Raw genomic sequence first — 57,671 nt, forward strand, 5'->3', positions numbered from 1 at the left:
TCCGGGCTTTTTCGCCAACATGGTCAAAATGGGTATTGAACACCCAGAAATTTTTTCGGGTTTCATAATCCTCGAGCAGCACGTAGGTGCAAATGCGGGGGAGGGCAGCGTCCCAGCTTTTGCTGGGTACAGTGGGCGTTTCGGACAACCAGAACCAGCCATGCTCTTTCAGTTGATAACGTTTTGAATTGTAAAAGATGGGCGAAAATTCTCCCCGGTTTACACCGTCGTCGCGGCCAACGCCTACCCAATCGAATCCGGGCATCCAGGCGGCAATGTCGTTGATCTGGCCCAGCAAGGCTTCCTGCAGACCAAACACGTCGGCCTCGTGGAAACGCAGCAGCTCAACGACTTCATCTTTGCGGTTTGGCCAGGCATTGACACCGTCATCCGGATTGTTATACCGGATGTTGTAGCTGATTACTTTGATGTCGAGCGCATAACTGCTGCTGACGGTAAGTGCAAACATGATCAGGAAAAATTTGAATTTCATGAGCTATGTGTTTTTAATTCTGGCAATAGTTGAAGGCGGGGTAGTCGCAGGAATGTTCCCCGGGAAGAATGGTGTGGATCTGATCTTTTTTGCCGTTGAGGACAAAGTCGTGGCAAAACCGGATGATTTCATCAAAATATTGGTTCATGGGCGTACCGGCCAGCGCATGATCGCCGCCACAGGTGGTATGCAGCCAATAAGGTTTCCCCAGCTTGCGCAGTTTTTCGGCTATGGCCTGCGATCCATTTAGCATCAGGTAGCCCGGCTGATCTTCCGAACAATAGCGGTGGGGCGCTGTTCCGTAGGGCACCAGATTGTCGCAGGTTCCGTGAAAAAGGAGGGAGGGAATGGCTGATTCTGCATAAATTTTCGCGGTATCCGGAATCGCTCCGGCCATGGCTACCACCCCGGCATAGGCCACGGGGCCAGAATCCAACCCATAGCAAAAGGGAGCTTCGTACGCGGCGTTTAACGCCGTTTCTGCCCCGGCGCTGCTGCCCGAAAGTATGATCTGTTGCGGGTTGATCCCAAATTGTTCCCGGTGTTCAATCAGGAAAAACGTAGCATCCTGTAAGTCTGAAACGGCAGCCTCAAAAGTGGCCAATTTTTCGGCAGCCGGGCAGTCGCAGCCAAACCCGGTGCCGGTGTCTTTTCGGGTCAGGCGGTACGAAATGGACACCACCGCATAGCCGTGGCGGGCCATCTTTTTGCAGAATTCCTGAATGTTGGGCTCATCTCTTCTGCCACCCGAGAAACCACCTCCATGCACATATAAAAATACCGGACGGTCAATCTCGTTGTCGAAACCAGGCAGGTAAAGGTCCAAGTCCAGCGGAGTGTTGTCTTTATTGGTATAGGTAAACGTTTCAATGGACACTGAGTCGGTGATTTCTTCCAGGTAACGTTCCTGGGCCAATACGCGTCCCGAACAAAAGATTAAGATGGAAAGGATAGCAATAAAAAGTTTCATGATCTATTAGGATGTTGGTTGGTTTGCGGCCTGATTATGCTCTGCTAAATTAGGAAAAAAATAAACGCAGCGAGCTTGTCTTTCCGCGAAACGGTGATCCGGGTAAGGGCAATCTATGCCCCTACCGGTTTTATCATCAATTGCCCAACCAAGTTTATTGCTTATCAGTGATGAGATGAAGCCGTCTTGTTTATTTCTTCCAATAGCTGAGTGGCCTGGTTCAGTGCCTGGTCGAAAGCAGGAAACACATTGGTGCGGTCGAACAAATCAAAAAAGCGGCTTTTTTCCAGTTCTTTCATCACGTTGGGCTGTACCCCGGAAAGGATTACCTTGGTCCCCACATGCTGAACTTCTTTCACCACGTCCTTCAGGTTGTGCATCCCGGTTGAATCGATAAACGGTACATGGCGCATCCGGATGATGAGCACCTTCGATTTAATACCGATTGACTTTAAGGTGGAGCTGTATTGCTTGGCCGAGGCGAAAAAGAATGGGCCGCTGATTTCGTAAATTCCGATTTCATTGGGAAGGCCGGAGTAATTTTCGAGCACATCCGAATCAACTTCAAAGCCGGGTTGGGCGCCGGCATCGGCCATGCGCTTCATGAACAACAAGGCCGAGAGCACAATGCCAATCTGGATGGCAAAAGTCAGGTCAACCAAAACGGTGAGGAGGAAGGTGACCAGCAAAATCAGGATATCGAATGCTGAGCCTTTCAGAATGTTGACAAACGAGCGCCATTCGCTCATGTTGTAGGAAACAACAATCAGAATACCGGCCAGACATGACATGGGGATCAGCTTGGCCCACTGTCCGAAAAACAGCATGATAAACAGCAGCGTGATGGCGTGAACAACGCCTGCAACAGGTGTGCGGCCTCCGTTTTTTACGTTGGTTGCGGTGCGGGCAATTGCTCCTGTGGCCGGAATTCCGCCAAAAAACGGGGTAATGATGTTCGCAATTCCTTGTGCAACCAACTCGGTGTTTGAGCGGTGGTTGGCACCAATCATACCATCGGACACAACTGCCGAAAGCAAACTTTCGATGCCGCCCAGCAAGGCTATGGTTAGCGCCGGCGCCAGGTAGATGTGTAGTTGTTGGAAGTCGATGTTGGGAAAAGTAAGGCTAAAGGATTTGGGAATGTCACCAAAAACGGATTCGATAGTCGAAACGGGCAGGCTGAAAATCTGTACCACTAAAGTTACCAGGATGATGGCCACAAATGAGCCGGGGATTTTGGTCGTGATTTTTTTGAAATAGACAGAAATCAGGATGGTTGCCAGTGTAATGCCCACCGCCACCAGGCTGGTTTCACCTAAGTGAGAGAAATAGGTTCCCCATTTTTCGATGAACTCGGATGGCATATCGGTAATGTGAAGCCCGAGTGCATCTTTTATTTGTGTGGTAAAAATGACCAGTGCAATACCGCTTGTAAAGCCCACAATGAGCGGGTGCGGGATAAATTTGAGAAGTGAACCCAGTTTAAGAAGGCCAAAGGCAACCAGTATGATACCAGCCAAAATGGTGGAAATAATCAGGCCATCCAGCCCGTAGCTTTGTACAATGCCGTAAACAATAACAATAAATGCACCGGTGGGACCGCCAATTTGTACACGGCTGCCTCCCAGGAGCGAGATCAGCAAACCTGCCACAATGGCCGTTATCAAACCCTTCTCGGGCGAAACTCCCGATGCCACCGCAAAAGCAATGGCCAGGGGCAAGGCCACAATGCCCACAATAATACCTGCAAAAAGATCTTTGGAGAGCTGTTTTTTTGAATAACCTTGTTTCAGTACGCTCAACAATTTCGGATAGAATACATGATTCATAGGTGAAAAATTGAAATTGAAGGCGCAAAGGTAGGCAGAAAACGATGCCATTATTCCGGGAAAGCCGGGTTTTTCTTTCGTGTTAAGGGAAAGTTATTTATTGGCAGACCGTGAAAAACTGGTTGGATGCTAGTGGTCTGATCCATAGAGTTGTAGTGTTGTCGCCAAGAGATAGTCTTGTCGTAACTATTAAACCAATGTCGAATATTTTTCTAGTTTATACTTCTGTCTTATGTTGCTGCTCCAATTCGTTTAGCGTGGATGATGCAACCATGTAGCTGGCATGAAACCTGTCGCCGGGAAAAACGCCCGATGTCATTTTTTCCAGTTCCCGGGTCATCTGCTTCAACGAATTGAGAATAGTTTCCTGAAACAACTGGGAACATTGCCGGCATTGTTCGCCCGACAGGCTGCCAGCCAGCTGATAGGCTTCTTTTATTTCGCCAATCGACTTGTGGTACTCCTTATCGATCCGGCATTTTTGTGCCACCAACAAACTTTGGTTGATTCCTTTGCGGTGTTCCGAACAATTAACGCCATTGCGGGGGCAGCTCACTAGCTGAATGTATTCCTGATCTTCCCGCAAATGCTTGTCTTCCCGTTCAAAAAAAGAAAATAGCTTCATACTTTTTCATTATTGGGTTTACAAAATTCATAAAGAACGAGTGGCAGAGCAGAATTTGGTTTTTTAGTTGCGAAATTGTTAACGGGAGGTTAAACTAATAATAAAAACGGAAAAAAAAGCAGTCAGCGCCAATTTTTTATGGTGAGCCCCCTGATTTTGGTCAAAATCAACAAAAATTATTGGGAAACAGGCATTCTTGCCTGTTTCCCAGCGGAATTTCGATACGCTATTTTTTCTGTTTAAGGATTTCCTGGAAGCGGAACATTTCGTCGCGGAGGCGGGCGGCTTCAATAAAATCGAGTTCTTTGGCGGCTGCTTCCATTTCCTTTTTTGTCTTGGCGATGGCCTTTTCCAGTGCCGGAACACTCATGTACTGAACAACTGGGTCGGCGGCAAGGTCGGGGTGCTCGTCACCATTGGGATATTCGGCTGGTTTGTTGCTCCGGTACTCGTAGCCGATGATTTCGCGTGTAGGTTTGACAATGGCCTTTGGGGTGATGCCGTTTTCCTGGTTGAACTTTAACTGTCTTTCGCGGCGGTAGTTGGTGGAGTCGATGGTTTTTTGCATCGAATCGGTAATTTTGTCAGCATACATGATGACCATCCCGTTCAGGTTTCGGGCAGCACGTCCGGCGGTTTGGGTAAGGGAGCGTTCCGAGCGCAAAAAGCCTTCCTTATCGGCGTCAATGATAGCTACCAGCGATACTTCGGGCAAGTCCAAACCCTCACGTAACAGGTTGATCCCCACCAAAACATCAAAGATGCCTTTTCGCAAATCTTCCATGATTTCGATGCGCTCCATGGTGTCGATATCCGAGTGGATGTACCGGGTCTTGATGCCCATGTTGGCCAGGTATTTGCTCAATTCCTCGGCCATCCGTTTGGTCAGCGTGGTTACCAAAACACGTTCGTTTTTTTGGATACGCAGGTGAACTTCATTCATTAGATCGTCGATCTGGTTTGTGGACGGGCGCACATCGATAATCGGATCGAGCAGTCCGGTTGGACGGATAATTTGTTCAACAATAACCCCTTCCGATCGTTCCAGTTCATAGTCGGCCGGTGTGGCGCTCACAAAAAGCGTTTGGTTGACGAGGTCTTCAAACTCTTCGAACCTGAGCGGACGGTTATCGATGGCTGCCGGCAAGCGGAAGCCATATTCCACTAAGTTGATTTTTCGCGAATGGTCGCCGCCATACATGGCACGGATTTGCGGAATGGTGACGTGACTTTCATCGAGGATCGTTAGAAAATCATCGGGAAAATAATCCAGCAAACAGAAGGGGCGTGTGCCGGCTTCGCGTCCGTCGAAATAGCGGGAATAGTTTTCAATTCCGGGGCAGTAGCCCAGTTCGCGCATCATCTCGAGGTCGTATTCCACGCGTTCTTCAATCCGTTTTGCTTCCTGTGGTTTCCCAATCTCACGGAAGAACTCAATCTGCTTGACCAGATCGTCCTGAATTTGCCGGATGGACGACAACATGCGATCTTTGGTGGTCACAAAAATATTTGCCGGATAGATAGTTGCCGTGTCCAGTTTCTCAATGGTTCCCCCGTCAACCGGATCGAAGCTGTAAATTTCCTCGATTTCGTCGCCCCAGAATACGAGTCGCACGGCGGTGTCGGCATACGCCAGGAAAATATCCACCGTATCTCCTTTCACCCGGAAATTTCCACGCTGAAAATCTACTTCGTTTCGCGAATACAAGGCATCTACCAGGCGGTGGAGCAGCTGGTTGCGGTTGATCACCTGCCCGGTTTTCACTTCTGTCACGTTTTCGTGGAAATCCTGCGGGTTTCCAATACCATACAAACACGAAACCGATGAAACGACCACCACATCGCGGCGTCCTGACAACAGGGATGAGGTAGTGCTTAACCGCAGCTTCTCAATATCCTGGTTGATGGAGAGGTCTTTTTCAATGTACGTGTCCGTGGTGGGAATGTAGGCTTCGGGCTGATAATAGTCGTAATAAGAAACAAAGTATTCTACCGCATTTTGGGGAAAAAACTGCTTCATTTCGCTGTACAACTGGGCGGCCAGCGTTTTGTTGTGGCTGAGGATCAAGGTTGGCCGCTGCACCTTTTCAATAACATTGGCCATGGTGAAGGTTTTCCCCGAGCCGGTAACTCCGAGCAGGGTTTGGAACCGGACGCCTTGCTCAATGCCTTCCGCCAGCTGGCGAATGGCTTCGGGCTGATCGCCCATGGGCTTGTAAGGTGCAACAACTTTGAAATCCATTCGAAATTTTTATCTGCTTAATTTCAGGTAAACCGGAAAATGATCGGAAACCCCGCCATAATAGTTGGGTCCGCCATAAGTGCGGTTTGGCGAAATATCGCCATTTTTATTTTTGTATTCCATCCATTTTTCGTGGAAAATGAAACCCGGCGCCGTGGTAACAAAACCTTTACCGTTCAGCACTGAGTTTGAAACAATCAGATTGTCCAACATGTTCCAGTTACCCCGGTAATTGTAGCTGCCCAGTTTTTTATCTTTCAGCGGAAACATCAGGTTTGTCAACCTGGAATCGCTGTTTGGGGCTTTGGCCCCCAAGGTCGAAAGCAGACTGGCATTGCCGGGCTCATCGTTCATGTCGCCCATGATGATGATTTTTGCATCGGCATCCCGGGCTAGCAATTCATCCACTTTATTTTTCAGTACGTGTGCTGCTGCCATCCGGTTTGGTTCCGTTTTATCCAGACCGCCAATGCGCGAAGGCCAGTGGTTCACAAAGAAATGAATTTTATCACGTCCAAGCTGGCCGTACACATGCAGTATGTCGCGGGTTTTAAACCGGGGATTGACGGGGAGCGCTTCGTGCATAATCAATTTAAATTCCCTGGGACGATACAGCAGGGCCACATCAATTCCCCGGTCATCAGGGCTGTCCTGATGTACAATCCGGTATTTCCCGTTGGACATAGCTTTTGTTTTTGCCAAATCTTTCAGTACCGTCAGGTTTTCAATTTCGCACAAACCAATCACTTCCGGCAATTCATCCGGATTGATATTAGTCAGTACCGATGCAATATCGTCCAGCTTTTTTTGATATCGTTCGGTGGTCCATTGTTTATCGCTTCCCGGCAGAAAATCGTTATCATTTTTGTGCGGATCATCCACTGTGTCGAACAAATTTTCAACATTATAAAAGACAATGGTGGCCTGTTTTCGTTTGGCTGACGACTGACAGGAAACAGCCGATATCCCTAAAAGCAGCAGCAGGGCAAATTTAATTTTCATACAGGCAGGGAATCAGTTTAATGTCCGATGGTTACATCGTAAAAGTCTTTCACGTCCACCACCATCATGCCAGCCTTTTTTGCCGCTTCGATGCCCAGGACACCATCTTCGAAAACCTGGCAAAATTGCGGCTCCACGCCCATTAGCTCGGCGCAGCGTAAAAAGGTTTCGGGGTGGGGTTTGTAATTTTTTACGTCTTCGTAGGCAACAATGATGTCGATGTATTTGTCAATACCGATCAGCTCGAGCGACTTTTTTGCCAATCGTTTCAAGCCGCCTGTGCCCACGGCCATCGGTATTTTCCCGTGATATTTTTTTATAATTTCAACTACCGGCCTAATCGGGACAGCTTGGTGCATGTTGTTTTCATATTCCATTTCTTTTTCGTCGCCCATTTGTTGCGGGTCGATGGAGGTGCCAAAGAGTTCATTCAGCTTTTCAACGGTAGGGTATAGCGGGATGCCGGCCAGCTGCCCGAACAGTTCAACCGTAAAATCAATTCCGTGTTTGGCGGCAGCATTGCGCCAGGCGATGTAATGAATGGGCATGGTATCGGAAATGGTGCCGTCCAGATCGAAGATGAGGCCTTTTGCTTTCGGGTCAATGTCTAAAATCATAGTTTGCTTTTGTTAAAGGAAGCTACAAAAATAACTATTTCAGCAGGAACGCGTTCATTTTTTACTTTACCAAAAAATTAACACATTTACCCAAAATCAAAATTATGGACCGTCAAACATTTTTAACATTAACCACCAGCTCGCAGTGGATCCTGTTCCTGGCCGTTTCGCTGGTTATTTATTCGTGGGTAGAACGCCGGAAGCGTGTTCAGCAAGCAGGGCAGCTGCTTTTCTTTTTGCTGGGCATATTTTCTTTCTGGGTCATTTCCAGCCATCAGATTGTTGTGCCCGAAGTGCTGGCTAACCAGCCTGCACCAAAAGAAGCCAAAGCGCTCACCTATTTTTCGGGCTTATTACTGACGGCGTTTCTTGGTCTGGTAGGTTTTATCCTGGGCCTGATCAAAACGGGTTGGGCAAAAGTGCCAAACCTGATCCTGGTGCCGGTGGCATTATTCTTGTTTTTTATGGTTTACCAGTTGCAACGGTAATAAAAAAGCTGCTTGTCAGGCGACAAACAGCTTTTCAGGATTAAAATATTGGTATGGCTTATTTTTTCGAATCTTTGCAGGCATTGTAAATGCCATCGAACAATTCTTTTACATCGGCAGCAGCAACAGCCGAGAAGGCTACGCGAATTACGTTGCTCAGGTTGATGATCCCGATGCTGTATTTTTCGATCAGGATTTTTCGAATTAGTTCTCCATCCAGCCCATCGGCCAATTGTACGCACATAAAATAGCCCGAGTTGTAAGGCAGCGCCGTAAAATATTCGTTGTACTTTTCATCTTTCAACACTTCTTTTACAGCATGGTAGCGTTCGTTCATGATGGTGAATTTGGCTTCTTTTTGTGCTTGATAGGCCGGATCTTCGAAAGCGGCCAGCAACAGCGACTGTGAAATGTTGGCTGCATTGGAAATGTTTCCACGCACAGCCCCGGCAGTTTTAGCTTCCAGTGCGGTATATAGTTCGGCATCGCCGCCTTTAATTCCGTAAGTCATAAAACCAACGCGGAATCCCCACACGTAATCTTCTTTGGTAGGGCCATCAATTTTCACGGCCAGCACATTTTCGTGCAAGTCGCACAGTTGGCTAAAAATACTTTCGGTTTCCACGCCTTCTTCGTAAACCAATCCGAAATAAGCATCGTCGGAGAAAACAACAATTTTGTTGCCTTTTTCAGCCGACTCTTTAATAATTTGGGTGATAGCCTTGGCTTCCTCAATAGTTGGTGAATAGCCGGTTGGGTTGTTCGGGAAGTTGAGGATCAGAATTTTTTTGCCGATACCGTCCGCTTCGAGGCTGGCTTTAAAGGCATCCAAGTCAAGCTGATTGCCTTTGAAGAGTTTGTATTTCTGCAGTTCGGCCCCGTAGGCGTGGTTTAAAATCAGGTTGTAGTTGCCCCAAAACAAATCGGGAACGATTACTTTTTCGCCTTCATCCACAAATAAGTAGCCAGCCATGCTCACTCCGTGGGTTAGCGCGTTGGTGACCACCGGCAGGCTCAACACTTTGTTTCCGATGCTCGGGTTTTTCTCGTAAATCATGCTTTTCCAGCGGGCGCGGATGTCTGGTCGACCAAAGCTTGGCGCATACGGAAATACCAGTGACGGATCGAGCTTCACATTGCTTTCAATGCTTTCCAATCGCATCGGCGAACCGTTATCTTCAACAGCTGCCCCAATGGTTGCGTTGATTTTAGTGCCTTTTGCATCGGCTGTTTGTCCGAGGATGCCTTTTTTAGGAAAGAAAATGTTTTTACCTTTTTCAGAAAGTAATTCGAATATGACCGGATTTTTTTCGCGGATGATCTTGTTTAATTCTTCAGCTTGTGGATTCATTGTCAGAAATTTAACTTTTACAGAATCGTTATTCATTTTTCAGTTAGTAAAATCAGGCGCAAGATATTAAAAAAACTTGATCTGATTGCTATGCTCTTTTAAATTGAAATTAAAACTCAATAAATATTTATAAATCGTAAATATCAAGGTCAAATATTGGTCTTAAAATGTCAATTCGTAATTATTTGAACAAATCTTCGTCGCGGATAATCATCAGAATGGCGGAGTGGGGCAAAATGATGTATTTTTCTTTGTTGAATTCAATTTCGAAACCGCTTTTGTGCAAATAAATAGCCAGGTCGCCTGCCTGCGCCTGCAAAGGCACATATTTTACCTCTTCTTTTTTTTCTTTCCACGGTTCTGCCTCGTCGGTCATGGCCGGAATCGGATAGCCCGGGCCCACTTTTACAATGTAGCCGCTGTGTACTTTTTCGTTTTCCTGCACGGTAGGGGGCAGATAAAGTCCCGATTGGGTCTGGCCTGCCGGGCTTTTGGGCTTAATCAGTACCCGGTCGCCCACCATGATAAACTTCTGCAAATCCTTTTCTTCAATAATCAATGACATGTTTTTTTATTTGCAAAGATAGTCGGAAGAAACAGAGCTTTGAAAAACCGGGCCGGACAAATCGTAAAAAAAGGATGGCTGGTGCTGTTTGATTCTTTTAAAAGAGTTCAACAGATTGATAATTCGAGCGTATTGATAATTTGTCCCCCCTGAAAAATCAATATAACGGGGGAATGGGCTTGGGGGATGATGTATTTTTGTGGTTGAACTTGAATGTTAAATTTAATCCATAGTACCCAATGAAACCATTCAAAATTTTCATGTTTTTGATGCTGGTGGCTTCGCTTCCGGTAATGTTCTCTTGCAAACAAAGTGAGCCTAAAACTACCAGTCCGATTGAGTGGGCTGTAAAAATGGCCGATTCGGATATGCAGCGCAATCCCGATGCCTCCATGCTCGATTTCAGTCCGGTACCCCGCTGGAGCTATACTCAGGGCTTGGTCACTTTGGCCAATCAGCGTTTGGCCGCCCAAACCGGTGATCAAAAATATTACGAGTATGGCTTGGCTTATGCCGATAAAATGATCGATGATGACGGAAATATCGATACCTATAGCCTCGAAAAATATAATGTTGACCTGGTGAATTCGGGAAAAATCCTTTTCGAAATTTACGAGAAGACCGGCAACGAAAAATACAAAAAGGCCATGGAATTGTTGAACAGGCAATTGGAAACGCATCCGCGCACCAGCGAAGGAGGTTTCTGGCACAAACTGATTTATCCGCACCAACTGTGGTTGGATGGTGTTTATATGGCCGATCCGTTTCACGCCCAATTTGGTGTTGTTTTTGGTCATCCCGAAGCCTTGGACGATGCCGCCAATCAGGTGCTGGTGATTCAAAAACATACCCACGACAGCATTACCGGTCTGAACTTTCATGGATGGGACGAAAGCCACGAACAGCGGTGGGCTGATCCTGAAACCGGGCGCTCGGCGCACATCTGGGGCCGTGCACTGGGTTGGTATTTTATGGCCATCGTTGATATTTTGGATTTCTTGCCGCAAGATCATCCTAAAAGAAATGATTTGATCGCGGTATTGAACACAGTGGCTGAGGCCGTTGTGAAGGTGCAGGAAGAAGAAACTGGTGTGTGGTATCAGGTACTTGACATGGGCGGACGTGAAGGAAACTACCGCGAGTCAACGGCTTCGTGCATGTTTGTATATGCCTTGCTGAAAGGAGTTCGGATGGGCTACCTGGATGCTTCCTACCTTGCGCCCGCCCAGAAAGGGTACGAGGGCATCTTGAATAATTTCATCCGCGAAGAGGAAGATGGCACCATTTCTCTGACACAATGTTGTGCTGTGGCTGGCCTGGGAGGTAATCCATACCGCGATGGTTCTTATGAATATTATATTACCACACAAATCCGCGACAACGATCCCAAAGGTGTTGGGCCGTTTATTATGGCCAGCATCGAAATGCATAAAGCACAGAACAAGTAGATCAGTTCAAGATAGAATTATGGGGAAGGGCAAGCGCAGTTTTTGTGTTTGCCCTTTTATTTGTTGAGGGAGGCTTTTTCAATATTTTTTGGTTTTGCCGAATTGCCGGTTCTTCCGTTCCTGCTGTTTTTCGGCAAAATGTCCCCCATCATTCAGCAATATGAAGGCAGTTTAATTTCAGTCAGATCGTACTTTTACTTTCCGAAAACCAATTCTCAATCAAATGAAACTAAATCAAATCGCGAAGGCCGTTTTAATTCTCGCAGGCCTTGCACTCTGCTTCAGCATAAATGCAGCAAATTATTCGTCACACAATTATAAACCGATCGCGTTTCCAGGTGCTGAGGGAGCAGGCAAATATGTTACCGGCGGGCGTGGAGGAAAAGTGGTGGAAGTGACCAACCTGAACGATTCGGGCGAAGGGAGCCTGAGGGCGGCTTTGCAGCAAAATGGGACGCGGACGGTCGTTTTCCGGATTTCCGGTACCATCAATCTGAAATCAGAACTTGAAATTAATGAGGGTAACCTTACTATTGCCGGTCAAACTGCTCCCGGCGACGGCATTTGTGTGAAAGGTTTTCCAACGATAATCAGAGCCGACAATGTGATCATCCGGTTTCTTCGTTTCCGTTTGGGAGATATTAACCATGTGCAGGGCGATGCTGTAAGTTGTCGCAACCAGCGCGATATTCTGATCGATCATTGCAGCTTTAGCTGGGCGACCGATGAATGTGCCTCGTTATACGAGTTGCACCAGTCCTCCATACAATGGTGCCTGGTTGCCGAAAGCCTGAATAGTTCAGTCCATGAAAAGGGTGACCACGGTTACGGCGGTATCTGGGGTGGAGACACGGTGAGCTTTCACCATAACCTGTTTGCGCACAACTCGAGCCGCAATCCGCGTTTCAACGGCGCCCGCTACAATGTGCCCTGGAACGACCTGGTTGATTTTCGTAACAATGTCATTTATAACTGGGGGATTAACAGCACGTATGCCGGTGAACGTGGCAAGCATAATCTGGTGGCCAACTACTACAAGCCGGGGCCTGCCACATCCAACGGTGTCCGGCAGAGAATATTCAATGCCTTTCGTTCGGCAGATAGATATCCGTTTGGGCAGTTTTATATTTCCGAAAACTACATGGAAGGAAGTGAAACGGTTAGTCGGGATAACTGGGCTGGAGGTGTGGACCTGGACGAAGGCGCCGTGCTGGAACAGGTGAAGTCCGATAGCCCGTTCTTTTGTGTGCCCATCCCGAAACAAACAGCACATGAGGCCTATCAGGCCGTATTGAAGTCGGTTGGCGCAAGCGTAAAACGCGATGCCGTTGATGCCCGGATTATCGCCGACGTCAAAAACGGTACAGGTACCTGCATGGGCAAGATCAGTGAAAAACCGGGCATTATTGACACGCAGGAAGATGTTGGCGGCTGGCCCGAACTGAAATCGTTGCCCGCACCTCAGGACTCCGACCACGACGGCATGCCCGATGCCTGGGAGAACAAACACGGAATGGATCCAAAGAACGCTGCCGACGGCAATCAATACCAGTTGAATGAAGCTTACACCAACCTGGAAGTCTATCTGAATGAGTTGGTCAGCTATTTGATTGAATAGTGGTAATTCGTCATTATGTCATTTATTGTCAATGGACAACCCGAAACTCAAAACTTGAAACTCAAAACTCCTTTTTATGAATAGGCTAAAATTATTACTGTTGACACTGGCGGTTCCGTTAGGCCTCCTGGCTAACGTGGGGCAATCAGTTGAGGCATCTGCCGATTTTGTGGTTGATAAATGCGGAAATGGTGATTTTACTACCGTTCAGGAAGCGATCGATGCAGTGCCGGATTTCCGAAAAAGGGAAACGGTCATCTATATAAAAAACGGCATCTACAAGGAAAAACTGGTATTACCTGCCAGCAAAACCAGGGTTACTTTTTTGGGTGAAGATCGCGAAAAAACTATCATCACGAATGATGATTATGCACAAAAGCTGAATGCCTTTGGCGAAGAAATGGGAACAACCGGCTCGTCAGGCTTTTTTGTGTTTGGCGACGAGTTTCGGGCCGAAAATATCACCTTTGAGAACAGCGCCGGCCCGGTTGGTCAGGCCGTGGCTGTGCGGGTAGATGGCGACAAAGCCGTATTTGTTAACTGCCGGTTCCTCGGTTTTCAGGACACGCTCTACACGCATGGCGACCGTAGCCGTCAGTATTATAAAAATTGTTACATCGAGGGAACGGTTGATTTCATTTTTGGCTGGTCTGTGGCTGTTTTCGAGGGATGTGAAATTCACTGCAAAATGAATGGCTATGTTACGGCTGCCTCTACAAACGAGAGCAACCGGTACGGTTATGTTTTTATGAATTGCAAAATTACCGGAGATGGCGGAGAGAGTACGTTCTATTTGGGCCGTCCCTGGCGCCCTCATGCCAAAACTGTTTTCTTGAATTGCTGGCTCGACAAGCACATCAAAACCGAAGGCTGGAACAACTGGGGAAAAGAAACAAATGAACAAACCGCCTTTTATGCCGAGCACAACAGTTCCGGTCCGGGCGCCAATCCGGAAGCTCGTGCAGCGTGGTCGCACCAACTTACTGATGAACAGGCCGCGACGTACACGCTCGATCAAATTTTTGCTGCAGGCGTTGTTTCTCCTGCCTTTGCCGACGATTGGATCCCGATATCAGAATAAAATTCAATTGATAAAGATGAAAAAACTACTTTTAGCTATCCTGGTCTTTGTTGCGTTTTCATGCAAGACAGGTAGCAATGACGTCAACGAACAACGCCCGCAAAAAGTGTTTCTGATTGGCGACTCTACCGTGGCCGATTACACCTTGGAAGCAGATTATCAAACCCGGCGCTATCCGATTGCCGGCTGGGGGCAGGAGTTTCAGCCCTTCATGCACAAAGACAGTCTGGCTTTGTTGGCTGGCTTGATTCAGGCAGACAGTGTGATCGTGGACGACCGGGCCAAAGGAGGTCGCAGTACCCGGACCTTTTTTCAGGAAGGACGATGGCGCACCGTGTACGACGAGATGCAGCCCGGCGACCTGGTGCTGATGCAGTTCGGGCACAACGATGCTGCCGAAAATAAGCCCGAACGGTACGTCAATCTGGAAGGCTACAAAGAGTTTTTGCGCCTGTTCGTTTCGCAAACACGCGAAAAAGGTGGTATTCCGATCCTGCTCACGCCGGTAAACCGCAATTACCCGTGGGAGAATGGTGTACTGACCAATGTGCATGGCGAATATCCGCAGGCAGTAAAAGACATTGCCGCAGAAATGGATGTACTGCTGATCGACCTCACCCAAGCTTCGTGCAAGCACTTTACCCGAATGGGCAAGGAGTATGTTACTGAAAAATATTTCATGAACCTGCCTGCCGGCATTTATGAAGCCTATCACGATGGACAAACCGACAATACCCACTTCCAGCCCGAAGGTGCAACCGCAGTGGCACAACTGGTGTTCAACGGATTGAAAGCACTGAATAAACCAAACAAAATGAATTAACGATATGACTTCACTAAAATCTTTAACATTGCTGGGCCTGTTCCTGCTATTGTTTGCCGGAATGACAGCAGCCCAGGATCGCTACGAAATGGTGGTGGCTGCCGACGGAACGGGCGATTTTACCACGATCCAGGCCGCCATTGATGCCACCAAAGCATTTCCCGATAAACGAATTACCATTTTTATTAAAAATGGCGTGTACCGAGAAAAGGTGCGCGTGTATTCGTGGAACACCTTACTGACGTTGAAAGGCGAAAGCGCCGAAAAAACCATCATTACCTGGGACGATCATTTCAGTAAAATAAACCTGGGACGAAACAGTACCTTTCACACCTACACGCTAAAGGTGGAAGCCAACGATTTTATAGCCGAAAACCTGACCATAGAAAATACTGCCGGACCGGTTGGCCAGGCTGTTGCCCTGCATGTAGAGGGCGACCGCTGTCAGTTTCGCAATTGCCGGATGACGGGGCATCAGGATACACTCTACACTGCGGGAGAAGGACGGCGCCAGTATTTTAAAGACTGTTTTATTGAGGGTACCACCGACTTCATTTTTGGCGAAGCAACCGTGCTGTTCGATAACTGCATCATCAACAGCAAGAGCAACTCGTATGTTACTGCTGCCAGCACCCCTCAGGGAATGCCCTTCGGTTATGTTTTTCTGAATTGCCGCCTGACCGCCGATGAGGGCGTGGACAAAGCTTATCTGGGACGGCCCTGGCGCGATTTTGCCAAAGTGGTTTTCATCCGTTGCGAAATTGGACCGCATATCCTGCCGCAAGGTTGGGCCAACTGGTCGAAAACCGACCGAGACAGAACTGCTTTTTATGCCGAATACGAAAACACAGGTCCGGGTGCAAATCCTTCCCAACGGGTGGTTTGGAGCCGTCAGCTGACGAAAAAGGAAGCGAAAAGATATACGGCTGAAACTATTTTTAATGCCGGACAAAACACTATCTCAACCAACGATAATTGGTGGAAAGAATAATTTTAAAAATCAAATTGATATGAGACGAATTTCAACCGTATTATTTTTTAGTTGTTTACTTGCCTTCGTTGTGGCCTGCCAGCCTGCGCAGCAGCAAAAGGCAGAAGTGAAACAACAGTTACCTTTCGACATGCCCGAAGTCATCATCCCAACTTTCAGGGCCGATACGTTCAACCTGGCTGATTATGGCGCCGTTGGCGATGGCAGTGTGTTGAACACCGAAGCTTTTGCCCGTGCGATAGAGGCGTGCTCGTCGGCGGGCGGTGGCGTGGTATTGGTGCCTTCCGGCTTGTGGCTTACAGGCCCCATCACCATGAAAAGCAACGTGAACCTACATCTGCAAAATGGCGCCCTCATTCAATTTACCGCCGACCTCGACCAGTTTCCCTTGGTTGAATCTTTCTTTGAAGGGTTGACTGAAGTGCGTTGCCAGTCGCCCATTAACGGGAACGACCTGGAAAATGTGGCCATCACCGGGAAAGGGATCATCGATGGGAATGGCGGCCACTGGCGCCAGGTGAAAAAGGAAAAGCTGACCGAAGGACAGTGGAACAAGCTGGTGGCTTCAGGCGGCGTGGTGGTGCGCGGAAATCGATGGTATCCTTCCGAAGCATCGATGATTGGCAACGAAAAGAAAGAACTGCTGCCCAAAGAACGCACCATCGAAAGTATGGAACCATTCAAACATTACCTGCGTCCCGTAATGGTGAGCCTGGTAAATTGCAATCAGGTGCTGCTCGAAGGGGTGACTTTTCAGAACTCACCGGCCTGGAACGTGAATCCGCTGATGTGTGAACATATCACCCTGAAAGACTTAAACATTCGTAACCCGTGGTTCTCGCAGAACGGCGATGGGCTTGATCTGGAATCCTGCCGCATCGGCCAGGTGATCAACTGTAACTTCGATGTGGGCGACGATGCTATTTGTATCAAATCGGGCAAGGACGAAGAAGGCCGCAAGCGCGGCAAACCTACCGAGTTGATTGTGATCCGCGATTGCACGGTGTACCACGGGCATGGCGGTTTTGTGGTGGGCAGCGAAATGTCGGGCGGCGTGCGCAAGATGTTCGTTTCAAACTGTACTTTCATTGGCACCGACTGCGGCCTTCGGTTTAAAAGCTTGCGCGGACGCGGCGGCGCGGTTGAAGATATTTACATGGAAAACATTCGCATGACCAACATCCCCACCGAAGCCATTCGTTTTAACTTGTTCTACGGAGGTAAGTCGCCCGAAGAAGATCCGATGACCGGCGATGTGGTGATTGACGAAATCCCTGTGGATGAAAAAACTCCGGCTTTTCGCAACATGCACTTCAAAAACATTGTGTGCGATGGCGCCGAAAAGGCTGTGATGATGCAGGGCATTCCCGAAATGCCGGTTGAAAACCTTGTTTTTGAAAACATGAAAATCCGTTCGAAAGAAGGCATCTCGATCAATTACGCCCGGGGATTGACCTTCAAGAATGTGGAACTTCACGTAGATGGTGGCCACGCGGCCCGGATTACCAACAGCCAACAAATTGCCTTCGATGGCTTCTCTGCCAGTGGGCACGACAAATTGTTCCGAGTCTCGGGCGACCGTACCAGCGACGTGCAAATTAAAGCAGCCGATGGACAAACCATCAGTTTTAATGATATTGAGTATTTGGAGGGACTGAAAGACCAGATCAAACTGGAAGAGTAGTTTTTCTCTGACTTTTGGTGGAACAAGAAATACGTACGTAATTTTTTCCAAGCCGGAATCCTGTTTCAGGGTTTCGGCTTTTTTCTGAAATGAAGGAAAACTATAGCCCGATTTTGCCTTTAAACTTTTTCCTTTTTCTTATTCTTCCCGTTGCATTTTTCCCCGGTTGAACGAAAAATAAATACCTAAAACACTGAGGGTTGAAAAGCTGATGAATGCCCATTTTATTGCTCTCAGGAACAAATCGTCGGATACTGTTTCAATGGCCTGGTTGCCCATCAGGCCGGCAAAGAAAAGCGTGGCAATGGTCATACTGGTGATTTGCCCGATCACCCGCATGGTGGCTGCCGTGCCTGAGGCCAGTCCGTAGCGGGTTTTGTCCACCGAACTCATGATGGTGTTCATGTTGGGCGAGGAGAAAAAGGCAAAGCCCAAGCCCACCCAAGCAAGTAAGGCTACCAGCAGTCCAATTGGTGTTGTGTCCGAAACAAAAGCAAAGGCAGCTAGTCCCACTGTACACATGCTCATGCCCAGGGTGGTAAGCCAGCGTGGCTGAATATGGTCCGAAAGCCGGCCTGCCACCGGCGAAAAGAGGGCCATCATGATGGGTTGGGCCACCAAAATGGCCCCAGCATCGCGTGGCGACAAGCCTTGTATTTTCTGGAGGTACAGGCTCAGCAAAAAAACGATGGCGAAGGTGGCGCTGTAGTTGATCAGCGCTGCAAGGTTCGAATAGGCAAACAGGCGGTTGCGGGTGAATAAACGTGTTTCGATAACCGGTAGGGCAGAGCGGCTTTCCAGCGCCCAGAAAACGACCAGCGCCAGCATGCCGCCAGCCATGAGCAGCCAGCCCGAAAGGGAGGGGATACGGGCCGATCCATATACCAGCATAACCAGCCCCGTCATGTAGAAGGCAGTTCCTTTCAGGTCGATCGATTTGTTGCCGTTAGCCGGCTTGTCGTCTTTCCCCAAAAACAGAAAGGCCACCAGGGTGGTCACTGTTCCCAGCAGGGTGGAAATGTAAAAAATCGACCGCCATCCCAGGTATTGGGTGAGTAGCCCGCCGGCAAAAGGGCCGAAGGCGAGTCCCAGGTAAACTGCCGATACGGATATGCCCAGTACTCGTCCCCGGTATTGCGGCAAAAAGGCCGACACCAATATGGCCGGGCCGGTGGTACTGGTAAAAGCCGCGCCAATGCCTTGCACAAAGCGAAACAAAATGAGCCAGAAGCCGGATGGGGCGAATCCGCACAACAGCGAAGAAAGGGTAAAAATGGCAACCCCCAGCTTAAACAGGCGCCGGATGCCGGTCAGGTCGCCCCAACGGCCAACAGGCAATAAAAACATGGCCGTGGACAGCAAAAACGAAGTGACCACCCAGCTCAGCGTAACGGCATCGAGCCCAAAACTTTTTTCGATGGCGGGCAAGGCGATGTTTACTGACGAGATCAGGAAAGTACCCATAAATGAGGTAATGGCGACAATTGCCAGGATGGAAACTTGCTTGTTGGTCCAGTGCATCAGCTAGTTTGAGTGATTACAAATTCTCCAAAATATTTACGTCAGCTATTCCACTTGGCGATGGCTTGCAGGTTGCGTTCGTTGACTATGATTTTTGCTTCGGCTGTGTACACGAAGGCCAGTTCATCGGCAAAATATTCGGTAATTTTTCCACGCACCATTTTCATGGTCGAGTTCAGCAGGTGGTTTTGTTCAGTAAAGGCTTCGGGCAATACGGCAATGGTGGCCGGGAGCCAGCGTTCGGGGAAGGTGTTTTCGAACTCACCCCCAGCTTTATATTTGTCGATTTCAGCCTGGATCAGTTTCAGGCTTTCCGTATTTCCTTCTTCGCTGCCGGGGTTGATCCCCTTGGCTGTCAAAATCCGGTTGATGGCTTGGATGTTGGGGACAATCATGCCCGAGGTGTAGGCGTTTTGATTATTGTAGAGCATACACTGTTCAATCAGGTGCGATTGCTCTACAATAGCTTCTTCAATGCCTTCGGGGCTGTATTTTTCGCCGTCGTTGCCAATCAGCAAACTTTTGAAACGGCCCAGCACGTAAAGGAACCCGTCTTTGTCGAGGTAGCCCATGTCGCCCGTATGCAGCCAGCCGTTTTTAATCGTGTCGGCTGTTGCAGTTGGGTTGTTCCAGTAGCCCAGCATTACGTTGTCGCCTTTTACAATAATCTCACCTTTTTGGTCGGTGGGCATTTCGTTTCCGTTGTCATCCACAATTTTCAGCTCCATGTATTTCACCAATCTGCCCGATGAGCCAAACTTAATGGCATGGAGCGCGTTGGATGAGATTACCGGTGCCGCTTCCGACAGGCCGTAGCCCTGGCACATGGGAATACCGATGGCATAAAAGAAACGTTGCAACTCAATATCGAGCAGGGCGCCGCCGCCAATAAAGAAACGCAGCTCCCCGCCAAAGCTTTCGCGGATTTTCGAGAACAGGATTTTATCGTACAAAGCCAGCAGGGGTTTGTAAACAAAGCGAAGGCCTTTCCCTTTGTTGTACCCGTTGCCATTGTATTTATAGGCGATTTTTAGTGCGTGGTTGAACAGGTTCTCTGCGGTTTTCCCTTTTTGCCGGATGCCGGATTCAATTCCCTTGCGAAAATTTTTGGCAACGGCCGGAACGCTCATCAATACGTTTGGCTTAATTTCTTTGATATTCTTCGGGATGTTTTTCAGCGTTTCCATCGGGCTGTTGCCCATTTCGAGCGATGCCACGCTGGCGCCGTTGTACATGAAGCAATACAGGCAGGCGGTGTGGGCAAAGGCGTGGTCCCACGGCAAAAAGGCCAACGTTTTCCAGTCGGGGGTAATTTCCATCAGCGTGTTGGCCTGCACCACGTTGTCGGCATAATTCAGGTGCGACAGCATGATGCCTTTCGGGTCGGCTGTGGTTCCCGAAGTATAGGAAATGTTGGCCAAGTCATTGGCGACAACCGATTTCCATGCGCTTTCTGCCAAACTGTTATTTTCGCGAAGAAAAGTTTTTCCTGTTTGGACTACATCACAAAAGAAAAGATCGTTTTCACCCGACTCTTCTTTTTCATCCAGGTAAATAACTTTTTCCAGTTCGGGTAGTTCGTTGCGTATTTCTTCAATTTTCGGGGCCTGCCCTTTGGAAACGATCACCATGCGGCAACCGGAATGAGCCAGCCGGAACTTCATTTCGGTTTTGGCGTCCAGCTTAACGGAAAGGGGCACATTGATCGCCCCGGCATATAAAATTCCCAGTTCGCTGATGATCCATTGGTTCCTGCCTTCCGAAACCAAGGCGATCCGGTCGCCTTTCCGGATTCCAAGCGCCAGCAAACCGGCCGCAAATTGTATCACTTTTTCGCGGGTTTCCCGGTACGTGGTTCCTTTGAATTCGCCGTTCGATTTTTCCCAGAGGTAAATGTTGTCGGGATATTTGCTGACACTGGTTTCAAAAAGCTCAACAATGGTTTTCATAAGCTACAGGTTTTTGAAAATGACAGTCTCAAAAGTAACAAAATTCGCCAAAATGAAGGCAGAAGTCATCAGGGTGCCTTTAAAAAATAGTTCACCTGTTCAATGCGCACATTCCTCGAAAACTCTTCCTGTCTGATTTGTTTCCGGCAGATGCAGGATGAGTTAATGTGGGTTTTCCACGGGGCTATGGCATGTTGGTTACGACGTGTCGTGACCGTACCTGGCTTTTCCGTTTTGGGTCGTTTCTGATTTTATTCAGCGTGTAAGGATATGGTATGCCGTGGCCGGACGGAGGGTGACGACCTTAAAGGGGGCGTTTGATATCTTCTATGAGAAAAGATGGCATATTAGTCCCTACAAAGAGATTTCCTTGTAGAAGGCATAAAAAAAGAGGCTTTTCAGCCTCTTTCTGTTATTTCGTTCCGAAATGGTAGATGGTGGTTTGCAGGTATTTTTCGCCGGGCCGCAGCACGGTGGATGGAAAATTGTCGTGGTTGGGCGAATCGGGATAATGTTGCGTTTCGAGCGCCACGCCCGAGTAGCTGCCAAACTTTTTCTGTCCGTCAATTTCCAGTTCCGGAATCCAGTAGCCGGTATAAAGCTGAATCCCCGGCTGGGTGGTGAAAACCTTCACCTGACGCCCGCTTTTGCCTTCCGACAGGCATCCCGCATAAATCAGGTTGCCGGCCTCATTGTCCAGCACGTAGTTCAGGTCGTAGCCATCAGCCAGACCGGCTATGTCTTTTCCCAGGCTTTTGGTTGAGGTGAAATCGAAAACAGTGCCTTCTACCGGAACAATGTTGCCGGTCGGGATCATTTCGTTGGCCTCGGTGATCTTTTTCGCCGTTAGCTCCAAATCGTGCCCCAGGATATTTTCTTTTCCGCCTGTCAGGTTAAAATAGCTGTGGTTGGTCAGGTTCACGATGGTTGCCTGGTCGGTTTCGGCTTCATACGCAATTGAAAGGTTATTCTCGTTGTCGAGCGTATAGGTGCAGCTAACCTTCAGGTTACCGGGATAACCTTCCTCTCCGTCGGGGCTCAGGTACGACATTTTTACACCCACCTTGCCGGCTTCTTCCTGTATCTCGGCCGACCAAACGCGGCGGTCAAAACCAATCAGCCCGCCATGTAAGTGATTGGGGCCATTGTTGATGGCGCCGGTGTATTCCACGCCATCAATGGTGTATTTCCCGTTTGCAATGCGGTTGCCAAAGCGACCGATAATGCAGCCAAAATAAGGATAGCTACCCAGATAGGAGTCGCTCAGGTAATCGTCCAGCTTGTCGAACCCGCACACAATATTGTCCAGGTTGCCGGTTTTGTCGGGGGCGACAACCGAGGTGATAATGGCGCCGTAGTTGGTAATATTTACGGTTACCTGCTGATCGTTTGTCAGGGTGAAAAGTTCTACGGTCTGACCGTCTAGGGTCGTTCCAAAAGATTTACTGGTTATTTTCATTTTATTGTTAGTTAAATTGAACTTGATTTATAGTTGCGAACGTTTTTTGAGTAATTGACCTCTGGTCGGAAATGTGGCATTTCTTCTGGTCAGGCATACAAATATATTTAAATCTTTCTTACTGGTAGGTACTGGTTGCTATTGGCTCCTTATTTTTTGTATTTTTGATTTTTAATACCTGACAAAATTAAACTTTGTGGAAAATATTCAAATTGACGACACGCTGGGAGTTCCCAAATATCGACAGATAATAAACTCTATATATCAGGCCATCTCAAATGGCGATTTGAAAGTGGGCGATAAAATACCATCGCTGAACCAGATTTGCGCCGAGTTCGACCTTTCGCGCGATACGGTGATGGTGGCTTTTAATGAACTGAAAGCGAAGGGCGTCATTAATTCTATTCCCGGGAAGGGTTACTATATTAATAGCACCGATATTAACCTGGATGAACGGATCTTTTTGCTTTTTGATGAACTGAATGCTTTCAAGGAAGACTTATACACCGCATTGTTGAATAGCCTGGATATCAAGTCGAACGTAGATATTTACTTTCACCATTTCAACTTTCAATTGTTCAAAGATTTGATTCATCAAAGCGTTGGCAAATACACGTCTTATGTCATCATGCCGGCCACGTTCGATCATACCGCAGACATTATTGCCGCCTTGCCGGAAGATAAAGTGTATATTCTCGATCGGTTAAAGGATGATTTGAAAGCTTTTCCGGTGGTTTATCAGGATTTTGAAGGCGATGTTTACCGGGCTCTTCAGGATGGGGAAGATTTACTGGCCAAGTACGACAAGCTGGTCATGGTTTTTCCGGGGGGAAAAGAACCCGAAGGCCGGATGATTGGTTTTCAGAAGTTTTGCGAGGAGCGAAACATTCCGTTCGAAATCCTGCGCAGCTTGCTGAGCCGTAAGATCCGTAAAGGCGAAGCTTATTTTGTTCCCTCCGACCGGAACCTGGTGCGCTTGGTGAAAATGGCTGCCGAGCAAAACCTGACCCTAGGAAGCGATCTGGGTATTGTTTCATTTAATGATACTGTTTTAAAGGAAGTGGTGGCCGGAGGCATCACTACTATTTCAACCGATTTCAAACTGATGGGCGAAAGCCTGGCCGGGATGATCGTTGAAAAGCGCCGGGAAAAGCTGGCCAACCCGGCATCGCTAATCCGGCGAAATTCGTTATAGTGGAATTGAATTGCTGATAAATCAAAAGCCTGTAGCTTTTCCCCGACACACATTGTACTCATCCTTTGGGGTATGTTTGAAAACATAAATAGTACACACGCCCCACAGCGGAATTTATGTATTTTTACCCACCAGTACCTACCAGTTGGAAAAATAGAGAAAATGAGCAATTTTAATATTGAAGATCATCCTCACCGGCGGTTGAATCCGCTGACAAATGATTGGATTTTGGTTTCGCCACACCGCGCTAAAAGGCCGTGGCAAGGGCAAGTGGAAAAGCCTGCTTTGGACGAAAGGCCCAAGTACGACCCGACCTGCTATTTGTGCGCGGGCAACGAACGTGCCGGGGGAAAGGTGAACCCGGATTATAAAGGAACCTTCGTGTTTACGAATGATTTCAGCGCGTTATTAACCGATACGCCCCATGGCGAAGTAAATGAAGGGAGCCTGTTCCAGGCGAGGAGTGAGAGCGGCATTTGCAAAGTGATCTGCTTCAGCGAAGACCACAGCCTGACCATCCCTGAGATGGAGGTTGCCGATATCCGCAAAGTGGTGGACGTTTGGTGTGAGCAATTTGAAGAACTTGGCAACACCGATGGTATCAATTACGTTCAGATTTTTGAAAACAAAGGAGCCATCATGGGTTGCTCAAACCCGCACCCACACGGGCAAATTTGGTCATCATCGTCGGTTCCGACCGAACCTGCCAAAGAATCGCAAACCCAAAAAGCGTATTTCGACAAGCACGGGCGGACGCTGTTGGGCGATTACCTGAAAGCTGAGCTGGATAAAAAAGAACGGTTGCTTGCCGAAAATGAGCACTTCGTTGCGCTGGTTCCGTATTGGGCCGTTTGGCCGTTCGAAACGATGATTATCAGCAAGCGGGCTGTTCAAAACATCCTTCAACTTACCGATGACGAAAAAACCGCACTGGCCGATATTTATAAGCAACTAACGGTGAAATACGACAATCTGTTTGAAGTGTCGTTTGCGTATTCGGCAGGCTTGCACCAGGCACCAACCGATGGGAACGACTACCCGGAATGGCACCTGCACATGCATTTTTATCCGCCGCTGTTGCGTTCGGCTTCGGTTAAAAAATTCATGGTCGGTTACGAAATGTTGGCCACACCACAGCGCGACATTACTGCAGAACAGGCCGCTCAGCGCTTGCGCGACCTTCCTGATGTCCATTATAAGACTCAAATCAATAAATTATAAAACTCAACCAGTGAAATTGTTATGGCAAAAATTAGTGCGTTAATTGAAAAAATAAACGGCGGGAACAATCCGCTGTTCCAGGAGTTGTATGGCGTTGATGCGGCTGTCTTGAACGAACAGGCTGCCCGCTATGCAGGGTTAATGGGTGAATTTGAAAAAATCTACGGAACGGACGAGGTGGCACTGTTCAGCTCGCCCGGGCGTACCGAAATTGGCGGCAATCATACCGACCACAACCACGGATGCGTATTAGCCGGAGCTGTAAACCTCGATAACATTGCTGTTGCTGCCAAAAACGGGACCAATATTATTCGGGTAACATCAGCCGGATATCCCGAATTTCAGGTTGACCTAAATGATTTGGCCATCGATGAGTCCCAGTTTTATACTTCTTCGGCTCTGGTGAAGGGAATTTGCGCCCGCATGAAAGAAAAGGGGTACGAAATAGGCGGCTTTGATGCCTGCATTGAAGGCCGTGTGCCGAAAGGTTCAGGCCTGAGCTCTTCTGCCTCTTTCGAAGTGTTGATTGGTGCTATTGTCAACCAATTGTTCAACGATGGAAAAATGAGCGCTGTGGAAAATGCCATCATCGGACAATGGTCTGAGAACAACTACTTCGGAAAACCGTGCGGTTTAATGGACCAAACCGCCTGTTCGGTGGGGGGATTGATCACCATCGATTTTGAAAACCCGGCAAAACCCATTGTAAAGGAGGTTGATTTCGATTTCGTATCAACCGGATTTGCTTTGGTTATTACCGATGTGGGCGGTGGTCACCACGACCCGGCCTCGCAGGCTGAATATGCATCGTTGCCTACTGAGATGAAATCGGTTGCCAACGCGCTTGGTGCCGAGGTGCTTCGCGAGGTGACCCTGGAGCAGATTGTTGAAAAGATTCCCGAAATACGCGAAAAAACCGGCGACCGGGCTATCCTGCGGGCTTATCACTTTCAGGGCGACAACCAACGTGTCGTAGATCAGGTTGCTGCATTGGAAAACAACGATTTTCAGGCCTTCCTGAAGATGGTGGTAGAATCGGGCTATAGCTCATACATGTACAATCAAAACATTTTTGATGTCGTTCATAAGGACGATCAGGTGGTTTCGTTGGCTTTGGCATTAAGTGAAATGGTGCTGAAAGGAGCGGGTGCCTGGCGTGTTCATGGAGGCGGTTTCGGCGGTACCATCCAAGCCTTTGTTCCGCAGGATAAATTGGATGAGTACGTGAAAACGCTGGAGCATGTTTATGGTGATGGAAAATGCCACAAACTGTTCATCCGAGCCAAAGGTGCAATCAAATTAGATTTTTAATCTTTCATACTAAACTTATAAACTTCCAGACATGAGTACTAAAAACAAGTATTTGTTCCCGTTGATTGTGATGGCTTCGTTGTTCTTCCTTTTCGGATTTATCACAACGATGAATAATTCAACGATTGAATTTCTGAAAGGCGCCTTTGGTCTTAACGATGTTCAAAAACAATTACCGAATACTTTCTTTTATGGCGCCTATGTGCTTTCAGTTCCTGTAGGGTTTCTGATTAAGCGCATTGGATACCGCTTTTCGATTTTTACCGGCTTGGCATTAATCGCGTTAGGTTTCTTTGCGAGTATCCCCGGTGTGGGGTTCGGGTATTATGGTTTTTTAAGTGCAGTTTCAATTTTTGCCATTGGGGTTGTTGTGCTTCAGGTGGCTGCTGCCCCTTATGTGGTTGCCTTAGGTCCTGCTGAAAGCTCTGCAAGCCGTCTGACCCTGACCAATGCCCTGAACTCTGTGGCAACGGTTATTGCACCGATTTTTGTATCCATTTTATTGGTCACTCCTGAACTTGCTCCGGGTGAAGTGCTTGAAAATTCTGAGATAAAGGAAATTGTGAAGAATCCGTTTATCGGGATTGGTGTAGTTACTGTTGTCATCCTACTGATCATGTTTTTCTTGAAACTACCTGATATTAAGGGAGAACAAAAAGCTGCCGAAGAAGCAAGCAAAACAAAACACAAATCAAGCGCTTTTAAATATCCGCACGTGTGGCTGGGATCATTGGCCATTTTCGTGTATATGGGCATTGAGATTGGTATCCCTAGCTTCTTTGCCGACTTTGCAAGTAAAACAGGTGCAGTAATCGACACATCCTCTACCGACATGCTGAAATTTTACTGGGGTGGACTAATGGTTGGCCGTTTGATTGGCATTTTTGTCCTTCAGAAAGCCAGACCGTCCTTAATTCTGTCGATTTGTGCCATTGGTGGCGCAGCCATGTTGACGGGGGCGATTGTGTTAACCGGCAATGTAAGCATGTGGTTATTCCTGGGAACAGGTTTGTTCCATTCGATTATGTGGCCTGTAATTTATAGTTTGGCACTGGAAGATTTAGGGCCTCATTCGGATGTTGCATCCGGTATTATTGCAACGTCGGTAATTGGTGCCGCTATTTTAATGCCTATTATGGGGGCTATCCAAACCATCACCGGATCGGTAATTATTGCCGTTAGTTGTTTGTTTGTTTACTACCTGTATCTGATATTCTTTGCCACAAAGGGTTCCAAAATAAGAACATAACAGCATCTGTTCGTATTTTTATGATTTAGCCACCTGGATTTGTCCGGGTGGCTTTTTTCATTCTTTAATGTTATAAAACACAATCACCAAAAAATCAGACGAGAATCAATAAGAGTACAATATACTTTTATAATTTTGAACCGCATGGAAGAGATCAAGAAAAATTTGCAGGAATTGTACGGGCAGCACCCCAGGGTTTATGTTGCCGTTGACTGTGTCATTTTTGGCTACATGGATGGCGAGCTGAAGCTATTATTATACCCTCGGAGTTTTGAGCCGGCCAAGGGGAATTGGTCGTTGCTGGGCGGGTTTGTTCAGGAGAACGAATCAGCCGACCAGGCAGCTGCACGCATCCTGAAACGCACCACGGGCCTGGACCAGATTTACATGGAACAGGTGGCCGCTTTTTCCGAGCCAAACCGGGAGACTACGGCCCGGGTAATCAGTATTGCTTATTACGCGCTGATTCGTCTGGATAAACACGATGAAGAAATCGTGAGCCAGTACGGTGCCGATTGGTTTCCGCTGGAGAAGAGGCCCGATTTGATTTTCGACCACAATGAAATTGTTGAGAAAGCGCTGGCGAAATTGCAGCAAAAGGCAGGTTATCAGTTGGTAGGACCCGAACTGCTGCCCGAAATTTTCACGCTCACTCAACTGCGCCGCTTGTACGAAGCCATTTTTCAGCGCACGCTCGACCCGGGAAACTTTCGCAAAAAGGTGTTGTCGCTCGACTTGTTAACCCGCTTGAATAAAAAAGATTCGACAGAATCGAAAAAGGGCGCTTTTTATTATCGCTATAATAATCAGGAAGCCCGGGAAAAGGAAATCGGGCGGATCATTAAAATATAATAACCTTAAAAAGCATACGGAGATGGAAAAAATGGATTTTAAAAATTTGGAGGTTTGGTTTGTTACCGGGAGCCAGCATTTGTATGGCCCAAAAACATTAAAACAAGTTGATCAGGATTCGGAAACCATTGCCAAGGCACTGGATGCATCATCCGAAATCCCGGTAAAAATCGTCTTTAAGCCGGTGGTAACTACGCCCGACGAAATTTATCAATTGTGTTTGGCTGCCAACAACGCTCCTAACTGTATCGGACTGATCACCTGGATGCATACTTTCTCGCCTGCAAAAATGTGGATTCAGGGCCTGAATGTATTGAGCAAACCGTTTGCCCACCTGCATACGCAGTTTAACCGCGACATCCCATGGAACGATATCGATATGGATTTCATGAACCTGAACCAGTCGGCCCACGGCGACCGCGAGTTTGGTTTCATTTGCACCCGTATGCGCCTGAACCGCAAGGTTGTTGTCGGATTCTGGCAGGATCCGAATGTTCAGAAGAAATTGGGCGCCTGGTCGCGTGCGGCTATCGGTTACCACGAATCGAAATCATTGAAAATTTGCCGTTTTGGTGATAATATGCGCCATGTGGCCGTTACCGAGGGTGATAAAGTGGAGGCTCAGAAAGTACTGGGCTGGCAGGTAAATTACCACGGCGTGGGCGAATTGGTGGCAAGCATGGAAACTATTTCTGAAAAAGAAATTGATGAACTGATGGAAGTTTATGCTACCGAATATCAGCTCGCCGACAAAACAAACGAAAACGTTCGGTACCAGGCCAAAATTGAGCTGGGGATGAAGAAGTTCCTCGACAAGAACGGCTACAAAGCATTCACGACCAACTTTGAAGACCTGACCGGTTTGAAACAGCTTCCCGGCCTGGCAAGCCAGCACCTGATGGCGCAAGGCTACGGTTTTGGCGCCGAAGGCGACTGGAAACAATCTGCACTGGTACGCATCATGAAAGTCATGGGTGCCGGGTTGACAGGCGGTTGCTCATTCATGGAAGATTATACCTATCACATGGATCCGGCCCAACCTGCCGTGTTGAGCGCCCACATGCTTGAGATTTGTCCTTCAATTGCCGAAGGAAAAGCGTCGATAGAAGTACACCCGCTGGGAATTGGTGGTAAAGATGCACCTGCCCGTTTGGTATTCAATGTCCCCGAAGGCGATGGCATCAATGCTACGTTGGTTGACATGGGCGGACGTATGCGCATGATCCTCAATCCGGTGAAATCGATCAAGGCCCAACCGCTTCCTAAATTGCCGGTTGCCCGCGCCCTTTGGATCCCGATGCCAAACCTGGAAATTGGTGCCGCTGCCTGGATTTACGCCGGTGGAGCCCACCATACCAGTTTCTCAATGGCCCTGAACCGCGAAAGCCTGGAAGATTTCGCCGAAATGGTGAACTTGGAATTGGTGGTGATTGATGAAAATACAACCATCCCCGAATTCAAGAAAGAACTGAGATGGAATGATTTGTATTACCACCTTTCAAAAGGTTTATAAAGCACTTGACGAATAAACAAACTAAAACTGTAACTAAATGGCTTCATTAGACTGGATTGTTATTGGAATCTTCGGACTGGCATTGATCGCGATCATTGTCTGGGTGTTTAAGCAGAAAGAAGAAACCTCGGGCGACTACTTCCTGGCCGGGCGCGATGCCTCCTGGATTGCAATTGGCGCTTCTATCTTTGCATCAAATATCGGATCGGAACACCTGATCGGTTTGGCCGGTGCGGGTGCTTCGAGCGGGATGGCCATGGCCCACTGGGAAATTCAGGGATGGATGATCCTGATCTTGGGCTGGGTGTTTGTGCCCTTCTACTCGCGAAGCATGGTGTCAACCATGCCCGAATTCCTGGAAAAACGATATAATAAAGAATCGAGAACCATTCTTTCTCTTATATCGCTGATCAGTTACGTGTTAACGAAAGTTGCTGTTACTGTTTATGCCGGTGGTTTGGTTTTTCAGCAGGTTTTCGGTATCGAAACCATGTGGGGAATTGATTTCTTCTGGATCTCCGCTATTGGCCTAGTATTATTGACAGCGATTTACACCGTTATTGGTGGTATGAAATCGGTGCTTTACACATCGGTTTTACAAACTCCAATTCTCTTGTTGGGATCAATTATTATTGTTGTGCTGGGATTGAAAGCTGTTGGTGGTTGGGACGAAATGTTACGTATCACCAGCGCTGTACCAGTGAACGACTATGGTGATACCATGACAAACCTGATACGCAGTAACCGTGACTCCGACTTCCCCTGGCTGGGTGTATTTATTGGCTCCGCAGTAATTGGTTTCTGGTACTGGTGTACCGACCAGTTTATTGTTCAGCGTGTACTTTCCGGTAAAAACGAAAAAGAGTCGCGCCGTGGTACTATTTTCGGCGCCTACCTGAAACTCACACCTGTATTTCTGTTTATGATTCCGGGGATGATTGCTTTTGCACTTCACCAAAAAGGACTGGAGTCTGGCGGCTTTTTGCCCCTGTTGGAAAACGGACAGCCAAATGCTGATGCAGCTTTCCCAACCTTGGTGGCCAAATTGCTTCCTGCAGGCGTAAAAGGTCTGGTGGTTTGCGGTATCCTGGCGGCTCTGATGAGTTCATTGGCCTCTTTGTTTAACTCATCTGCTATGTTGTTCACCATCGACTTCTACAAAAAGTACAAGCCCAGTACCAGCGAAGCAAAATTACTCCGTGTTGGACGTATAGCTACTGTTGTTGTGGTTATCCTTGGTATTTTGTGGATTCCGATTATGCGCAGTATCGGTGATGTGCTTTACACCTATTTGCAGGATGTTCAATCCGTTTTGGCGCCGGGTATTGCGGCTGCCTTCCTGTTGGGTATTCTTTCCAGCAAGCCTACGCCCAAAGGTGGTATGTGGGGGATGATCGCCGGTTTCATTATCGGTATTATGCGATTGGGGGCCAAAGTCCTTTACTCAACTCTTGCCGGTAATGCCGGATATGCTGATGTGAAACTCTGGGCTGCCGAAAATGGCGTGAATAACTTCTTCTATGTCTTGTTCTACGACGTAAACTGGTTGTTCTTCAGTGGTGGTATGCTGATCTTCAGTATTATTGTTGTAATGGTTGTGAGTATGTTCACCAAACCGGCCCCTGCTGCCCAAATCGAAGGGCTAACTTATTCCTCGGCAACGGCTGCCCAAAAAGCGGCCACACGTGCCAGTTGGAACAAGTGGGACCTTATGCACACAGCCATTATTATTGGCCTCACGGTTGTCTTCTACATTTACTTTTGGTAACCGTTGTATTAGAGAAATCATGAGTAACTTTTAAAATAAGAGAGGAACCCGGTGCTTCGTAAGAATGGCCGGTTCCTTTCTTCTCCTGTGGCACAACACTGCTTCTGAGGAAGGTGCTGGTGCTGTGAGTGTCAAGTAAACCGGTTGTTTGTGCCGGACTAATTCAGTAAAAAGAAGAAACATGTTAGAAGAATTAAAAGAACAGGTATGCCGCGCCAATTTGGAATTGGTGGAGCATGGACTGGTTATCTTTACCTGGGGAAACGTGAGTGGCATCGATCGCAGTAAAGGCTTGGTTGTTATTAAACCCAGCGGCGTTTCGTACGATGGGATGAAACCGGATGATATGGTTGTGCTGGACCTGGATGGCAATATGGTGGAAGGAAAATACAAACCTTCGTCGGATACGGCAACTCATTTGGTGCTGTACAAAAATTTCAAAAATATTGGTGGCATTGTGCATACCCACTCCGAGTGGGCAACTACCTGGGCACAAGCCGGTCGTTCTATTCCGGCAGTGGGAACCACGCATGCCGATTATTTTTACGGCGAGATTCCCTGCACCCGGAAAATGACCGACGAGGAGATCAAAGGTGCCTATGAACTGGAAACCGGAAATGTGATTGTGGAATGTTTCAAAAATCTGAACCCCGATTATGTACCGGGTGTATTGGTGAACAATCATGCGCCTTTCTCGTGGGGAACAGATGCGCACAATGCTGTGCATAATGCTGTTGTGTTGGAAGAAGTGGCTAAAATGACCTTCCGCTCACTTCACCTGAACCCCAATACAGAAATGTCGCAAACCTTGCTCGACAAGCATTTCCTGCGCAAGCACGGAAAAGATGCCTATTACGGACAGTAAGTAAAAGAACCTGTTATTTGCGCTATCGCTTCTTTCACAGATTGGTAGAAGGCAGAAAGCGGCAACAATTATTTCTGAACTTAAATCAAAAAAATAATTAGAAATGGCTCAAGCAAAATATACGATCGGATTGGACTATGGCTCGGATTCCGTGCGCTCACTGATTGTGAATGTGGAAACCGGCGAAGAAGTGGCCAGTGTGGTGTTCGAATACCCGCGCTGGAAAAAAGGAATGTATTGCGAACCGGCCCAAAACCAATTTCGCCAGCACCCGCTGGATTATTTGGAAGGACTGGAATACACCATCGTTGAAGCCCTGAAACAGGCTCCTGCCGGCGTGGCAGAAAATGTAGTCGGCATTTCGGTCGATACGACCGGATCAACGCCGGTAGCCGTTGATGAAAAAGGTACGCCGCTGGCGTTAACTCCTGGTTTCGAGGAAAACCCCAATGCCATGTTTGTGCTTTGGAAAGATCACACAGCTGTAAAAGAAGCTGATGAAATTAATGAATTGGCCGGCAAATGGAACATCGATTTCACCAAATTTGAAGGCGGTATTTACTCGTCGGAATGGTTCTGGGCGAAACTGCTGCACGTGTCGCGCGAAGATGCCGGTGTGCTGCGGGCTGCCCACTCCTGGGTTGAACATTGCGACTGGATTCCGGCTGTATTGACTGGCACCACTCGTCCGCAAATTCTGAAACGCAGCCGTTGCGCTGCCGGCCACAAAGCGATGTGGCACGAAGCTTTTGGCGGCCTTCCTTCCGAAGAGTTCCTGACGGCGCTCGACCCGTTGCTGAGTGGCCTGCGCGATCGTTTGTTTAAAGAAACGTATACCTGCGATGTGGCTGTTGGTCACCTGACCAAAGAATGGGCCGAAAAATTAGGCCTTTCGCAGGATGTGGTGGTTGGCGTTGGCGCGTTCGATGCTCACCTCGGCGCTGTGGGAGCACAAATCGAACCTTATTATTTGAGCAAAGTGATGGGTACATCTACTTGCGACATGCTGGTGGCCCCCATGGAAGAAGTGGGCGATAAGCTGGTGGCTGGTATTTGCGGGCAGGTGGATGGATCAATAGTTCCCGGTATGCTTGGCATGGAAGCTGGTCAGTCGGCTTTCGGTGATATTTATGCTTGGTTTAAACGGGTGTTGATGTGGCCTGCCGAACAAATTCTGGCAAAAACCGCTATCGTTGATGAAGCCAAACGGCAGCAACTGTTGGATGAAATTTCTGACAATATGATTGCCGAGTTGTCGAAAGCGGCAGCCGAACTTCCCATTAACGAAACTGGTGTGCTGGCCATCGATTGGATGAATGGACGACGTACCCCCGATGCCAACCAGAACCTGAAAGGGGCCATCGCCGGGCTGAGCCTTGGAACGGATGCTCCGCGTATTTTCCGCGCCTTAGTTGAAGCGACGGCTTTTGGCTCCAAAGCTATTGTTGACCGCTTTATCCAGGAAGGTGTGCGCATTGATGGCGTGATTGCCCTGGGGGGTGTGGCTAAAAAGTCGCCGCTGGTGATGCAAATTGTTTGTGATGTGCTGAATATGCCCATTAAAGTGGCCCGCTCGGAACAAGCATGTGCGTTGGGTTCGGCTATGGCCGCAGCCGTGGTTGCCGGTGTGTATGCCACCACCACGGAGGCACAGCAAAAAATGGGTGGCGGGTTCGAAACCGAGTATCACCCGATTCCGGAGAATGTTGAGAAGTACAAAGTGATCTACGATCGCTATTTCAAACTGGGTAAGTTCATTGAAAATGAATTAACCAAATAATCTCAGTCATTGATTGCTTTTTGAAAGTCAATTCTCATAAAAAAATAATAAATTGCCCGGATAAAACCGGGCTTTTTTTATGTATGATATTATAGGTGATATACATGGACAGGCTGACATGCTGAAAGCGTTGCTGGAAGAAATGGGGTATTCCCTGGCCGACAATGTTTATTCCCATCCAACCCGAAAGGCCGTGTTTGTTGGCGATTTCATCAATCGTGGCCCTAAAATCAGAGAAACCATCCGCATCATCCGTGCCATGGTCGAGAAGGGACATGCCCTGGCCATTTTAGGAAATCATGAAATAAACGCAATCTACTACAGTTTGCTCGATAAGGAGGGTCAGCACCTGAGCAAACGCTGGAGCCGCCTGCGCATGGACCTCAACCCAACCTTGAGCGAGTTTGTTGGAGATATGGATGAATGGAAAAGCCACATTAAATGGATGCGGACGCTACCCATGTATTTGGAACTGGATGGCATTCGTGTGGTGCATGCCTGCTGGCAGGACGAAAATATCCGTCTTTTAAAGGAAAACCTGCCGCCTCAAAAGCTCAGAAAATCCTTTCTGAAGAAAATCGGGAAAAACGGTTCTCCTGTGTCGAAGGCGTTCTGGGAAACTTGTAAAGGAATTGATTTTCAGCTTCCCAAAGACTTGCTGGTGTTTGATCGTGATGGAAGGGCGCACCGGTCATTTCGCTCAAGATGGTGGCTCGATCCCTGGGGGATGACCTTTAAAGAGCTTTCCTTCGAAAGTCGCTTTGACTTGCCATTTTATACCATTCCCGAAGAAATCGTCGAATCGCGGAAACCATATCCCGCCAAGGCTCCGATTGTTTTCTTTGGACATTATTGCATGAAAAACGGGAATAATTTTCTTGCACCCAACCTTTGTTGCCTGGATTCGTGTGTGAGCCGGAAAGGCTCGCTGACAGCTTACCGGTGGCATGGAGAGAAGAAATTAGTGGCTGAACACCTGATAAAATAAGGGAATTTGTTTTCGTGTTGAGAATAAGAAGGTTATTGAAGGAGCCTATTTTTGTTCGCAATTTTTTAGTTTTCGCTATTGCAGGAAAAAAAAGAAAGTATATATTTGCAAAGCCTTTTGAGAAACGGATTTCAGAAGGTTCGTTCTTTAAAAAAAGTACGCCAATTATCATTTAAAACAACATTTTTTGGTGCGGTAGTTCAGTTGGTTAGAATATCGGCCTGTCACGCCGAGGGTCGCGGGTTCGAGTCCCGTCCGCACCGCTGAAAATGATATTGGAAGTACTATCCGGTGCGGTAGTTCAGTTGGTTAGAATATCGGCCTGTCACGCCGAGGGTCGCGGGTTCGAGTCCCGTCCGCACCGCAAAAAGCTGCTCTTTGGGCAGCTTTTTTGTTTTTCAGAATTTACTGTTTTCTGATTTGGTCAACAGGTGTCGCACCGAACTGATCATTCAAAAAAAAACAGGCATCCGCTGATACCTGTTTTTACCATGTTTGTCTATCTATCAAGCTCCGTCGGGTGGAGGTCACCCTTGGCTGGTGCTTCTCTTTCAACCACAAGACGGTTGATGTCAATTCTTTTTATTCACCGGCTGCAGCCACCAATGCAATATTTACGGTCGTTGTGTCCTTTGCGGTTACTGCAACGCCAGCTTGCACAAACGGGGTGTATCCTTCGGCCTGGCATTTTACAATGTAGGTCGCCGGCGCCAGTCCTTCTACCAAATAGCTTCCGTTTTCAGCCGATACGGCAGTTGCCAGCGGAGTGGTGGCAGGTTCTTCTCCTTCTGCAGGAGTGGCAAACACGCTCACTGTGATGTCTTTCAACAGTGTTTCGCCGGTGCTGACTACGCCACCAATATTTCCCGGGAAGATGAAGGAAATATTCACCGTTGTTCCCAGACCTACAGATACAGCAGCTTCCTGTTCAAATTTTTCAAATCCGGCAATTTCACAATTCACCTTGTATGTGCCGGCCGGCAGTCCCATCACCTTGTAAAAACCTTCTTCACCGGTCTTGGCAGTCAGGGTATCATCTCCATGAATGATGTTCACCAGGCTGTCAACTAACGCTTCGCCATCAGCCATCACCTGACCTTCGATCCACCCGGTATTGTCGGTAACCGAAGCACGGATAACCGGTTTAAAAATAAAACCTTTGATTCCGGCAGGGGTATTTGCATTGCCCTGCATTACAAAAGAACGGCTGACATCGAAGTCGATCAAAACAGTGGCAAAACCACCGAAAGTGACGTTCAGGTCGCCTTCAATTTTAATTTTTAATCCGCTGCTCGAACCGCTTGGTATCTTCAAATCCATGAGGGTGCCATCAGTTAGTTTAATGTTGGCGTTGACCACATGGAGCCTGATTTCGTCATAGCTCCCGGCTTCGAGTTCCATTTTTCCCAATCCGGCGGTCACCCCATTTTGCAGATCGAGTAGGTTGAAGGTGGTCTCGCCTTCCAGGTCGAAGCCGGTAAACGGCGATCCGTCGTCTTCACCATCACCCACGCGCCGTATTTCAACGCGGTCGATGGTCACGTTGGCTTCCTCCACCCACTCGAACGGGAAGGGGGCATCGGTTAGTAAAAAGCGGACAGTCGTTTTTCCATCGTTTTGTGAGTTGGCTTCGTCATTGTTGCAGGCTGTAAAGGCCAGGGCTAGCAGGCCCAGGAATAGCATGGAAATTGTTTTCATTTTTGCTTTCATCATCTTCCTCTTTTTTCATGAATAATTATTACTTCGTCGGTTTGGAAAGAGTAGGTAAGATCAAGTGAACGACAAATGATTTGTACGGCGGTTTTTACATCCGGGGTTTCCAGTTTGCCTGTGAAATGCTTCGGTTGCGTTGTTTTAATCAGGATGTCGATCTGAAAAAAATCTTCCAGCGAATTCGTCACGGTTGAAAGCTCGTCATGCGAAAAAGATTTTCGAAACCAAGCTGTTTCCGGATAATCCATGGATTCGGAAGTTTCCGAAACCTTTCCGTTGTAATCAAGTCTCAGCGAATGGCCGGCATTTACGATCAACTGTTGTTCCTGGCTGGTCAGCAGTACTTTTCCCTCGTAGCAATTTACCAGCAGGTCGCGATCGGTTTCGGCCACCTGAAACCTCGTTCCCAGGACACTTACGTCCCCTCTTCTTGTTTTAACAATGAACTTTTTCCCTTTTTGAACCTCGAAGTAGGCCGAGCCCTGAAGCTTGATTTCCCGTTTCCACCAATAGGCAGGATAACGGACGGTGCTGTTTGCGTTAATCACAACACGCGAATGGTCAGGGAGCCTGAATGCGTTAGCTTGCAGTGTTTTATTTTCAATGATTTCTCCTGAAAAGAAAAAATGAAGAAGGAAAATCAGGACCAGGAAAGCAGCGGTTGAAATTGCGATTCGATAAACAGGACTTAGTAATATTGCTTTTGCCCCGGAACGATTGTAGCTTCCTTCTTCAATTTTTTTCAGAATATCATGAAATACAACCTCTTTGTCAGTAAGCTCAGTAACCCGGTACGACCGGATCACTTTTTCAACCTTGTCTTCTATCCGAAAGATAGCCAGCATGGTTGACAGCAGACTGATTTTACAGGTTGTGAACATTTCATATAACAGTTTTTACGCCTTATATATCCTTTGCTCCGGAAATACCCTACCCGAAAAATTGATTTTTTTCAAGAAATATTGAAACTAATTGTTTTAGAGCGTTTTAATGTTGATGAAAAAAACGGGTGTGAATTTCATGGCGGTGACATCGGTGCGCAAGGAATAGGTACCGGTGGCATCGGAAATGTTGAGATAATCCACTTCCACCACATTTTGCCGGTTGAACAGGTTGAGCAAGGAAAGCCCGGCGCTGACGGAGAGGTATTTGCCCGTGAAACGTCTCATCACCGAGAAGTCGGTTTGGGCAAAGTAAGGCAGGCGACTAAATTCGGTGTTTCCGGATTCGGAGGACTGCAACAGATACGGACTTCCCGAGCGGAAGGTGAGGTTGGTTGCCAACACCCAGCCCCGGTGCCGGAACATTTCCGTCCAACGCAGACGTAGTCGTTGGTCATCAAAAGAAGGATAGCTTTCGCTGTTGTTGAAGCCGTTGAACTGTTCGGTGGTTTTCGAAACCGAAGTGGCCAGCATGTGGGTCAGTAAACCTTGTTTGTAATGCAGCATCGCATCCAACCCGATGCTTTCCGACTGGCCTTGGTGGGAAACGTACGTCATGGTTTTTTCTTTTTTGCCGCTCATTTCGGTATACAGGTTTACTTTACCTGTTGTCTTTTTATAATACGCTTCCAGGTTGATGGCCAGTCCGTTTTTTTCGAAGCTGACACCTGCCACATGCTGGATGGCTTTTAGCGTTCCCAGCCCGGTAGAGTCGGGCAGGTACCACACCAGGTCGCTGTTGCCGCTGCTGTCAATTTTTCGGATGCGGGATAAAAACTGATTGTAAACGCCACCGGAATAGAAAAGCTGAATCCCCTCCCGAAGGTCCATGTAAATGCCTGCGCGTGGCTGAAGGTAAAGTTTTCCGGTAGTGCTTTCGTGATTGCCCCGGATGCCTGCCCGTAGTTGTAGCTGATTCGTCAACTGAATTTTTTCCTGCCAGTAACCGTGCAAAATGGTTGCGTGAGTGTTATTATTGATCGAATCGATTTGAATGTTGCCGACCGTCCGCTCGGCCCGGTAGTCGTACGAAACCTGGTCGTTGTGCAGGCCGAAGCCAGCTTGATGGGTGAACGTTCCGGTTTTTAGTTCGCCCGACCAGCTTGCCATAAGTTCTTCCAGGTAATTGTTGTCGGAGTCAAGTTCTTCCTTGCCTCCTTTTCCCTGACTGTTGGGGCCCATGCCCGCATACGACCAGGCAGATCGCTTCAGCTCATTGTGGCCCACATTCAGGTGATGGTGCCAGTTGCCGGATTGATACCTCCAGTTGCCGCTGATACCCCGGTTTTTGCTGTCACTTTCTTCTTCCCTGAAAAAGCGGGAGGTTTCTTTAAACTGAAAGTCCCGGTTTTGCAGGTCGTTGCTTTCCAGGAAGTTGACCGATATTTCCTGCTTCTCGTCTGGTTTAGCGGTGATTTTAAGGTTCAAATCATCAAACACAACAGACGGCTCCACTGTGGCGCCATCTTCGGCATCGTTGCTTTGCTGTCTGAGTATCTGTTCGTACAAATAATTCTCCCATTGGTCGATGTACGATTTTCGGTAGGCGCCGCTCACCGAGATCTTCCGGCCGATCGGGACGTGGGCTGCCGCACTCACATTGAGCAGGTTGGCCGAAAGGTCAAGGCCGGGTTTCAGGTAGCTGCTCCTCCCGGTCAGCTCCACAATACCGGAGGTGCGTTCGCCGTAGGTGGCATCAAAAGCCCCGCGCGACACAAAAGCCTGGGTGATAAACTTGGCATTCAGCACACTCAGGTTTCCGAATAAATGGCTGGTTTCCAGCACGGGGATGCCATCCAGCAAAACCAGGTTCTCAGAAGGCGAACTGCCCCGGATGGAAATACCCGAGCTTTGCCCGCCCAAAAAATTGACCCCCGGAATCAGGCTGAGGGCGGTGATCAGGTCGCTGTCGTCAACCCGCGGCAGATGTGCCGATTGCCTGGGGTTGAAGGCTAGCTTTCCGGATTTGTCGCCCATCTCAACCACGTCTTTTTCCTGTTGGTAAACATGGATGGCTTCGAGATGGACGGAGAAAGGGACGAGCTGGATGGTATGGAATGCCGTTTCGCTGAGGCCGATGACCGTGTCCAGTCGGTGATAGCCCAAGTGGCTTATGCTGAGAGTGATCTGTTCTTCTTTCTCTGTTTTTTCGTTGAAAATTCCCAGTTCATTAGTCGTGGTCCCTTTATTTTCGCCTAAACCAATGTTGCAGAACAAAAGCGGTTCGCCCGATTCCTGGTCAATTACCTGCCCGCGCAACTGCACATATTCGGGCGGAGGGACAGGAATCGGCGCAGGATTGGCATAAATCACCCAAGTAGTACCGATTTTTTCGTACAACAAGTGATACTTCCTGCAAAGTTCGTCCAGGAAGTTGGTGAGCGAAACTTCACGGAAAATAAAGGTGGCTTCAATTTTTGAAAAATAATCGGCATCAAAAGCAAGCGAAACATCACAGGTGGCCGAAACTTGTTCCAGTACTTCACTCAACGGCTGTTTTCGGGCTTCGGCAGAAATGGGTTTATCCTGTGCCAGTCCGGTTTGCACAATTGCTAGAAGAAAAATGAGAATTATATGTGCCTTACTGTTTTTCAAAGATAATGAGTTGATGGTTTTCGATTTTATAGTCAATGTTCATGGCACGCGAAATAATGCGCAAGGTTTGGTGGCAGTCGGTAAGCGGAAGGCTGCCGGTAAACCGTTGCTGCAACAAAGTCTCGGGGGCAAGCAACTGGTAGCCTTCCCGCTGACTGATTAACATCAGAACTTCTTTTAACGGGCGGCTGGTCCAATGGTAGGTATTGTCGGGCAAGACCGATATTTCGTCTGCATTGAACGAAAACGGGCCGTCGGTATTGTGGGCATCAAATGTGAGCGATTGTCCTTTTTCCAGAATGAATTCGGACTGGTGGATTTCCACTTTCACAGAACCTTCAAAGCAATCTACCCGGCCCGACTCGCTGTTGTAGGCCTGAATGTTGAATTTGGTTCCAAGTACTTTGAGTTGGCCGCCTGGAAAACGAACCGTAAATGTCCGGCCTTTTCTGACATCGAAAAAGGCCTCTCCCCGGAGCCGCAGCGCTCTGTTGCCACTGATCGTCCGGTATTTGTATGATAGTTTCGAACGGGCTTTGAGCCTTACCAGGCTGCTGTCGGGCAACCATACTTGTTGTTGGGCAAGCTGGGTGTTTTGTACCTGTGGGGCAAAAAATCCTGATTCGAAAGCGATTAAAAATGCCAATAATAAAGCAGCCGCGGCAGCCGTTGACCAAATCAGTTTTTTTATTTTCGATGTGTTGGGCTTCGGCGTTCTGTTCAGCTTTTGTTGCAGCCGCCCCCAGGCTTCTTCCCGGCTTACATCTGCGGGGACTTTAAAACCCGAAACATGCTGATCGATATCTAATTGCTGTTGTTTCATGGTCTTTAAAGTTTACGTTCCAGTTTTTCTTTCAACAGATTGAGCGCCTTGTTCATGTGCTTTTCCACTCCCTTGTTGCTGATATTCAGGCTTTCGGCAATTTCGGTGTAAGTCATTTTGTCGATGCGGCTCATTAAAAAGACGGCCCTGGTTTTTTCGGGGATGCCAGCCAATGCCAATTGCACTTTTTTGTCAAACTCTTTCATCTCCATAATAAACTCGGGTGATTCCTGGTCGTGCTCCTGGTTGAGCGAGCTGGCAAAGTTGAAGCGGATGTTTTGTCGGCGGTGGTGCTTAAAGTACAGGTTTTTTGCCACCGTGAACAGAAAGGCCCGAACGGTAGTCTTTCTGTTCTTCCGCTGTTCTTCCCATAAGGTGACAAAAACATCCTGGGTGAGGTCTTCGGCAAGGGCAATGTCTCCTGACAGATAATACAAATAGTTTCGAATGTGTCCGTAATGTTCATCAAAAACATCTTTAAACCAGCCAACGTCTGTTTCTTCTTGCCTCATTCAGCCGAAATTTATTGAATATAATCCCTACAAATATAATTATCCTGTCCAGATTCCACTGCTTTTTTAAAAACGTTGATTGCGGAATTTATTGCACTTTTGTGCTATGAAACAAAAAGGGTTTTTCTCCGGTACGATTTTTTTGGCCATCGTGGCCTGCTTGCTTTGGTCGTCTGCATTTGTGGGTGTAAAAATTGGGTTGAAGTACCACACGCCTTTTCAGTTTGCCGGAGTGCGGTTTGTGATTTCCGGGCTGATGCTGATTGTCTATTTCAACAACATGCAGAATTATTGGAAGGAGGTAAGGCGAAACTGGCGATTTATTGCGCTGATTTCGGGTTTGCAAACTGTACTTCAGTATTCGTTGTTCTATTCGGGGATTAATTTGTTGCCAGCCTCCATTTCAGCCATGATCATTGGCTCGTCGCCGCTGTTTATTTCGGTGGTGTCGCATTTTAGTTTTCACAACGACAAGATGGATTGGCTGAAAAGTCTGAGCATTTTGTTGGGGGTGGCGGGTGTTGCCATCATCAGTTTGAGCCGGAGCGAATTGTCAACGGGGTTGCAGATCAGTTTGTTGGGTGTGGCTTTGCTGTTACTCAATAACTTGGTGAGTGGATTATCGAATGTGTTGGTGGCCAAAAAACCAAATACCATTTCGCCGGTGGTGCTAAGTTCTTCGTCGCTGCTATTTGGCGGGATTGGTTTACTGCTGATTTCGGTGCCGGTAGAAGGCTTTGGGCTGAGGGCTGTTTCAATCGAATATGTTGTGGCTCTGGCTTGGCTGAGTTTTTTGTCGGCTGCGGCCTTTGCCATTTGGTTTACCTTGTTGCACCGTCCGGGGGTGAAGGTTTCTGAATTAAATACCTGGAAGTTTTTAATCCCGGTTTCCGGGGCAGCCCTGAGCTGGATCATTTTACCAAACGAAAATCCCGACTGGGTTTCGGTGAGCGGCATGCTGGTGATCGCCTCGTCGCTGTTAATTATGAACTACTCCAACCGGAGGGCGATTGTCCGGAATGTAAAATGAAAGATGTTTTTTAATATAATTTGTATTTTGCGATTGAAAAAATAAAGTTAATTCGTACTTTTAACAGAAGTAAAACTATCAACTTTTGTTATGATCTTATCTATCTTACCTGAATGGCAAACACTCAACTTGCTTGAACAAATCTATTGGATCGTTACCTTGCCTTCTACCGTGTTTTTCCTTATTTTGCTGGTTACCACTATCATTGGTGCTGAAGTGGAGGCTGAGGTTGAAACGGGTATTGATACCTCCCTTGCCGATGGCGACAGCATTCCATTCCAGTTCCTTTCGTTAAAGAATATTGTGGCTTTTTTTGTCATGTTCGGCTGGTCAGGACTGGGTTTTTCCAGTATCGGGCTGGCTAATTGGCTCACGATCCTGCTGTCAGTATTGTGTGGCCTTTTGATGATGTTTGCTATGGCTTCATTGTTTTATTTTATGTCGAAACTGGCCGAAACGGGGACCTTGAAAATGAAAAATGCCATCGGCCGCTTGGGCGAAGTTTATCTGACCATCCCCAAAAAAAGGGCCGGTATGGGTAAAGTCCAGCTGACGGTGCAGGGATCGCTCCGGACCTTGGATGCCATTACCGATGACGAAGAACCAATCGTTACGTCGGCCATTATTCAGGTGGTTGATGTGATTGACGACCAAATCCTTTTGGTAAAAAGAAACTCCAACTAAAAATCAATATTAACTACTATGGACAATTACTTTGTTATCATGGTCAGCATTGCTGTCCTGTTCTTGTTTATCATTATTGTAGCGATGACAAAACGCTACAAACGTTGCCCTTCCGACCGCATTTTGGTGGTGTACGGGAAGGTCGGAAAGGGAATTAACAGCGAATCCCGTTCGGCGAAATGTATCCACGGGGGTGCCGCTTTTATTTGGCCAATCATTCATGCGTATGAATTTCTGGATCTGACTCCCATATCCATCGAAATTAACCTGCGGAGCGCGCTGAGTAAACAGAACATCCGGGTGGATGTGCCTTCACGCTTTACCGTCGGGATTTCTACCGAGCCAAGCATTATGAACAATGCTGCTGAACGTTTGCTGGGTCTCAGTCAGGAATCAATCAGTAACCTGGCCAAGGACATTATTTTTGGTCAGTTGCGTTTGGTGGTGGCCACCATGGAAATTGAAGAGATCAACAGTAACCGCGATAAATTTTTGGCGGCCGTTTCATCCAATGTGGAGGCCGAACTCAAAAAGATTGGCTTGAAGCTGATCAACGTGAACGTGACCGATATCAACGACGAGTCGGGCTATATTGAAGCGCTTGGTAAGGAAGCGGCGGCAAAAGCGATCAACGATGCCAAGAAAAGTGTCGCCGAAAAGAACCGCGACGGTGAAATCGGGCAGGCCGATGCGCATCAGGAACAGCGCGTGCAAGTAGCGGCTGCCGATGCGACTGCTGTTGAAGGTGAAAACGTGGCCCGTGTAACCATTGCCAACTCGGATGCAGAACGGCGCGAAAAGGAAGCCGAAGCGATGCGCAAAGCGGTGGCCGCCGAGAAAGTAAAACAGGCCAAAGCCCTTGAAGAAGCCTATGCCGCTGAAAGAGAGGCCGAGATGGTGCGTGCCGCTCGTGATAAGGCTACGCAAACCGCGAATATTGTGGTACCAGCCGAAATCGATAAACAGAAAGTTGAAATTGATGCTGAAGCGTTGGCCGAGCAAATTCGCCGTCATGCAAAAGGGGAGGCCGACGCTATTTATATGAAAATGGAAGCTCAGGCAAAAGGTATTTATGAAATTTTGAGTAAGCAGGCCGAAGGTTTCGACATGCTGGTGAAAGCCGCAGGCAATAACTCGAAAGATGCCGTGATGATGATGATTGCCGACAAATTACCCGAGTTGGTTAAAACACAGGTGGAAGCCATCAAAAATATTAAAATTGACAAGGTTACGGTTTGGGAAACCGGAAACGGGAAGGATGGTAAAACGTCAACAGCCAACTTTATGCAGGGTATGTTGGGCGCCATTCCGCCATTGGATGATATTTTTAAAACTGCGGGGATGGAATTGCCTGACTATTTAAAAGGGAAAACCGTTGCTCCGGAAAAGCCAATTGAATCTGACGAATCTCAGATAAAGAAAACAGATGCGTAATCTGTCCTACAGGATTTGAGTTTAAAAGGGTGGCCGCTTGGCTGCCCTTTTTCATGCTCGTTCAACCTCTGCCTTTAATTCCAACAGGCTTTTCTTCATGCCGTTGGCCAGCGCTTTTTGCATCAGTCCGGCCCCAAAACCTTCGACTGATTCCTCAACCACTACCAGGGTGCGGTTTCCTTCGGGATAAAAAGTCCAGTTGTGTACTGCCTTGAGCCAAAGCATCCTACCTGTCCAGCCAAATTCGAGAGGAGCAGCAGCTGTGTGAACATCAGATTTTATGGAAAAACCGTCGGCTTTCCAGTCGAAACTGGTGCCCGGGACTATCTTGCCGTGTAGCTTGGTTTTGCTGACCCCGCTTTGCCAATGTGCCCAATTGCGGATATCAGCGAGGATAGCATAAACCCGATCAGCCGGAGCATCAATCAGCAGCTCTTCCCGGTGCCAGGCTGGTGCATTTTTGTTGGTTTCAATTTTCATGATGTGCAGGTTTTCCTTCTGTTTAAACAAGTAAAATACCTTCAGGTTTACGGCATACAATTACTTCAAAGGAATACGAGCATGTGTATAGGCCAGAAAATCAGGCCTTATAATAAATCATTAACCGGATGGTTAAATGTTTTGGTCAAAATATTTGGAGTTTCTGATTTGGGAATATATTTTTGCCACGAATTTAACCATGTAGTTAAACCTTTTTGTCAAAATGAGTGCAAGGAAAGATAATACCGAAGAAAAAATCCTGGATGCAGCCACCACCGTGTTTGTACGAAAGGGTATGGACGGCGCGCGGATGCAGGAGATTGCCGACGAAGCCGGCATTAATAAAGCTTTGTTGCATTATTATTTCAGAAGCAAAGACAAGCTGTTTGATGCCATTTTCAGCAAAATCATTGGTTTTGCCTTCCCGAAAATCGGACAAATCCTCCAGTCGGATATGGATTTTACATCCAAAGTTGAACAAGCTATCGATACTTACATCGATTTGCTGCTGAAATATCCTTACCTGCCGGGTTTCATTTTGAAGGAAATCAATCGTGACCCTTCAGTCTTTTTCAAGTTGGTGATGAAGCATGGATTCAACATCAAACCCATCCTGCAAATCATTTCCGATGCGATGGATCGCGGCGAAATCGTTTGTATGAAACCGGAACACCTCGTGGTGAATGTAATCGGGCTGTGTGTCTTCCCGTTCGCAGCCAGGCCAGTGATCAGTTTTTTGGCTTTTAACGAAGACAAGGCTGCCACGCAAGCCTTTTTGGAAGAACGAAAACAAGAAGTAAAACAATTTGTCCTCAGGGCCATTGAACCCAAATAAAAAGAAAACAATGATCAGAAAACAAGTGCTGTTTTGGTTGCTGTTACCGGCTCAGCTGGTAATGGCGCAAGGGCCGGTAAGTTTGAACGATTGCCAGCAGTGGGCGCGCGAGCAACATCCGTTGCTGAAGCAGGAAGAACTTTACCGGCAGATGAGTGAAATGAAATTGAAAAACCTGGAGAACAACCACCTGCCTCAAATCAACCTGAACGCCCAAGCCACGTATCAGTCGGATGTTACCCAAATCGGCATTTCCATGCCGGGAATCGATTTTCCGGGAGTATCAAAAGATCAGTACAAAGCTTACCTGGATGTTCGCCAAAACATTTGGGACGGCGGCATTACAAAAGCGAACGAAATGCTCGAAAAAGCACAGGATGAAGCCAACCGGCAAGGCGTGGAAGTGGAGCTTTACCAGGTAAAGGAGCAGGTGAACAGTTTGTTTTTCACCAGTTTTTTTATCCAGCAAAACCTGGACATCCTGGCCAAAAAACAGGAAACGATCGAAACCCGCAGAAAGCAAGTGGAGTCGGGTGTAACGCACGGCGTGGTGCTGGCTTCAGACTTGGATTTGTTGCTGGCTGAACTGATTAAATTGAAGCAACAACAAACCGAACTGCAATCGGGCCGAGAAACAGTACTGGCTGCCCTGGCCATCCTGACCGGGAAGCAGCCTGCCGATCTGGACCAACTGGTGATTGAATCGCCGGATCTGATTCAGGGAAACGATCTCAACCGACCCGAACTGGACTTCTTTGACATGCAAACCGAGCTGCTTTCGGCTTCGTCGGATTTGCTGCAAAAGAAACGTAACCCCAAACTCTTCGGCTTTGGCCAGGCTGGTTACGGGCGTCCGGGGCTGAACATGCTGAACGATGATTTTGATACCTATTATTTGGTTGGCGTGGGGTTGAACTGGACGGTTTTCGACTGGAAAAATACCAAACGCGAACAGGAAGTGGTCCGCCTGCAGCAGGAGATGGTGCAAACACAACAGCAACAGTTTGAGCGAAACATCAACATAGCGCTCGACGGCGAATCCAGAAAGATCAGACAATTACAGGATATGCAGGAAAGCGACCGGGAGCTGATTGCCGTACAGGAACGCATCACCCAAAGTTCGGCAGCGAAGCTGGAAAACGGCGCCATCACTATGGCCGACTACCTGCAGGATTTGAACGCCGAGGTGGCCGCCCGGATTACGCTCGAAACCCGAAAAATACAGTTGGAAGCTGTCAAGATCAATTATCAAACTATCCAGGGAAAATAACTTTTAAACGCGATAAAAATGAAATTTCAATACGTATTGGCGCTGGCCTTTTTGGTGCTGTCAGCCTGTAAGGGAAATGAGGAAAAGTCGGATGCTTTTGGCAACTTCGAAACCGACGAAACCATTGTATCGGCTGAAATGGCTGGCAAACTGGTGAGTTTTCAGTCCGAAACCGGCGACCTGGTGGAAACAGGACAACTGCTGGGCATAGTGGACACTACCCAGATCAGCTTGCAGCTGAAACAGCTGGAAGCACAGCAACAAGCCGTAGCCGCTAAAAAAGTGAACGTGCGCGCCCAGGTGGAAGTGCTGAAAGAACAAATCCGGGCGCTGGAAACCAACCAGCAACGCGTTCATAAGCTGTTTGCCGAAAAAGCTGCCACCCAACAACAGGTGGACGATGTGGACGGGCAAATGCGCGTACTGGGAAAGCAGGTGGAAAGCCTGAACTCCCAGTTCGTATCCATCAGTAGTGAGTTGAATGTACTGTCGGCACAAATGAATGTAGTGAAAGACCAGCTTGCGAAGTGTTTTATCTACAGCCCCATGCAAGGCATTGTACTGGAAACGTATGTAGAGCAAGGAGAGCTGGCCGCCCCCGGAAAAGCGGTGGTCAAGCTGGGCGATCTTTCCGAACTCGACTTGCGAGTGTATGTTAGTGGCGCCCAGTTGCCCCACATCAAATTGGGACAGCAGGTAGAAGTGCTGATCGATCAAGACAAAACCGAAAACCAATCCTTGCAGGGAACGGTAAGTTGGATTTCGTCCGAAGCCGAATTCACGCCCAAAATCATTCAAACCAAAGAGGAACGGGTAAAGCTGGTGTACGCCGTGAAGGTGACCGTGAAAAACGATGGCCGCCTGAAAATAGGTATGCCGGGCGAAGTGAATTTTTAACCGTCGAAAGACAAACAAGCTTATGTTGGCAGCGGCTGGCAGCTAGCGACCAGTCACCAGCTGAAGGCTATACGAAATGTGAAACTTGAAATCTGTACCGTAACATGATCAACGTTGAAAACCTCTCGAAATCCTACAAGGATGTAAAAGCGCTGGACGACATCTCGTTTTCGGTGAACAAAGGCGAACTGTTCGGGCTGATCGGGCCCGACGGCGCCGGCAAAACCACGCTGATGCGCATCCTGATGACCCTGTTGGTACCCGACAGCGGCAAGGCCAAAATGGCTGGTCTGGATGTGATTTCGGAATATAAAAATATCAGGCAGCTGGTTGGCTACATGCCTGGACGTTTTTCGCTGTACCAGGACTTGAGTGTGGAAGAGAACCTGGAGTTTTTTGCCACCGTGTTCGGGACTACCGTTGCCGAAAATTACGAGCTGATTAAAGACATCTACGTGCAGATAGAGCCCTTCAAAACCCGGCTGGCCGGAAAGCTGTCGGGGGGGATGAAGCAGAAGCTGGCCCTCTCGTGCGCCCTTATCCACAAACCCGAAATTTTGGTGCTCGACGAGCCCACCACCGGCGTGGATGCCGTATCGCGCAAAGAATTTTGGGAGATGTTGAAACATTTGCAGCAGCAGGGCATCACCATCCTGGTTTCGACTCCCTACATGGACGAAGCCAGCCTGTGCGACCGCGTGGCACTCATGCAAAAGGGCCGCATTCTTTGCATCGATTCGCCGGCCCGCATTGTGGAAAACTACACGCGCACGCTCCTGGCTGTTCGCTCCAATGAGATGCACCGTCTGATCAGCGATCTGAGGGAATGTCCGCAGGTGGAAACGGCCTACGCTTTCGGTCAGTTTGTCCACGTCACCCCAAAAGAGGAGGACCTGGAAGCCGTGGAGCTGGAACGCTACCTGTTGGGCAAAAAGCATCAAAACCTGCAGGTATTCGAAACCAACCCGGGTATCGAGGATGTGTTTATGGGACTGATGGCAGGGAACGAGTAGTGAGTCGCGAGTAGTGAGAATTTGTCTTTAGCCCTGAAAGGGGGATAGAACAATCGCTCAGGGCAACGCCCCGGAAAAATAAGAGGAGATCGTGATTGGGCACATCTGGCAACGACTTGAAAAGGGAAAACCGTTCGTGTGCCGCATTCACGCAACATTATTAAAAGAGAAGCAAAAAATGAATCAAAATACTCCCGTTATAACCGTCAAAAATCTGGTCAAAAAGTTCGGCTCCTTCACAGCCAACGATCACCTGAATTTCGAAGTCTATAAGGGCGAAATCTTTGGGTTTCTCGGGGCTAATGGGGCCGGAAAAACTACAGCCATGCGCATTCTTTGCGGACTGTCGAGCCCAACGTCGGGAGAACTGACGGTGGGCGGGTTCGATGTGTACAGGCAAACCGAGCAGATCAAGCGCAATATTGGCTACATGAGCCAGAAGTTCTCGCTGTACGAGGATCTGACCATTGCCGAAAACATTCGCTTTTACGGTGGTATTTACGGCATCCCGGTGAAACAACGCAAGGAAAAAGAACACCTGCTGTTGAAAAAACTTCAGCTGGAGTCTGAGCGCAATAAGCTGATTGCCTCCCTGCCGCTGGGCTGGAAACAAAAGTTGGCCTTTTCCATTGCCCTGCTGCACGACCCGAAGATTGTCTTCCTCGACGAGCCCACCGGGGGAGTCGACCCGATTACCCGGCGCCAGTTTTGGGACTTCATCTACGAAGCGGCTGCCGAAGGAAAAACCATTTTCGTAACCACCCACTACATGGACGAGGCCGAATATTGCGACCGCGTTTCCATCATGGTGGATGGCCGAATTGCGGCCCTCGACACGCCCGATGCGCTGAAAAAGCAGTTTAATTCGGAAGACATGAACGGCGTCTTTCTCCAACTGGCCCGCCATGCCAGGAACGGTGACTAATAAGTAATGAGTCGTGAGTAGCGAGTCGTGAGTAATAAGGATATACCTAATAAGATCGATATGAATAATTTTAAAGAATTGAACGTGTGGCAAAAGGCAATCAAACTTGTAACTGCTGTTTATAAAAACACGCAATCATTTCCTAAGGAAGAAATTTATGGATTGAACTCGCAAATCAGACGCGCGGCTGTTTCCATTCCATCCAACATTGCAGAAGGCGCCGGAAGAAAAACTTTAGGGGATTTTAGTCATTTTCTGGATATTGCCCGTGGATCTTCATTTGAACTTGAAACACATTTGATTATTGGACTCAATCTCGGCTATCTTAAACAAACTGATTTTGATTCTTTGATTTCGGATTTAGATGAAATTCAACGAATGATAACAGGATTACAAAATTCATTAAACCACTGAATGCGATTGGCGGGATTCAACCGAACTACTCATGTCTCGCTACTCATTACTCAATACTCGTTGCTATGAAACGTTTCTTCGGATTTGTAAAAAAAGAATTCTTTCACATCTTCCGCGATGTGCGGACCATGATTATCCTGTTTGGCATTCCGATTGCCCAGCTGTTGCTGTTCGGGACGGTTATCACCAACGAAATCAAGGATGCGCACCTGGCCATCTACGACCAGTCGAAAGATGAAGTAACCCGCGAAATTACCGACAAGCTGCTGTCGTCGGGCTATTTTGTACTCAATAGTTACCTGGACAATGACGGCGACATTGAAGCCATCTTCAAAAAGGGAAAAGTAAAAGAAGTGCTGGTGTTCGGGCCCAACTTCGGGCAAACCCTGGAGCGAGAAGGCAAGGCCGACGTGCAAATTATTGCCGACGCATCCGACCCCAATGTGGGCAAACTGCTGGCAAGCTACACCACGGGCATCATCAACGACTACATCCTGAAAGAAATGGGCGAACTGAAAATGCCCATGCAGATCACCCCCGAGGTACGCATGTTTTACAACGAAGAACTGGAATCGGTGTACATGTTTGTGCCGGGCATCATGGCCATGATACTGATGCTCATTTCGGCCATGATGACCTCCATCTCCATTACCCGCGAAAAAGAGTTGGGCACCATGGAAATCCTGTTGGTGTCGCCCCTGCGACCGGTGCAGATCATCCTCGGAAAAGTGGCGCCGTACCTGATTCTCTCCGTAGTCAATGCCGTGATGATTTTGGGGATCGGCCACCTGGTTTTCGGCGTGCCCATTCACGGCAGTTGGGTGTTGCTCATGGCCGAAAGCATCCTGTTTATCCTGATGGCGCTCTGTTTGGGGATACTGATTTCCGCAGTGGCCAAAAACCAGATGGTGGCCATGTTCATTTCGCTGGTGGCGCTCATGCTGCCCACCATCTTGCTGTCGGGCTTCATGTTTCCGATCGAAAACATGCCCGTTCCGCTGCAAGTATTGTCGCATCTGATGCCGCCGCGCTGGTTCATCGTCATTCTGAAAAACATCATGCTGAAGGGCACCGGCTTCCTGTTCGTGTGGGAGGAAACGCTGATCCTGATCATCATGGCAGCCGTGTTTACCGCCATCGCTGTGAAGAAGTTTAAAACGAGGCTGGAGTAGCTTGAAGCTTCAAGTTGCAAGCTACAAGCTGCTGGCTGCAAGCCGCAAGTGATGAAACAAACAGTGAGCGTTAAATCAATATAAAAGTGTTAATCAGAACGAAACATCATGAAAGATTTTAAAAAATTAAAAGTTTGGCAAAAAGGAATTGATCTGGTTGTTGATATTTACAAAACATCAAAATCTTTTCCTAAAGAAGAACTTTACGGGCTAACCAGCCAAATAAGGCGCTGTGCTATTTCTGTCCCGTCGAACATTGCCGAAGGTTCCGGAAGAAACTCTGACAAGGATTTTCATCGTTTTCTGGATATTTCATTGGGCTCTTCATTTGAACTCGAAACACAACTGATTATCGCCAACAAATTGGAGTATCTGTCTGAAAACGAATTTGACGAATTGACAAAGAAAATTCAGGAAGAACAAAAAATGATTACAGGCCTTCAAAAAAGTATAAATATCAGTAAATAGTAACTAACTGCTCCAGGCTTGGCTTGTAGCTTGCAGCTTATAACTTGCAGCTTATGCGCACAATTAGATACATCCTTCAAAAAGAATTCATCCAGGTTTTCCGGAACAAAACCATGCTGCCCATGATTTTTGTGCTGCCGCTGATGCAGATGCTGGTGCTGGTTTTTGCGGCTACCTACGACCTGAAAAATGTCGATATTTATGTGGTTGACAATGATCTTTCGGAAACCTCGCGCGAGTTGACGGGGCGCTTCCAGGGATCGCCGTTCTTCCGGCTGCACGATGCCTCGTTCGACCTGGAGGATGCCGAAAATAGTTTCAAACGGGAAGAGGCCGATTTTGTGATGGTAATTCTGCAAGGATTCGAGCGTGCCTTGGTTCGTGAGGACGAAGCCAATGTGCAGTTGTTGATTAATGCCATCGATGGCAGCAAGGCCTCGCTTGTTTATTCCTATGCACAGGGAATTCTCTCGGGCTTTAACAAAGCGGTGATTGCCGAGTGGAAAGGCTTGCCCGAGTTTAACCCGCCCCGGCGCATCGATTCGAAACAAAGTTACTGGTATAATCCGGAGCTGGACTACAAATGGTACATGGCGCCGGGCATCCTGGCCATTTTGGTGACCATCATCGGCATGTTCCTCTCGGGCATGAACCTGGTACGCGAAAAGGAAATCGGTACCATCGAGCAGCTCAACGTAACGCCCATTAAAAAATACCAATTCATCCTGGGCAAGTTGCTGCCTTTTCTGGTGATTGCCCTTTTCGACCTGGCCTTTGGGCTGGTCATTGCCCGGCTCGTGTTCGACTTGCCCATCGTGGGAAGTTTGCCCTTGTTGTTTGGCTTTGCCGCCCTCTACCTGATCGGGGTGCTGGGTCTGGGGCTGTTCATCTCCACGGTTACCGAAACCCAGCAGCAGGTGATGTTCCTGACCTTCTTTTTTATGATGATTTTTGTACTGATGGGCGGCATCTTCACCCCGGTGGAAAGCATGCCCCGCTGGGCACAACTTCTCGACCGACTCAACCCGATCTACTATTTTATGCGCATCATGCGAATGGTGGTGCTGAAAGGTTCCGGCTTTTCCGATTTGATCGACGAGTTCGTTTCGCTCATCCTTATCGGATTGTCGTTTCTTAGCCTGGCCATTTGGCGCTACCGGAAAACCAACTAGCAACAGGATGTGAATGGTTGTGTGGCGTGAAAGCCCCTCCCCGTCGGTAATTACCGGCGGGGCAGTCTATTGGATTGTGTAGAGGGGATTAGTCCTTTATCATCAATTTAATATGTCCTTTTTTCTGATTTCCTGAATCGTTGGATTCTAAGGCCTCAATACGTATAATATTTTCAGGATTTAATCCGGATAATCTCGACCAGGTTACAGAATCCCATTGCTGGCTTTGTCCGTTTATTTCAATCAATCCAAAAAAATTATCATGAATCCAAAAATCTGTTTCTTTTAAAATCTGTTTCAGTCCAGCATTTATTGAATCTTTGCTGGTAATCAGAACAACTCCTTTGTAAATGGCCACTCCTTGGGCGTCAAACAGAGTATCCCCTTTAATAGACACTGATTCAATTTGGTCCGGAAAGTCCAAAATCGTCTTATGGTTTATCAATGTCATAGGAAATCCATCATAGATAATTAATGGCTCCAGTTGATTTATATGAGGACTGGGACCTATCCGGATTTCTTTTTCCTGGCTAAAACAGGTTAGGGAAATCAAGAAAATAAAGCAGAGTATTAATGAGCTTTTAATCATTGTGTTGTCATGACTTGAGTATGGGCTGAATTCCTTTTTTATCATAGCTTGTTGTTTTTGTTTTTCTCCCAATTGTCAAATACCTGAATCTTTACTTTTCTGTTTTTTGAGAATAGAATTGTTCTCCTTTATGATTAACTTCTTTCAACTCATTGTTTTTTCATGTAATGAGGCGTCTCAGTTTATTTCCCCTAAATTTATTTCTGTATGCTCGCTTATAAGAATAAACTTACTGCTCCGTTTCGGATGTATCATCAGAGTTGGTCCGGAATTATTTTCTATTACTTACCCGCAATTTTTGAAAAGGAGGCGGTTCGCAACAGTTTTTTGATGTGGTTTCCGGCCCGGAAGACCATATTGATTTTCCGGATGTTGGTTTCGTTTACGGCTTCGGGGGTGTCCGAACCATCGCACTGCACATGCAGCGAGAAAATGCCCAACCGGCCCAGTTCCACACTGTAGTTATCGAGCAATAATTTGGGGATCTCTTCGGTAAGCGCCGAGAGTGCTGCATGAAGGTCGGCCTGATGAAGGGTGCATTTTCCGGCAATGAGCGTGGCCAACTCGTCGAGCCCGATTTTTTTACGGTTCGAAATGCGCGGGTAATAGCGGTAAACACCACCATCTTTCTGTCCGGGTTGCCCCAGACGTGTCACGTTGTAGCGGATTGTCATATCGTTGGTTTTATGCGAAAATAAGTAATGGGCAATTTTCTTGTCCATTAGCAAGATATAATACATATGGATGTAATGCAAATTTGATGCGCATAAAACATTACTTTTATGCATACCAAAAATTATTTTAATGCGCGTTAAAAATATAGTTAACCAGCATCAAACGATTAAAAGATCAGGATATAATTTTCAGTCATGCCGATGAATTTCTTTTCCCATCCGGGCATCATTCGTGCCCGTACGGACATTTCGAAATAGAGCAGGCTAATAGTCCTCTTCCCATTTCTCTTTCGGGTCGTTTGGGAAGGTGACGGTTTTCCACGAAAACTTCAGGATGTTGGGCCTGGCCAGTCGCTTGTAATCGGCATATTTCATCCGTACCAGTTCGGTATGCGAACCCGCGTTGAAGGCAATTTCTTCGTTCCGGGTCAAAGCTTCGGCCACAAACACATCCATATTGAACAGTTTGCCAAAGGGCGGCATGGCTCCCGGTTGGCATCCCGGGAAAAGGCTCAGGAACTCGGCTTCGGTAGCCAGGCTTACATTCCGTGTTCCCAGCATTTCCTTCAGCAGGTCGAAATCAACCTGGTACGAAGCCGGTAACACCGCCATGGCCATCTTGCCGTTTACGAGGATCATCACGGTTTTGGCAAATTCCTTTCCGGCAACGTGGGCCGATGCGGCAATTTCCTGCGCGGTAAAAGCAACCGAATGTTTGATGGTTACATACTTCACGTGGTTTTGGTCAAGATAGTTTTTTAGTTTTTCGACTGGCATGGCTTTAGGTTTTTAAGTTTCAATGGCACTGTTAAAATAGCTCTCGTTATAAAGAGTTTCCGGTTCGTGTAAATGTTTACCAGCTCCTGCCGAAAATGTTTCAGAAAAAGGGCATGGAGAAATCCGGCGGTGCGGCGCACCGGAATGAATACGTCAACTTCCCGGAAAACCTGCCTGCCGGATGTCACCCTATTGCATCAATCTCGTATATCTTGTTTGGGTAACAAGATGGGGGGATGCGTTATGGAACCGATGATTGACAAAACACAGTTCGGGAATATTACCATTTCCGGCAAACGTTACGAGTACGATGTGGTGATCCGGCTCGACGGGCATGTGGAAAAGCGAAAAAAGAAACTATCGAAGGTGAAGTACGGAACTTCCCATAAAATATCGCTGGAAGAAGCCGAGTATATTTATCAGGAAGGGGCACAAGAGCTGATTATCGGCACCGGGCAGGTAGGGTATGTTCAACTTTCGGGCGAGGCAGAGGAGTATTTCAATGAGCACGAGTGTCCGGTAAAGTTGCTCCCAACGCCCCAGGCCGTCCGTGTTTGGAACGTTTTGGAAGGAAAAGTGATCGGCATGTTTCATGTTACCTGCTGAGGGGCGGTGTTACGGAAAAATACAAAGGCAAACGTAAAAAGTAAAAGTTATGGAAATTCATAGTTCAGCTTTTGACGAGGGAGCAACCATCCCCCAAAAATACACCTGCGACGGGCCGAATGTTTCGCCGCCTTTGCGTTGGTCAGGAATCCCGGGCGGGACGAAAACGCTTGCCCTGATTTGCGACGATCCGGATGCGCCGGTGGGTACCTGGGTGCACTGGGTAGTTTGGAATATACCGGCTGCCACAACGGAACTGGCCGAACATGTGCCTCCGGTGGAATTGATGGCTGGCGGGGCCATACAAGGAAAGAACGATTTCCGAAAGATTGGTTACGGAGGCCCTTGTCCACCGCACGGGAGCCATCGCTACTTTTTCAGCCTGTTTGCACTCAACACTGAGTTGCATCTGAAACCGGGCAGCACAAAGGCAGAACTGTTAAAAGCTATGGATGGGCATATCCTGGCCGAAGCTTTGCTGATGGGGCGGTACCAGCGATGAAGAAAATGTCAGAATGTTGAAAGAATTTCTATCCTTTCAATTTCTTCAATTCTCTTTCATCGTCCTTCTGCACCTTTCTTTTTCACCAGGTTGTTGTAATCGATGTAGTACAATACTTTTAGTGAAAGGCTGTTAGTTTGCGGGCTGTTCCAGGTGTTGCGCAGGTTTTGCCAGTAATCATTTTTCCAGGTTTCTTCTTCGCGGTAGATTGCGTTCTTCCAGGCAATCGAAAGTTCCGATCCGGGCGCAAAAATCCACCTGAAAACGAGATCAATATTAAAAGCGTTGTAGTTCTGGTCGGTACTGGTATAGTTGCCGGTGGGGGAGAGCGAACCGTTTTGTTCCAACAGGTAAGCCTGGCTGTTATCGGCTCCCGACCAATAGTGTCGCCCCCGGATATTCATCGTGGCTTTGTTACTGAATCCGTAAGAAAGTCCCACCACATTTTCGATAAAACGGGAATCGCGATTGACAAAAAAGATGGAATCTTCATCAGCTGTTTTATCGGCATAGGCCTGGTCGTTGTACTCGTTGTTAAAGCTGAAATTGTAGTAGCCCTGCAGGCGTTGGCCGATCCGTAGGTTGAAGCCCGCATCGCCCCAGTAGCTGTAATGATCGGTGTTGGGATGCTTGCCGGTCGCGGCGTA

At 47.8% G+C, this 57,671-nt stretch carries 53 protein-coding genes, 2 tRNA genes and 1 pseudogene (2 of these 56 cut by a window edge); 34 read left to right on the top strand and 22 right to left on the bottom strand.

The genetic code is table 11. From position 1 onward, the window contains the following. From N2K84_RS00740 to N2K84_RS00770, 7 genes are all read right to left on the bottom strand, one after another. Nucleotides 1-493 carry the 5' portion of an endonuclease/exonuclease/phosphatase family protein gene (locus N2K84_RS00740; RefSeq protein ID WP_282589840.1) on the bottom strand. Its footprint begins 338 nt before the window's first position, so only the first 493 of its 831 coding nucleotides appear in the window; the start codon lies at nucleotides 491-493; its stop codon lies beyond the left edge, outside the window. A 13-nt stretch (nucleotides 494-506) separates the two neighbouring features. Next, nucleotides 507-1,463: an alpha/beta hydrolase gene (locus tag N2K84_RS00745; protein WP_282589841.1), complete on the bottom strand. Its 957-nt coding sequence runs from the start codon at nucleotides 1,461-1,463 to the stop codon at nucleotides 507-509. A 164-nt stretch (nucleotides 1,464-1,627) separates the two neighbouring features. Beyond that, nucleotides 1,628-3,292 (bottom strand): SulP family inorganic anion transporter, encoded by a 1,665-nt coding sequence (locus N2K84_RS00750; RefSeq protein WP_282589842.1) that lies wholly within the window; start codon nucleotides 3,290-3,292, stop codon nucleotides 1,628-1,630. Nucleotides 3,293-3,509: 217 nt separating this feature from the next. After that, nucleotides 3,510-3,917 carry a hypothetical protein gene (locus N2K84_RS00755; protein ID WP_282589843.1) on the bottom strand — a complete coding sequence of 136 codons (408 nt, stop codon included), beginning with the start codon at nucleotides 3,915-3,917 and terminating at the stop codon, nucleotides 3,510-3,512. A 226-nt stretch (nucleotides 3,918-4,143) separates the two neighbouring features. Next, complete coding sequence (gene uvrB / locus N2K84_RS00760; RefSeq protein WP_282589844.1) at nucleotides 4,144-6,159, bottom strand: excinuclease ABC subunit UvrB; 2,016 nt, start codon at nucleotides 6,157-6,159, stop codon at nucleotides 4,144-4,146. Between the two features lie 9 nt (nucleotides 6,160-6,168). Next, entirely contained in the window at nucleotides 6,169-7,161 is a 993-nt protein-coding gene (locus tag N2K84_RS00765; RefSeq protein ID WP_282589845.1) for an endonuclease/exonuclease/phosphatase family protein, read from the bottom strand. 17 nt (nucleotides 7,162-7,178) lie between these two features. Continuing rightward, nucleotides 7,179-7,778 (bottom strand): HAD family hydrolase, encoded by a 600-nt coding sequence (locus N2K84_RS00770; RefSeq protein ID WP_282589846.1) that lies wholly within the window; start codon nucleotides 7,776-7,778, stop codon nucleotides 7,179-7,181. A gap of 104 nt (nucleotides 7,779-7,882) precedes the next feature. Between N2K84_RS00770 and N2K84_RS00775 the strand changes: the two genes are divergently transcribed. After that, complete coding sequence (locus tag N2K84_RS00775) at nucleotides 7,883-8,266, top strand: hypothetical protein (RefSeq protein WP_282589847.1); 384 nt, start codon at nucleotides 7,883-7,885, stop codon at nucleotides 8,264-8,266. 58 nt (nucleotides 8,267-8,324) lie between these two features. On the opposite strand, the gene N2K84_RS00780 is transcribed toward N2K84_RS00775, so the two are convergent. Beyond that, the gene (locus tag N2K84_RS00780; protein WP_282589848.1) at nucleotides 8,325-9,617 is read right to left on the bottom strand and encodes an aminotransferase class I/II-fold pyridoxal phosphate-dependent enzyme; all 1,293 of its coding nucleotides are present in this window, start codon (nucleotides 9,615-9,617) and stop codon (nucleotides 8,325-8,327) included. Nucleotides 9,618-9,798: 181 nt separating this feature from the next. Then, entirely contained in the window at nucleotides 9,799-10,182 is a 384-nt protein-coding gene (locus tag N2K84_RS00785; protein ID WP_282589849.1) for a co-chaperone GroES, read from the bottom strand. A 239-nt stretch (nucleotides 10,183-10,421) separates the two neighbouring features. Here N2K84_RS00785 and N2K84_RS00790 point away from each other — a divergent pair, with 239 nt between their 5' ends. The 6 genes from N2K84_RS00790 (at nucleotide 10,422) to N2K84_RS00815 (ending at nucleotide 17,827) form a co-directional block, all read left to right on the top strand. Continuing rightward, a complete protein-coding gene (locus N2K84_RS00790) occupies nucleotides 10,422-11,630 on the top strand; it encodes a glycoside hydrolase family 88/105 protein (RefSeq protein ID WP_282589850.1) in 1,209 nt (402 codons plus the stop codon). A gap of 223 nt (nucleotides 11,631-11,853) precedes the next feature. After that, nucleotides 11,854-13,248, top strand: coding sequence for a pectate lyase family protein (locus tag N2K84_RS00795; protein WP_282589851.1), 1,395 nt, complete (start codon nucleotides 11,854-11,856; stop codon nucleotides 13,246-13,248). Nucleotides 13,249-13,324: 76 nt separating this feature from the next. After that, entirely contained in the window at nucleotides 13,325-14,329 is a 1,005-nt protein-coding gene (locus N2K84_RS00800; protein WP_282589852.1) for a pectinesterase family protein, read from the top strand. A gap of 16 nt (nucleotides 14,330-14,345) precedes the next feature. Continuing rightward, a complete protein-coding gene (locus N2K84_RS00805; RefSeq protein ID WP_282589853.1) occupies nucleotides 14,346-15,152 on the top strand; it encodes a rhamnogalacturonan acetylesterase in 807 nt (268 codons plus the stop codon). 4 nt (nucleotides 15,153-15,156) lie between these two features. Further along, nucleotides 15,157-16,143, top strand: coding sequence for a pectinesterase family protein (locus N2K84_RS00810; protein ID WP_282589854.1), 987 nt, complete (start codon nucleotides 15,157-15,159; stop codon nucleotides 16,141-16,143). 19 nt (nucleotides 16,144-16,162) lie between these two features. Continuing rightward, nucleotides 16,163-17,827, top strand: coding sequence for a glycoside hydrolase family 28 protein (locus N2K84_RS00815; protein ID WP_282589855.1), 1,665 nt, complete (start codon nucleotides 16,163-16,165; stop codon nucleotides 17,825-17,827). 138 nt (nucleotides 17,828-17,965) lie between these two features. Here N2K84_RS00815 and N2K84_RS00820 read toward each other — a convergent pair whose 3' ends face one another. From N2K84_RS00820 to N2K84_RS00830, 3 genes are all read right to left on the bottom strand, one after another. After that, a complete protein-coding gene (locus N2K84_RS00820) occupies nucleotides 17,966-19,348 on the bottom strand; it encodes an MFS transporter (protein WP_282589856.1) in 1,383 nt (460 codons plus the stop codon). Nucleotides 19,349-19,389: 41 nt separating this feature from the next. Beyond that, on the bottom strand, nucleotides 19,390-21,297 hold the full coding sequence (locus tag N2K84_RS00825) for an AMP-dependent synthetase/ligase (RefSeq protein WP_282589857.1): 1,908 nt from the start codon (nucleotides 21,295-21,297) through the stop codon (nucleotides 19,390-19,392). A 412-nt stretch (nucleotides 21,298-21,709) separates the two neighbouring features. Further along, complete coding sequence (locus tag N2K84_RS00830) at nucleotides 21,710-22,756, bottom strand: aldose epimerase family protein (protein ID WP_282589858.1); 1,047 nt, start codon at nucleotides 22,754-22,756, stop codon at nucleotides 21,710-21,712. 196 nt (nucleotides 22,757-22,952) lie between these two features. Between N2K84_RS00830 and N2K84_RS00835 the strand changes: the two genes are divergently transcribed. From N2K84_RS00835 to N2K84_RS00890, 12 genes are all read left to right on the top strand, one after another. Further along, nucleotides 22,953-23,951, top strand: a complete 999-nt coding sequence (locus N2K84_RS00835; protein WP_282589859.1) for a GntR family transcriptional regulator — start codon at nucleotides 22,953-22,955, stop codon at nucleotides 23,949-23,951. A gap of 162 nt (nucleotides 23,952-24,113) precedes the next feature. Next, nucleotides 24,114-25,172 carry a UDP-glucose--hexose-1-phosphate uridylyltransferase gene (locus tag N2K84_RS00840; RefSeq protein ID WP_282589860.1) on the top strand — a complete coding sequence of 353 codons (1,059 nt, stop codon included), beginning with the start codon at nucleotides 24,114-24,116 and terminating at the stop codon, nucleotides 25,170-25,172. 21 nt (nucleotides 25,173-25,193) lie between these two features. After that, nucleotides 25,194-26,483: a galactokinase gene (locus N2K84_RS00845; protein WP_282589861.1), complete on the top strand. Its 1,290-nt coding sequence runs from the start codon at nucleotides 25,194-25,196 to the stop codon at nucleotides 26,481-26,483. Between the two features lie 31 nt (nucleotides 26,484-26,514). Beyond that, nucleotides 26,515-27,732, top strand: a complete 1,218-nt coding sequence (gene gluP, locus N2K84_RS00850) for a glucose/galactose MFS transporter (RefSeq protein WP_282589862.1) — start codon at nucleotides 26,515-26,517, stop codon at nucleotides 27,730-27,732. A gap of 144 nt (nucleotides 27,733-27,876) precedes the next feature. Beyond that, nucleotides 27,877-28,584 carry an NUDIX hydrolase gene (locus N2K84_RS00855; RefSeq protein WP_282589863.1) on the top strand — a complete coding sequence of 236 codons (708 nt, stop codon included), beginning with the start codon at nucleotides 27,877-27,879 and terminating at the stop codon, nucleotides 28,582-28,584. A 22-nt stretch (nucleotides 28,585-28,606) separates the two neighbouring features. Continuing rightward, the gene (araA, locus tag N2K84_RS00860; RefSeq protein ID WP_282589864.1) at nucleotides 28,607-30,097 is read left to right on the top strand and encodes an L-arabinose isomerase; all 1,491 of its coding nucleotides are present in this window, start codon (nucleotides 28,607-28,609) and stop codon (nucleotides 30,095-30,097) included. Between the two features lie 37 nt (nucleotides 30,098-30,134). Next, entirely contained in the window at nucleotides 30,135-31,865 is a 1,731-nt protein-coding gene (locus N2K84_RS00865) for a sodium:solute symporter (protein WP_282589865.1), read from the top strand. Between the two features lie 181 nt (nucleotides 31,866-32,046). After that, a complete protein-coding gene (gene araD, locus N2K84_RS00870; protein ID WP_282589866.1) occupies nucleotides 32,047-32,730 on the top strand; it encodes an L-ribulose-5-phosphate 4-epimerase in 684 nt (227 codons plus the stop codon). Nucleotides 32,731-32,833: 103 nt separating this feature from the next. Then, nucleotides 32,834-34,510, top strand: coding sequence for a ribulokinase (locus N2K84_RS00875; protein WP_282589867.1), 1,677 nt, complete (start codon nucleotides 32,834-32,836; stop codon nucleotides 34,508-34,510). Nucleotides 34,511-34,589: 79 nt separating this feature from the next. Beyond that, complete coding sequence (locus N2K84_RS00880) at nucleotides 34,590-35,498, top strand: metallophosphoesterase (RefSeq protein WP_282589868.1); 909 nt, start codon at nucleotides 34,590-34,592, stop codon at nucleotides 35,496-35,498. 189 nt (nucleotides 35,499-35,687) lie between these two features. After that, a tRNA-Asp gene (locus N2K84_RS00885) sits at nucleotides 35,688-35,761 on the top strand. 27 nt (nucleotides 35,762-35,788) lie between these two features. Next, nucleotides 35,789-35,862: transfer RNA gene (locus N2K84_RS00890), tRNA-Asp, on the top strand. Nucleotides 35,863-36,080: 218 nt separating this feature from the next. Here the strand turns inward: N2K84_RS00890 and N2K84_RS00895 are convergent. The 5 genes from N2K84_RS00895 to N2K84_RS00915 all read right to left on the bottom strand — a co-directional run bounded on the left by N2K84_RS00895 (nucleotide 36,081) and on the right by N2K84_RS00915 (nucleotide 42,082). Continuing rightward, entirely contained in the window at nucleotides 36,081-37,211 is a 1,131-nt protein-coding gene (locus N2K84_RS00895; RefSeq protein ID WP_282589869.1) for a DUF4382 domain-containing protein, read from the bottom strand. Beyond that, complete coding sequence (locus N2K84_RS00900) at nucleotides 37,208-38,092, bottom strand: FecR family protein (RefSeq protein WP_282589870.1); 885 nt, start codon at nucleotides 38,090-38,092, stop codon at nucleotides 37,208-37,210. Before N2K84_RS00900 ends, N2K84_RS00895 begins: the two co-directional genes overlap by 4 nt. 96 nt (nucleotides 38,093-38,188) lie before the next feature. Then, nucleotides 38,189-40,747: a TonB-dependent receptor gene (locus tag N2K84_RS00905; protein WP_282589871.1), complete on the bottom strand. Its 2,559-nt coding sequence runs from the start codon at nucleotides 40,745-40,747 to the stop codon at nucleotides 38,189-38,191. Next, complete coding sequence (locus tag N2K84_RS00910; RefSeq protein ID WP_282589872.1) at nucleotides 40,734-41,570, bottom strand: FecR family protein; 837 nt, start codon at nucleotides 41,568-41,570, stop codon at nucleotides 40,734-40,736. Before N2K84_RS00910 ends, N2K84_RS00905 begins: the two co-directional genes overlap by 14 nt. A 5-nt stretch (nucleotides 41,571-41,575) precedes the next feature. Beyond that, a complete protein-coding gene (locus N2K84_RS00915) occupies nucleotides 41,576-42,082 on the bottom strand; it encodes an RNA polymerase sigma factor (RefSeq protein ID WP_282589873.1) in 507 nt (168 codons plus the stop codon). A 106-nt stretch (nucleotides 42,083-42,188) separates the two neighbouring features. Here N2K84_RS00915 and N2K84_RS00920 point away from each other — a divergent pair, with 106 nt between their 5' ends. The 3 genes from N2K84_RS00920 to N2K84_RS00930 all read left to right on the top strand — a co-directional run bounded on the left by N2K84_RS00920 (nucleotide 42,189) and on the right by N2K84_RS00930 (nucleotide 45,230). Next, entirely contained in the window at nucleotides 42,189-43,112 is a 924-nt protein-coding gene (locus N2K84_RS00920; RefSeq protein ID WP_282589874.1) for a DMT family transporter, read from the top strand. Between the two features lie 90 nt (nucleotides 43,113-43,202). Further along, a complete protein-coding gene (locus N2K84_RS00925) occupies nucleotides 43,203-43,796 on the top strand; it encodes a hypothetical protein (RefSeq protein ID WP_282589875.1) in 594 nt (197 codons plus the stop codon). A gap of 18 nt (nucleotides 43,797-43,814) precedes the next feature. After that, nucleotides 43,815-45,230, top strand: coding sequence for a flotillin family protein (locus N2K84_RS00930; protein WP_282589876.1), 1,416 nt, complete (start codon nucleotides 43,815-43,817; stop codon nucleotides 45,228-45,230). Nucleotides 45,231-45,281: 51 nt separating this feature from the next. Here N2K84_RS00930 and N2K84_RS00935 read toward each other — a convergent pair whose 3' ends face one another. After that, on the bottom strand, nucleotides 45,282-45,710 hold the full coding sequence (locus N2K84_RS00935; protein WP_282589877.1) for an SRPBCC family protein: 429 nt from the start codon (nucleotides 45,708-45,710) through the stop codon (nucleotides 45,282-45,284). Nucleotides 45,711-45,933: 223 nt separating this feature from the next. On the opposite strand from N2K84_RS00935, the gene N2K84_RS00940 reads away from it, so the two are divergent. The 9 genes from N2K84_RS00940 to N2K84_RS00980 all read left to right on the top strand — a co-directional run bounded on the left by N2K84_RS00940 (nucleotide 45,934) and on the right by N2K84_RS00980 (nucleotide 53,876). Then, entirely contained in the window at nucleotides 45,934-46,545 is a 612-nt protein-coding gene (locus tag N2K84_RS00940) for a TetR/AcrR family transcriptional regulator (protein WP_282589878.1), read from the top strand. A gap of 10 nt (nucleotides 46,546-46,555) precedes the next feature. Then, entirely contained in the window at nucleotides 46,556-47,815 is a 1,260-nt protein-coding gene (locus N2K84_RS00945) for a TolC family protein (RefSeq protein ID WP_282589879.1), read from the top strand. An 18-nt stretch (nucleotides 47,816-47,833) separates the two neighbouring features. Beyond that, the gene (locus N2K84_RS00950) at nucleotides 47,834-48,712 is read left to right on the top strand and encodes an HlyD family secretion protein (protein WP_282589880.1); all 879 of its coding nucleotides are present in this window, start codon (nucleotides 47,834-47,836) and stop codon (nucleotides 48,710-48,712) included. A 104-nt stretch (nucleotides 48,713-48,816) separates the two neighbouring features. Beyond that, nucleotides 48,817-49,725: an ABC transporter ATP-binding protein gene (locus tag N2K84_RS00955; RefSeq protein ID WP_282589881.1), complete on the top strand. Its 909-nt coding sequence runs from the start codon at nucleotides 48,817-48,819 to the stop codon at nucleotides 49,723-49,725. Nucleotides 49,726-49,903: 178 nt separating this feature from the next. Beyond that, on the top strand, nucleotides 49,904-50,650 hold the full coding sequence (locus N2K84_RS00960; RefSeq protein ID WP_282589882.1) for an ABC transporter ATP-binding protein: 747 nt from the start codon (nucleotides 49,904-49,906) through the stop codon (nucleotides 50,648-50,650). A 60-nt stretch (nucleotides 50,651-50,710) separates the two neighbouring features. Beyond that, entirely contained in the window at nucleotides 50,711-51,064 is a 354-nt protein-coding gene (locus N2K84_RS00965; protein ID WP_282589883.1) for a four helix bundle protein, read from the top strand. 65 nt (nucleotides 51,065-51,129) lie between these two features. Next, nucleotides 51,130-52,236 carry an ABC transporter permease gene (locus N2K84_RS00970; RefSeq protein WP_282589884.1) on the top strand — a complete coding sequence of 369 codons (1,107 nt, stop codon included), beginning with the start codon at nucleotides 51,130-51,132 and terminating at the stop codon, nucleotides 52,234-52,236. 108 nt (nucleotides 52,237-52,344) lie between these two features. Continuing rightward, nucleotides 52,345-52,704: a four helix bundle protein gene (locus N2K84_RS00975; protein ID WP_282589885.1), complete on the top strand. Its 360-nt coding sequence runs from the start codon at nucleotides 52,345-52,347 to the stop codon at nucleotides 52,702-52,704. A gap of 53 nt (nucleotides 52,705-52,757) precedes the next feature. After that, nucleotides 52,758-53,876, top strand: coding sequence for an ABC transporter permease (locus tag N2K84_RS00980; protein ID WP_282589886.1), 1,119 nt, complete (start codon nucleotides 52,758-52,760; stop codon nucleotides 53,874-53,876). Between the two features lie 88 nt (nucleotides 53,877-53,964). Here N2K84_RS00980 and N2K84_RS00985 read toward each other — a convergent pair whose 3' ends face one another. The 3 genes from N2K84_RS00985 to N2K84_RS00995 all read right to left on the bottom strand — a co-directional run bounded on the left by N2K84_RS00985 (nucleotide 53,965) and on the right by N2K84_RS00995 (nucleotide 55,916). Beyond that, the gene (locus N2K84_RS00985; RefSeq protein WP_282589887.1) at nucleotides 53,965-54,510 is read right to left on the bottom strand and encodes a hypothetical protein; all 546 of its coding nucleotides are present in this window, start codon (nucleotides 54,508-54,510) and stop codon (nucleotides 53,965-53,967) included. A 236-nt stretch (nucleotides 54,511-54,746) separates the two neighbouring features. Continuing rightward, the gene (locus tag N2K84_RS00990) at nucleotides 54,747-55,187 is read right to left on the bottom strand and encodes an HU family DNA-binding protein (protein WP_282589888.1); all 441 of its coding nucleotides are present in this window, start codon (nucleotides 55,185-55,187) and stop codon (nucleotides 54,747-54,749) included. Nucleotides 55,188-55,403: 216 nt separating this feature from the next. After that, nucleotides 55,404-55,916 carry an aminoacyl-tRNA deacylase gene (locus N2K84_RS00995; protein ID WP_282589889.1) on the bottom strand — a complete coding sequence of 171 codons (513 nt, stop codon included), beginning with the start codon at nucleotides 55,914-55,916 and terminating at the stop codon, nucleotides 55,404-55,406. A 95-nt stretch (nucleotides 55,917-56,011) separates the two neighbouring features. Between N2K84_RS00995 and N2K84_RS01000 the strand changes: the two genes are divergently transcribed. Genes N2K84_RS01000 through N2K84_RS01010 form a run of 3 tightly spaced genes read left to right on the top strand, consistent with a single transcriptional unit; the run spans nucleotide 56,012 to nucleotide 57,024 of the window. Further along, nucleotides 56,012-56,140, top strand: coding sequence for a hypothetical protein (locus N2K84_RS01000; RefSeq protein ID WP_282589890.1), 129 nt, complete (start codon nucleotides 56,012-56,014; stop codon nucleotides 56,138-56,140). 19 nt (nucleotides 56,141-56,159) lie between these two features. After that, nucleotides 56,160-56,522 (top strand): Mth938-like domain-containing protein, encoded by a 363-nt coding sequence (locus N2K84_RS01005; protein WP_282589891.1) that lies wholly within the window; start codon nucleotides 56,160-56,162, stop codon nucleotides 56,520-56,522. 49 nt (nucleotides 56,523-56,571) lie between these two features. After that, a complete protein-coding gene (locus N2K84_RS01010) occupies nucleotides 56,572-57,024 on the top strand; it encodes a YbhB/YbcL family Raf kinase inhibitor-like protein (protein ID WP_282589892.1) in 453 nt (150 codons plus the stop codon). Between the two features lie 56 nt (nucleotides 57,025-57,080). Here the strand turns inward: N2K84_RS01010 and N2K84_RS20500 are convergent. Next, nucleotides 57,081-57,671, bottom strand: a pseudogene (locus N2K84_RS20500) (DUF5916 domain-containing protein); it runs 1,838 nt beyond the window's last position.

Source organism: Gaoshiqia sediminis (genome assembly GCF_025907915.1).
Taxonomy (GTDB): domain Bacteria; phylum Bacteroidota; class Bacteroidia; order Bacteroidales; family Prolixibacteraceae; genus Gaoshiqia; species Gaoshiqia sediminis.

Coding starts and splice junctions, on each gene's coding strand:
- N2K84_RS00745 (WP_282589841.1), bottom strand. CDS start 1,463: ATGAAACTTTTTATTGCTATCCTTTCCATCTTAATCTTTTGTTCGGGA.
- N2K84_RS00750 (WP_282589842.1), bottom strand. CDS start 3,292: ATGAATCATGTATTCTATCCGAAATTGTTGAGCGTACTGAAACAAGGT.
- N2K84_RS00755 (WP_282589843.1), bottom strand. CDS start 3,917: ATGAAGCTATTTTCTTTTTTTGAACGGGAAGACAAGCATTTGCGGGAA.
- uvrB (WP_282589844.1), bottom strand. CDS start 6,159: ATGGATTTCAAAGTTGTTGCACCTTACAAGCCCATGGGCGATCAGCCC.
- N2K84_RS00765 (WP_282589845.1), bottom strand. CDS start 7,161: ATGAAAATTAAATTTGCCCTGCTGCTGCTTTTAGGGATATCGGCTGTT.
- N2K84_RS00770 (WP_282589846.1), bottom strand. CDS start 7,778: ATGATTTTAGACATTGACCCGAAAGCAAAAGGCCTCATCTTCGATCTG.
- N2K84_RS00775 (WP_282589847.1), top strand. CDS start 7,883: ATGGACCGTCAAACATTTTTAACATTAACCACCAGCTCGCAGTGGATC.
- N2K84_RS00780 (WP_282589848.1), bottom strand. CDS start 9,617: ATGAATCCACAAGCTGAAGAATTAAACAAGATCATCCGCGAAAAAAAT.
- N2K84_RS00785 (WP_282589849.1), bottom strand. CDS start 10,182: ATGTCATTGATTATTGAAGAAAAGGATTTGCAGAAGTTTATCATGGTG.
- N2K84_RS00790 (WP_282589850.1), top strand. CDS start 10,422: ATGAAACCATTCAAAATTTTCATGTTTTTGATGCTGGTGGCTTCGCTT.
- N2K84_RS00795 (WP_282589851.1), top strand. CDS start 11,854: ATGAAACTAAATCAAATCGCGAAGGCCGTTTTAATTCTCGCAGGCCTT.
- N2K84_RS00800 (WP_282589852.1), top strand. CDS start 13,325: ATGAATAGGCTAAAATTATTACTGTTGACACTGGCGGTTCCGTTAGGC.
- N2K84_RS00805 (WP_282589853.1), top strand. CDS start 14,346: ATGAAAAAACTACTTTTAGCTATCCTGGTCTTTGTTGCGTTTTCATGC.
- N2K84_RS00810 (WP_282589854.1), top strand. CDS start 15,157: ATGACTTCACTAAAATCTTTAACATTGCTGGGCCTGTTCCTGCTATTG.
- N2K84_RS00815 (WP_282589855.1), top strand. CDS start 16,163: ATGAGACGAATTTCAACCGTATTATTTTTTAGTTGTTTACTTGCCTTC.
- N2K84_RS00820 (WP_282589856.1), bottom strand. CDS start 19,348: ATGCACTGGACCAACAAGCAAGTTTCCATCCTGGCAATTGTCGCCATT.
- N2K84_RS00825 (WP_282589857.1), bottom strand. CDS start 21,297: ATGAAAACCATTGTTGAGCTTTTTGAAACCAGTGTCAGCAAATATCCC.
- N2K84_RS00830 (WP_282589858.1), bottom strand. CDS start 22,756: ATGAAAATAACCAGTAAATCTTTTGGAACGACCCTAGACGGTCAGACC.
- N2K84_RS00840 (WP_282589860.1), top strand. CDS start 24,114: ATGAGCAATTTTAATATTGAAGATCATCCTCACCGGCGGTTGAATCCG.
- N2K84_RS00845 (WP_282589861.1), top strand. CDS start 25,194: ATGGCAAAAATTAGTGCGTTAATTGAAAAAATAAACGGCGGGAACAAT.
- gluP (WP_282589862.1), top strand. CDS start 26,515: ATGAGTACTAAAAACAAGTATTTGTTCCCGTTGATTGTGATGGCTTCG.
- N2K84_RS00855 (WP_282589863.1), top strand. CDS start 27,877: ATGGAAGAGATCAAGAAAAATTTGCAGGAATTGTACGGGCAGCACCCC.
- araA (WP_282589864.1), top strand. CDS start 28,607: ATGGAAAAAATGGATTTTAAAAATTTGGAGGTTTGGTTTGTTACCGGG.
- N2K84_RS00865 (WP_282589865.1), top strand. CDS start 30,135: ATGGCTTCATTAGACTGGATTGTTATTGGAATCTTCGGACTGGCATTG.
- araD (WP_282589866.1), top strand. CDS start 32,047: ATGTTAGAAGAATTAAAAGAACAGGTATGCCGCGCCAATTTGGAATTG.
- N2K84_RS00875 (WP_282589867.1), top strand. CDS start 32,834: ATGGCTCAAGCAAAATATACGATCGGATTGGACTATGGCTCGGATTCC.
- N2K84_RS00880 (WP_282589868.1), top strand. CDS start 34,590: ATGTATGATATTATAGGTGATATACATGGACAGGCTGACATGCTGAAA.
- N2K84_RS00895 (WP_282589869.1), bottom strand. CDS start 37,211: ATGATGAAAGCAAAAATGAAAACAATTTCCATGCTATTCCTGGGCCTG.
- N2K84_RS00900 (WP_282589870.1), bottom strand. CDS start 38,092: ATGTTCACAACCTGTAAAATCAGTCTGCTGTCAACCATGCTGGCTATC.
- N2K84_RS00910 (WP_282589872.1), bottom strand. CDS start 41,570: ATGAAACAACAGCAATTAGATATCGATCAGCATGTTTCGGGTTTTAAA.
- N2K84_RS00915 (WP_282589873.1), bottom strand. CDS start 42,082: ATGAGGCAAGAAGAAACAGACGTTGGCTGGTTTAAAGATGTTTTTGAT.
- N2K84_RS00920 (WP_282589874.1), top strand. CDS start 42,189: ATGAAACAAAAAGGGTTTTTCTCCGGTACGATTTTTTTGGCCATCGTG.
- N2K84_RS00925 (WP_282589875.1), top strand. CDS start 43,203: ATGATCTTATCTATCTTACCTGAATGGCAAACACTCAACTTGCTTGAA.
- N2K84_RS00930 (WP_282589876.1), top strand. CDS start 43,815: ATGGACAATTACTTTGTTATCATGGTCAGCATTGCTGTCCTGTTCTTG.
- N2K84_RS00935 (WP_282589877.1), bottom strand. CDS start 45,710: ATGAAAATTGAAACCAACAAAAATGCACCAGCCTGGCACCGGGAAGAG.
- N2K84_RS00940 (WP_282589878.1), top strand. CDS start 45,934: ATGAGTGCAAGGAAAGATAATACCGAAGAAAAAATCCTGGATGCAGCC.
- N2K84_RS00945 (WP_282589879.1), top strand. CDS start 46,556: ATGATCAGAAAACAAGTGCTGTTTTGGTTGCTGTTACCGGCTCAGCTG.
- N2K84_RS00950 (WP_282589880.1), top strand. CDS start 47,834: ATGAAATTTCAATACGTATTGGCGCTGGCCTTTTTGGTGCTGTCAGCC.
- N2K84_RS00955 (WP_282589881.1), top strand. CDS start 48,817: ATGATCAACGTTGAAAACCTCTCGAAATCCTACAAGGATGTAAAAGCG.
- N2K84_RS00960 (WP_282589882.1), top strand. CDS start 49,904: ATGAATCAAAATACTCCCGTTATAACCGTCAAAAATCTGGTCAAAAAG.
- N2K84_RS00965 (WP_282589883.1), top strand. CDS start 50,711: ATGAATAATTTTAAAGAATTGAACGTGTGGCAAAAGGCAATCAAACTT.
- N2K84_RS00970 (WP_282589884.1), top strand. CDS start 51,130: ATGAAACGTTTCTTCGGATTTGTAAAAAAAGAATTCTTTCACATCTTC.
- N2K84_RS00975 (WP_282589885.1), top strand. CDS start 52,345: ATGAAAGATTTTAAAAAATTAAAAGTTTGGCAAAAAGGAATTGATCTG.
- N2K84_RS00980 (WP_282589886.1), top strand. CDS start 52,758: ATGCGCACAATTAGATACATCCTTCAAAAAGAATTCATCCAGGTTTTC.
- N2K84_RS00985 (WP_282589887.1), bottom strand. CDS start 54,510: ATGATAAAAAAGGAATTCAGCCCATACTCAAGTCATGACAACACAATG.
- N2K84_RS00990 (WP_282589888.1), bottom strand. CDS start 55,187: ATGGACAAGAAAATTGCCCATTACTTATTTTCGCATAAAACCAACGAT.
- N2K84_RS00995 (WP_282589889.1), bottom strand. CDS start 55,916: ATGCCAGTCGAAAAACTAAAAAACTATCTTGACCAAAACCACGTGAAG.
- N2K84_RS01000 (WP_282589890.1), top strand. CDS start 56,012: ATGTTTCAGAAAAAGGGCATGGAGAAATCCGGCGGTGCGGCGCACCGG.
- N2K84_RS01005 (WP_282589891.1), top strand. CDS start 56,160: ATGGAACCGATGATTGACAAAACACAGTTCGGGAATATTACCATTTCC.
- N2K84_RS01010 (WP_282589892.1), top strand. CDS start 56,572: ATGGAAATTCATAGTTCAGCTTTTGACGAGGGAGCAACCATCCCCCAA.